We start from the raw sequence: 55,129 nt of genomic DNA on the forward strand, positions 1-55,129 counted from the left end.
GCTCGCGCAGACCGCTCAGGCGTGGCGGCTGGTGGGCCACCGCTCCCCGATGGTGGCGGTGTGCTCGCTGGAGAAGGACGAGGTCCTGGAGCGGCTCGGGGTGCGCACCACCACCAATGCGGTCCAGCTCGCCCTGTGGGCCGGGAGCGGGCCCGTCGTCGTGTTCGCCACATACGCCTCCCTTGCTGTCCCACTCCGCCGTGCGTAGCCGTCCTGGCTCCACTCCGTATCGGGTGGCCGCTTCATCGGCGGGAGGCGGTCTTTGGCCATCTGGGAAGCGGTCTCCGCCCGCTTTTGTTCCGCCCGGTCAGAGGCACTCGTGTGCACCCCTGCTTTTCTGACGAGCAGTGGGCAGTGCGTGGAGGGTTCTGCGGTCCGTATACGGGCCGTGGCAGAGGGGTCTCCGGGCTCGGGCCGCGGCCGGAGCGGCGTGGGTGCCCGGGCCGCACGGTCCGGGGCGCCTCGCCACGGCTACGCGGTGATGATCGCCGGGTCGCTGACGCCGGGCTGTCCGTTCTCGACGTGTCCCGCGAACCGGCGCAGGAAGGCCTTGTCGGTGTCGGCGGTGACGGTGAGGTCGTACCAGCGGCGGCTTCGGGTGAGGTCGACGGTCCGTCGCACGGTCTCGCCCGGGCGGACCGTGACGGGCGAGGGCCTGCCGCCGTAGCCGTCGGCGATCCGCAGCCGTGCCGTGCCGGTGTGGGTGTGGGTGAAGGTCAGTTCGATGTTGTCGCCCCGGTGGCGGGCGGTGACCTCGCAGCCGGCTGTGCTGTTCGACCCCTTGAAGACGCGCACGAAGCCGTTCGGGCCGTGCACGGTCAGGTCGTAGGAGCCCGCGGAGTATGCCGAGTTCCAGGTGTCCCGGAGCGTTCTGCCGGCCTCGGTGGTGTAGGTCCAGGGGCCGTCGGTGCGGTTGCCGGAGGTGACGTGGAAGGCGGCGCCGGCCTTCGGGCCGGAGGCGAAGGTGAGGGTGAGGGTGCCGGCGGCCGCCTCGACGGAGGCGTCGACGTGCGGGGCGTACGTCAGCGGCCGGGAGCGGCGCAGTCCGCGCTCCTGGCGGGGCATGCGGGGGTCGGCGGGCGGGGTGGGCCGGTAGTCGGGGTGGCGTTGACGGTCCTGCGGCTCGTAGGTGTCGGTGCCGGGCAGCGGGGCGGGGCGCGTGTCCTTGCGGGAGAAGTCGAACGCGGCTGTCAGGTCACCGCAGATCGCCCGGCGCCACGGCGAGATGTTCGTCTCGCGCACGCCGAAGCGGCGTTCCATGAACTGCAGGATCGAGGTGTGGTCGAGGGTCTCGGAGCAGACGTAGCCGCCCTTGCTCCAGGGTGAGACGACCAGCATCGGCACGCGCGGGCCCAGCCCGTAAGGACCGGCCGTCCTGCGGCCGTCGCCGGGGAAGAGGTCGGGGGTGACGTCGGCGGTGGACAGGCCGCGGGAGGTGTCCTTGGGCGGCAGCGGCGGCACGACGTGGTCGAAGAAGCCGTCGTTCTCGTCGTAGGTGATGAACAGGGCCGTCTTCGACCAGACGTCGGGGTGGGAGGTGAGGGCGTCCAGGACCTGGGCGATGTACCAGGCGCCGTAGTTGGAGGGCCAGTTGGAGTGCTCGGAGAAGGCTTCGGGGGCGGCGATCCAGGAGATCTGGGGCAGTTTTCCGGTTTTGACGTCGGCGCGCAGGTGGTCGAAGTAGCCGTCGCCGTTCTTGACGTCGGTGCCGGTGCGGGCCTTGTCGTACCAGGGGTCGCCGGGCTGGGCGTTGCGGTAGGTGTCGAAGTACAGCAGGGAGTTGTCGCCGTAGTTGCCGCGGTAGGCGTCCTGGATCCATCCCCAGGAGCCGGCTGCGTCGAGGCCGTCGCCGATGTCCTGGTAGATCTTCCAGGAGATGCCGGCCTGTTCCAGGCGCTCGGGGTAGGTGGTCCAGCCGTAGCCGAGTTCGGCGTTGTCCAGGACCGGGCCGCCGCCGGTGCCGTCGTTGCCCGTGCAGCCGGACCACATGTAGTAGCGGTTGGGGTCGGTGGAGCCGATGAACGAGCAGTGGTAGGCGTCGCAGACGGTGAAGGCGTCGGCGAGGGCGAAGTGGAAGGGGATGTCCTCGCGGGTCAGGTACGCCATGGTCGTGGTGCCCTTGGCGGGCACCCACCGGTCGTACCTGCCGCCGTTGTAGGCCTGCTGGCCGTCGGGCCAGGAGTGCGGCAGGCCCTCCAGGAACTGCATGCCGAGGTCGTCGGCGTCCGGGTGGAAGGGCAGCAGTTCCGTGCCGTCGTTCTCCTGGTGCCAGACCGGTTTGCCGTTGCCGAGGGTGACCGGGCGGGGGTCGCCGAAGCCGCGGACGCCTCTCAGGGTGCCGAAGTAGTGGTCGAAGGAGCGGTTCTCCTGCATGAGGACGACGATGTGCTCGACGTCCTCGATCGACCCGGTGCGGTGGTTGGCCGGCAGGGCGGCGGCGCGCTGGATGCTGGCGGACAGGGCGCTGAAGGCCGTGGTGGCGCCCGCGAGTTGGAGGAAACGGCGCCGGTTGGCTTCGGGCATGTGGGACGGACCTCTCGTCTCGAGGTGCGGGGCGGCCGGAGCGTGACGGAGTCTGCGCGGAAGGAGTGTTTCAGGGGCACCGAACGCCAGGGAAGGGGCGCATGACGGGGGTGTGAAAGTCGCCGGTACGCAGGATGCGGCAGCGCGCTCCCCGTGAGGGGCCGGGTCGTGACGGAGACGCGGACGGCGCATTCGTGCCGACCACCGCGGGCCGGTTGGCCGCCTCCGGCGTCGCGACACTGTTGGCAAAGACGCTGCGCGACGGGCAGATGAACGGCACCGCGGCCCGCTCGGGGTCCATCACGGCGCCCCGGCCGCGATCATCCCGCCGGGCCCGGGTCCTTGCCTGGCGGGATGAAGGCGTCGGCGCCATCGGCATCCTCAACATGCCCCTGGGCATCGACCGTGATGGCCGTCGCCCGCCCCTGCGACGTGATGAGCCAGGCCAGCACCTGTTCCGTCAGCGGCGTTCCCCCTGGACCCTCGTCCTTCCAGTGCACCTGCCACCCTCCACCAGGCACCGCGGCCACGACCTGGTCGGCTCGCTCCAGATGGGAGAAGTCCTCGTAGTCCGTCACCGGACGCAGTGCGCCGCGCTTGGGATCGACGACCAGAGCCGTCCCGGTCGCCTGGTCCCAGCCCTCTACACGCACCATGCGGCCGATTTCGGTGTCGGTGCCGCTGAAGATCGCGGTCCAGCCGGTCTGATTGAAGTAGCGAAGAGACACCGCCTGATCATCTCGAACAACGACACTCGCGCCTCACGGGTCCCCTTGCTCTGCACGTCATCCGTACGCGGCTCTGCACATAGGCGAGCACGCCGACACAGGTCGTCGCCGATCCCACCGGCAAGCTGCTGTGGATTGCGCCAGCTCTGCCCGGCCGCACCCACGACCTGACCGCGGCCCGCGCCCGTCGCATCATCCGGACCTGCGAACGCCAAGGCGTTCCGGTCCTCGCCGACCGCGCCTACATCGGCGCCGGCTCCTGAGTGACCACGCCGATCAGACGCCTCCCGTACCAAGACCTCAACCCCACCCAGCAAACGATCAACCACTGTCAGCCGCACGAACCCCGGTCGGACGAACCCCGGTCGGACGAAGCGTCGCGAGGCTGAAGTCCTGGCGGATCTTCCGCCGGGCCCGCTGCAGCCCCAACCGCAGGTCCGTCATCGCCGCCGCCGTCCTCACCCTGAAGAGGCAACGCTGAAAATGTCGCGAACGTCGATGGAAAGGTGGTCTTCCTCGACTTCCATTCGGGCAAAGGCCATTCCAGCGCACAGGAAGTACCGCGACTACTACGTGATGAGGACCAACTGACATGCTCGGCCCGGAAGAAGCCGAGCGCAGGGCTGCGGAGTTCCTCACGGAGAAAGCAGAGCATGGGGGCCGTCCTCCAACGTGAGGATCATTCCGAGTACTGCTTCACGGACAAGGGACCTGCTCTGAGTTCGAGCAAGCGGGTCACCCTGGTGAAGTAGCGCAATTGCCGTGCCTTCTGGTCTCAACGGCCGAGTGAGCACCGCTGCAGGACTACTGGAAAGGCACGGCAGTCCGCACGCGCGGAGTTCGGCCCGGGTGATCGCGACGCTGTCGCGTGCGGGCTTTGGCCGTCGATCAGCGGGGAAGTCTGGTCGGCCATGAGGCGCGCCCGGGGCGCGTGCCGCGCATCGTGCCTCATGGCAGCGCCTGGCGGCGTCGCGGCCGGAAGCCGCAAGGACGGCGTCCCGGCCAGCGGGGCGGCGTTTGGCCGGCGGGTGTCATCGATCGGAATTGTGGCTGCTGTGTCTTCCGACGTCAGAGCGGTGTCCTGGCGCATCGTGCCGGCCGTACGGCCGGCGCCCTGTGACCTGAAAGCCTTCCCGCCCGTTGAGTGAGAGCAATGCCAGTACCCCGTCTTGAGCGGAGTATGACCGGCTGCTCGCATCATGTGAACGGTGAGGCGGATGCGACGAAAGTACCGGGGCGGAGGTGGGCCTCTGATGGCTTGTGAACCCCGTTGTGACGGGGGAAACGGCACGTCTAGCTTGGTGCACTGCGCCGGCGTCGCCCTCGATGGTGTGGCGCGCCGGCTCAGGTATCAGGCGGGACAACCCGCGCTCATCGAGAGCACGTTCATCGACGAAGGGATATGACGATGGCTTACGAGCGTCCCACTCTCACCAAGGTCGGCGGCTTCCAGAAGGTCACGGGCCTGGCCGGGACGGGCAGCCCCGACCTGCTGGGCGGCCACAGCCTGCTCTGACCTTCTCCCGCCGACCCGCTGATTGGCATGTGCACGTAATTGGCTGGGTTGGTCGAGCGCGTGGGCGGCGCCGCCGGTGCCGCCCACCTGCCTGACCGCACACCGCCGACCGTCCCCGACCGGAAGGACCCGCCCATGGTGACCGGCCCGTCGTCCACCGCCCAGGCCTGCTGGTTCCTGGTCTTCCCGGACACCGATGCCGTCGCGTCCCTCGCCGCGCGGGCCCGGCCGTGCGCGACCCGGGAGATTGCGCATCCGTCGGGACGGCCCTGGCTGATCGGCCGCTGGCCCGACCACGCCCTGACGGCGGTGGCGTGCGGGCCCGCCCGGCTGGCCGTGCTCGGACAGCACGCGGTGACCGAGGAGGAAGCGGAACACGCGGCCTGCGCCGGATCGCTCGAGGCCGCCGACGCGTACGCGAGCAGATGGGCCGGCAGCCACCACCTGATCGCCAGTCTCGACGGCAGGACGCTGGTCCGCGGCACCGTCACCGGCATCCGCAGCGTCTTCGCCGCCCAGGTGCCCGGCACCCACGGCGCCCACCTCGTCTGTGACCGTGCCGACGTCCTGGCCGACATGGCGGGCGCGGACCTGGACGAGGCGCGCCTGGCCGTGCACCTGCTCAGTCCCGGAATCCTGCACCCGCTGACCACCCAGACGGTCTGGCGCGGCGTCGACGTCGTCCCCGGTGACCGGCGCGTCCTGCTCGACCGCGACGGCCGGCTCCGCACGAGCCGCTGCTGGAGCCCGCCCCCGGCCGAACTGCCGCTCGCCGAAGGCGCCCGGCTGCTCCGGGAGCGCCTCGCCGACGCGGTCGCCGCACGGATCACGGGCCGCGAACTCGTCAGCGCCGACCTGGGCGGCGTCGACTCCACCGCGGTGGTCGCCACCGCCGCCCGCACGGGCGCGAAGACCGTCGCCTACACCGCCGCCGTCCACGACGTCCTCGGCGACGACGTCGCCCATGCGCGCCGCACGGTGGAGGCGCTGGACGCGGTGGAACACCATGTGGTGCCCGCGACCGCCGTACCCCTGACCTTCGACCGCGTCGACACGCTCGACGACGACCTCGACACCCCGTCGCTGTACGCGGTCAACCGCCATCGGCGGATGTACATCATCGAGCGGGCCGCGGAGCGCGGCTCCCCTGTGCACCTGAGCGGAATGGGCGGCGACGAACTGTTCAGCGGTGCCTCGGCACACGTGCACGGACTGCTTGCGCGCCATCCCCGTACGGCCTGGCGGCTCGCCCGCGGCTTCACCTCCCGGCACCGCTGGTCCCGCCGCACAGCCATCGCCCAGCTCCTGGACCGCCGCCCGTACGGCTCCTGGCTGGCCCGGGCCGCGCACGACCTCACCCTCCCCCAACCCCCCATGTCGACCCCGCTGTTCACCTGGGGCACCCCGCCGCGACTGCCCCCGTGGGCCACCAGGCCCGCCGTCGAGGCCGTGCGCGCGCTCATCCAGATGCAGGCCAAGGACACCGAGCCGCTCGCCCCGGGCCACGGCGGACACCGGGAGCTGGCCACCCTGCGCACCCTGGCCCGCTTCGCCCGGCACGTCCAGCAGATGTCCGAGCCGCTCGGCGTGACCTTCGCCGCGCCCTACTACGACGACCTGCTCGTCGAAGCCGCCCTCGCCGTCCGCCCGCAGGAGCGGGTGACGCCATGGCGGTACAAGCCGCTGATCGAGGAGGCCATGCGGGGCGTCGTCCCCGACTCCGTCCGGCACCGGACCACCAAGGCGCACGCCGCCCTGGAGGAGGAGACCGGACTGCGCCGCCACCGCTTTGCCCTGCTCGCCCTCTGGGAGGACTCCCGCCTGCGCGAGCTGGGCCTCGTCGACGAGGCGGCCCTGCGCGACTGGTGCCTCCGGCCGCTCGCCGCCGACCTGGAGAGCGCGCTGCTGCACCCGACCGTCGGCTGCGAGGTGTGGCTGCGCGCACGCGAACGACGCCGCGGCCCGCTGCGGCCGGCGCACACCGACACAGGAGGTATCACAGCATGACGATGACCCTGCGCCCCGGAGTGGTGACGGCCGACACCGAGTACGGCATGGCGCTGCTCGACCAGAACAGCGGCGAGTACTTCACCCTCAACCCCACCGCCGCGCTCATCGTACGGACCCTGCTGGACGGCACGAGCAGGCAGCAGGCGGTGACGACGCTCACCGACCGGTACGACGTGCCCGCCGAGCAGGTCGAGGAGGACATCACCCGCATCCTCGAGGAGCTGCGCGCCGCAAGGCTCCTGGCCGCCTGACCCGGACCACCGCAGTCCTTCACCGCTCCAGGCCCCGCCCCGCACGTTCAGTCCCGTCCCGTCCCGTTCCGTCGCGTCCCGTCCCGTTCCGTCCTCGTCACGGAGGCATCGCCACAGTGTCCACCTCACAAGTCGTCCCCCACGACCCCCGGTCGGTGCCCCTCGGTCCGCGGCTGGTGACCCGGCTGGCCGTCGGCTGCGCCCACCTCCTCGCCCGGCAGCCCCCCGCCCGCATCCGCACGGTCCTGCTGCGGCTGCGCCCCAGAGCCCGGCCCGCGACCCTCGCCGAGGCCGCCCGGGCACGGGAGACCGTCCTCGCCGTCAGCCTGGCCGCCGGCGGCCAGCAGGGCTGCCTGCCACGTTCCCTGGCCACCGTACTGCTGTGCCGGCTGCACGGTCAGTGGCCGACCTGGTGTGTCGGCGTCCGCACCCAGCCGCCGTTCGCCGCGCACGCCTGGGTGGAGGCGGACGGCGTCCTGGTCGGCGAAGGCGCACCCGCCGACTACTTCCAGCGGTTCATCACGGTGGACTGAGCCACAGCGCGTCCGCATTGCCTGCGGTGATCCCCATGCGTCCCGTGATTTGGTACCGGCTCGCCGCTGACCACGCAGCACATCCTGCTCACCGTTGGTGCGGCGGGGGCGGGGCAGGACCGTGTCCTGCATGGTGAGGCGGAAGAGCCGCCGGCAGCAGCACAGAGCGGCCGCCAGGGCCGAGAAAGGCCGGGCAGGTACGGGCATCGCGTTCGTGACAAGGACGCAAGCACCGGTAGCCCCGGACAGACACGGCACGGTGCGGGGCCCGACGACCCAGCGGCGGCGGTCCAATCATTCGCCGCACTCGACGCCTTCACGTGCGAGCCGTACTCCGATGCGCCGGCCGTGTCACCGTGCACGCAGCTCCGGCGGTACCTCCCGTCGACACCGACGCCTACGTCGGCGGGCGTGCTGCTCCAGCGGGCGCGGCACAACGGACACAGCAGGCGGATGCCGTACCCGACGGATCCGCCGACCAGCTCGAGCAGCTGCGGGACGAGTTCCCGCAACCGGGACACGGCGAGGCAGGCGGCGAGGCAGGCGTGTGTCTCCCCGCGTTCGCAGATGACGAACCCGCCGGGCCCGCCCTCGACTTCGTTGGCGCCGGGTCAGCTCCTGATGAAGTCGAGGAGGTCTGCGTTGACGGTGCCGGCACTGACGGTACACACACCGTGCGACAGGCCCGGGCAGACCTTCACGTCCCCCTGCCCGGCCAACGTGAGCGCTGACCGGGCGAAGTTGGCGATCAGGACGCTTAGAGGTCGTCGGTGAAGTCCGTCTCCGCGAACGCTCTGATCCCCTCGTGATGCGCCGGCGCGCTGCCGGCCACCCCCTGGCACCACCCGTTCCGGATGACGCTCCGGGAGACGTCCGCGCACGGACGGTTGAACCGGAAGCGGTCGGTAGCCACGCGGCGGGACCGCTGCGAGGAGGACGGCCCCGGCAACCCGGCCGGCACCGCGCCCGGTGATGTACCGGGCGACCTCTCCACCACCCGCGCGACCACGCGACCACGGGACCACCGGGCCACTGTGGCGGCCTTTCGCCGCGTAATCGTCCATGTCGTGCCCGTGGCCGGCCTGGGCGCAGCGCCCGTCCCCCGCGGCGGTCGTGGGCGACGACGCGGTAGCCCCGCCGCACGAGGAACAGCAACTGGGCATCCCAGCCGTCCGAACTCAGCGGCCAGCCGTGGCGGAACATGACCGGCCGGCCCGAACCCCAGCCCTTGCAGAAGATCTCGACTCCCTCGCCCGGTGGTGACCAACGGCATGGTCCGCTCCTCGCAGTCCCGCCCGCCCGGGTAGCGGGCGGAATGCGATGTCTCCACGACAACGGCTCGGCCACCGGACCGACAGCCTCCGTCAACTGACCGGCATCCGGCCCACGGCTCACTTACGTCACTACCGGGGCTGGTGTCGAGACCCGACCGGCAGCTCTCACAGCCCCGGAGGGGATGGACGCGCTGGTTGCCGGTGGCTCTCGGCGCTCGTTCCCGAGGCGCGTTTCCAGGCGAACTCAGCCGTCCAGCCCAGCCTCCCGCTTACTGGCCCTAACAAAGCCTCTGGACGTGCCGGTGGGTGATCAGGCAGACGGCGAGTCCGAGGAAGGCCTCGTGGATGTCGTCGCGTCGTTCCCACCGGATGCGTAGGCGGCGGAAGCCATGCAGCCAGGAGATCGTCCGTTCGACGACCCAGCGGAAGGTGCCCAGACCGGTACCGTGCGGCTGGCCACGCTCGGCGATCACCGGGCGGATCCCGCGCTGCCGCAGAAGCCGGCGGTACTTGTCGTGGTCGTAGCCGCGGTCCGCGAAGAGCATGTCGGGCCGCCTGCGCGGCCGGCCCACGGCTCCCGCCACTGGCGGGATCTTGTCCAGCAGCGGCAGGAGTTGGGTGACGTCGTTGCGGTTTCCGCCGGTCAGCGACACCGCGAGCGGGATGCCCTGGCCGTCGGTGATGATGTGGTGCTTGCTGCCCGGCCGTGCGCGGTCGACCGGGCTGGGTCCGCTTTTGGGCCCCTGCGTGCGGCCCGGACGTGGGATGAGTCGATCACCGCCCGGGACCAGTCCAGCTGGTTCTTCGACCGCAGCTTGTTCAGCAGCAGCTGGTGCAGCTTCTCCCAGACTCCGGCCTCGTTCCAGGCCGCCAGACGCCGCCAGCACGTCATGCCCGAGCCGAAGCCGAGCTCCTGGGGCAGGTACTCCCACTGAATGCCGGTGTGGAGGACGAACAGGATCCCGCACAACGCTTGGCGGTCGGGCACCCGCGGCCGGCCTTCTACCTGCTTCGGCGGCGGCTCGGGCAGCAACGGCTCGATGAGCGACCACAGTTCGTCCGACACGATCCACGGCCGCGACTGACGCTTCCCCATGACCACATCAACGAACGATCAAGCAGACAGTCACATGATCAAACAGCTTTTGTTAGAGCCAGTTACGCCGCCGCAGCGGGCGCGCTCACGCACCGGCTCGGCCCAGTCGGCGCAGCGGATCACGATCAGCGGCAGCAGACCGGGGCAACGCGCCGACCGGCGCACCGCCGCCTCGCGGACCCGCCCGTCCCGGTGGCACAAGGCGAGCGCGAGCCGAGACTCACCCAGATGCGTCAACTCGGCCGGCAGCGGATCGGTGTGCTCCCACTCCGGCAGAAGCCGCGACCGGCACCAGGCCACCCCCCGCACTGCCGCATCCAGCACAAGCCAGTCACCGGCCTCGGCGCCACCCAACACCTCCCGCAACGGCGCACCTCCCGCCAGACGCACCGCTACCGCTGTCCCGCCCCTGAGGTCCTCACGCACCCCCGCCCCCCCGTTCACCCGGCCCTCCCGGGGATCGTAGGGCGCGGGGTCCACGCGGGTCGCGTGAAATACCGCTGATCCACCTGCCGTGGCACGCCCGGCCACCCCGGAAACCTGCCGCCCTTCCGCCCACCGGACCCCGGCGACCCCCTCACGGCGGCAAAACTCAGCAACACGGCAGGCGCAGCGACCGCTGCCCGTGGTCCGAGGCCCCGTTCAGGCCACGGTGCCTGTGGGGTGCATGACGAGGGTGTGGGCGGCTGCATTCCACTGCCAGATCTCGGTATCCGTCCATAGTGGCGGCAGGTCGCGGTGCTCCCGGCACGAGACAGTCACCGGTTCGTCAGTCCAGTCGCCGAAGGTACCGTCCGTACGGACCGGCACAGCCCAGTGCCGCACGGAGGAGGGCAGTTCGTCGTAGGCCTGCTGCGGCAGGTAGGCGACGACGCCTCCGCCGCCTTGGAGCATCTTGTCGCGGGCCACGACGACGCCCCAGGGCGGAAAGCCACGGTCGGCAATCAGGTGAGCTAGGTGGTCGGGTGGGCGTCCGGAAAGGCTGACCGAGGCTCGGTCAGCACCGAATGGGGGAAGGCCTGGATCCGCCGGGTACGGATCATCTGGTCCAACCGCTGGGCTGGGGTCATCTTCCGTATTCCGTTGGGCAGATGAGGGTTCATACGCAGTCCGGCGGGACGGCCAGTGAACTGTATGAGGGCGTCGCTTTGTGCGGGGACCGGTCGGCCCAGCCGTGCGGTAGCCGTGGGTGCCGACACTGTAAATGTCCTTTCCCTCGTGTCGTGTGGCGGTTCGTGACGCGGCGGAACAGCGCCTGACACCAGGCGTCACCGCGACTGCCCGTACCCGATCACCGGGTGCGGGCAATCACCGTTTCGGGCACCGGAGAAACAGGTGATGAGAGAGGTGCGCGTTTTGCGGAACCTTTGCCCGGGGGCGGGCGTTGGGCCAGTGAGCGCGCGGGAGCGGGTTCGAGATGACTTCCGACGATGACCGAGGTGACTCAATGGCAGTCTGGGACAAGCTCAAGGACCAGGCCAAGGCTCTCCAGCAGAATCAGGGCGGGCGTGGCGCCACCGGTGGGCAGAGCGGAGGGACGAGGTCCGGCGGTGGCAGCAAGGCCCAGCTGATCGGTGTGCTGAAGACGCAGCTCGGCTCGCTGAAGACCGAGTTGAAGAGTGGTGCCTACCGGGACGCGAGTATGGCGGTGTGCGCGCTGGTCGCGGCGGCCGACGGGCAGGTGGACCCGGCCGAGCGGCAGCAGGTCGAGTCGATGATCCTCAGCAACGACGTGCTCCAGAACTTCCCCCCGGAGCAGCTGCGGCAGCGTTTCAACAAGCATGTCGACCAGCTCACGATGAACTTCCAGCACGGCAAGGCCGAGGCCATGCAGGAGATCGCCAAGGCCGCCAAGAAGCCCGCCGAGGCCCGGGCCGTGATCCAGACCGGCATGGTCATCGCCGGTGCCGACGGCCACTTCACCCAGGCAGAGGCGACGGTCCTGCGCGAAGCCTGCGCGACGCTGGGGCTGTCCCCAGCCGAATTCCAGCTCTGAGTCCCGGCTCTGATACGACCCCTGCGTCCGCCCCGATCAGCGATCCGGCCAGAGCCTGTGTGAGGTCATGATCAATCTCTTGATCCCTTGCGGGGCAAGACTCGGCACGCCCCGTCCGGCGCCCTGGTCGGGGGTCGCACTCGGCGTGGTCGACCTCATGGTCGAGGCGAGCACGCGGGCTCAGCGGCGGCGGAGTTCCCCAGCCCAGTTCCGAAGCGGTCCTTCGAGGACCAGGTTGTCTCCGCGGGCCACGGTCTGAGCAGCTGGGCGCACACGGTCGCTTCGGCGGCGAGGCCGGCCGGACTGCCCAACACGGGGAAGGCGGCGCGGACGCGGGCGGCAGTGTCCGGCTGGAGCAGCGAGTAGGCGTAGAGAGTGGCGGCGTCGAACCCCTCCGGGGCCATGCCCCATCCTTCCCAGTCCAACAGGCACAGCGGTTCGGTGAGGTTCGCCCAGTGCACATCCGCATGGGCTGTCGTCCAGCAGGAGACGGCCGGTGCCGTCCGGTCACCCGGCAGCAGGCGATCGAGGCACTGCGCCAGCAGGTACCGGCGTGCGTCCACTGCCGGCCGGACACGGCTCTGGGCATCTCGGACTGCCCCTGCGGCCTCGTTCCGCGGCCGACCGCAACCGGATGTCCCAGGCGACGACGCTACAGAGGGCTGCGGCCAGCGATGGCCCCGCCAGGGTCGTCGAGCAAGGCGATGCGGGCGCTGATGCGCTTGCCGACCGGCTCCCGCTGGACCTCGAAGCCCTGAGAGACGGCCATCACGATCTCCAGCCCATGCTGCCCCACCCGTCCGGCGTCCGCGGCCCGGGCCACCGGCAGCACCGGATGGGAGTCCCACACCACAACCTCGACCATGTCGCCCACGATGCTCAGGTCCATCAGCACCGGGCCGGGCGCGTACTTGCGGGCGTTGGTGACCAGCTCGCTCACCACCAGCTGCGTCAGATCCAGCGCACGCTGCGAGACTGGCAAGCCCTGTTCGGTCTGAACCCGGGTGAGGAACTGCGTTGCCAGGTGACGGGCCTGGGCGATGACAGTGCCGTCACCGTCGCCGCCCGAGCCGAGCCGCACCTGCGCGAGCGCGCTGGTGAGCCGCGTGCGCACCTGGTCGGCGATGTCCCGGTGAACGAGAACGCGCGAGCCGGTGCAGCAGAACTGCCCGTTCATCAGCACCAGCGACCGCACCACGGTCGGGATCACCATGTCGAGCGTCGTTACGGCAGACCTGGGATCGCGCCCTGACGCCGCGCCAGACCAGTGCTCGGCGCCTCCGGGCCCCCAGTCGATCGCGTCATCTGAAGACCGGCAACCGCGACGAACTCAGGTTCGGGAGACGAACCGCCTGCCTACACGCATGATCGTGTCCCCTCTTCTCTGACGCGTCATCAAGACATGGACATAGCAGTCTGACCTGTTCGCACTCCCCCACGCACGAAGCCAGTCCTACTTGTCGTTGATCAGCAGCAGTGACTTGCCCACGGTGGTGCGTGCGGCCAGGGAGCGGTGGGCTTCGGCGGCCTGCTCCAGCGGGTAGGTGGCACCGATCACTGGGCGCAGGCTCCCTTGGGCGGCGCGTTCCAGCGCCGAACCCAGCAGTGCCCGGGCAGTCTTCTGATTTGGCGGGCCGTCCATGAGCGGCATGTGCAGCCGTATGCCCCGGTGTGCGGCCGACTCCCGGTCCGGGGCGGCGAAGCCGTCGGCGGTGCCATAGGTGACGAACCGTCCGCCGTCCGCAAGAGCATCCACGGTGGCCGTACCGAGCGCCCCGCCCGCGCCGTCGTAGACGAGTGCGGCACCGCCGCCGGTCGCCTCGCGCACCTGCTCAATCCAGTCCGCTCGCGTGTAGTCGACGACGGCCTCGGCACCCAGCTCGCGGGCCAGGCTCAGCTTGGCGTCGCTGGATGCGGCGGCCACCACCCGGGCTCCGGCGTCGACGGCCAGCTGCACCAGCAGTGCCCCCGCCCCACCGGCCGCCGCCGAGACCAGCACCCACTCGCCCCTCTGCGGCGCGCCCAGCCGGTGCAGGCTGAGCGCGGTCACGCCGTCGTGCACCAGTGCGGCCGCCGTCGCGGCGGCCAGCCCGTCGGGGATCGGCATAACCTCTTCCTCGCCTGCGACGATCTGTTCGGCATAACCGGTGCCGGTTCGTACGGCTACGCGCCGGCCGACCCATGCCGGGTCCACTCCCTCACCGACTGCCAGTACCTTGCCCGCTCCACCACCGCCCGGCACATACGGCAGCGTCCGGGGGAAGAAGTCCTGGCCCCAGCCACCGCGCAGCAGGGTGTCCAGGAAGATGACGTCGGCCGCGGCCATGCCGACGATGACCTGGCCGGGGCCGGGCACCGGGTTGGGCAGGTCCACCGGGGTCAGCACCTCTGGAGCGCCGAACGAGGCCACCTGGATCGCACGCATGAGCAACACCCTTCGCTGGAGACAGCATCCCGCTCAGCCTTCAACCTCAAGTCCGGTTGAGGTCAAGGTGCTCCTCTGAGAGTTGCCCATACGGCCCTCAGCGGGAGAAGCACGAGAAGCCCCCACCTCAAGCCCCCGAGTGCCGCCAAAACAAAGCGACATCCACGAAGCCAGTCAGCAAGCGCCTCCTACAGTCATCGACAAACGACTCCGGAAGATGTCCGCGTAGCCGGCTTGAGATCAGCACAGAGCGCGCTCACCATGCAGAACACCGCCATCTGGGGCTTTTGACGGGCTCGTTGATGGCACCCGAACCAGCCCGCACCGCCACTGCCAGGGGGCAGCCCTGAGTCCCGTCGTAGAGATCCCACCGGCCGTTGGTGAAGGTGGCCCCCTCACCGCCGGCGCCTGTGAATCGCAGCGGCTCCGGCTCACTCCGTCGGCAAGCACGGCCACGGTGTAGCCCTCGTGGTCGTACAGGTCATCTTCGCAAACTGATCGTGCAAGGCACTCACGAGGGCTTGGCGGCGGCTCCTGTGCCCGCGGAGAGCGCATCGGTCGGCAACCGGCCATGACGCCAGATCCGGCACGCCCGCCGCGCTGCTCGCGCAGCCTGAGAACACCATCACGTCGATCGCGAAGTTGCTCGAGATCTCCCGTACGACGCTGTACAAACGGTGCGCGGCGCGTTCGGCCACCTGTTCCGATCATGGAGGAGCGGGCCGGTGCGCTCCTGGGCCACCACAGCCATCCGCCGACCGCCCAACGGCGAACTGTCACCGACCGAACGGACGCTGAATCGGGCACTCGCCCAGGCCCGAGCTCCCGTCGAACGAGGCGTCGCCCGCCTGAAGTCCTGGCGGATCTTCCGCCGGAGCCGCTGCAGCCCGAACCGCATGACGGACATCGCCGCCGCGGTTCTCACCCTGGAGAGGCAACGCTGAATAGGCTCACTGGCTCCGACGGCAAGGAGCGTTCCTTCCGATGACCGCACAGCCCGCACGCCCTGAAGGCAGCGGTCCGGGGACCGCCTGGGTCATGGCTGTCTTGCCGTTCAAGCCTTCTCTCGTCAAGCGGTGTTCAGGGACGTGACTTCGATGCATGTCTCTCGGTCGACCGCGTGGGCCGCCGCGTCGGTGACGCGGACGGTGCTGACGGAGATCATCGAGGGTGCGCGGAGAGCGGCGGCGGAGGAGGCCCGGAAAAAAACTGATTGCCGGGGACCTCCTCTCGGCGATCGACCGGAACACCGAGCTCGAGGTGGGGCACCAGTGGTACGACCACAGCCCGACGTTCGAAGGCCTGACCGGTGTCCTGTACGACGCCGAGGGTGTCATCGTGCTTTCTTGTGGGCGAAGCAGGTCGCGCAAACCGAGTGCTGTGGCCGGCGCCCAGAGGTTCGAGGCGGGAGTCAGGAAGCTGCTGCGGAGCCAGGGGGTGACGGCCGTCCCGGCAATGGTCCGCGACCTGGACGGCATCGCGAGTGTGCTCCTGACGGACCTCGCCCGGAACGCGGCCAGCCGGCCCTCGGCGCCGATCTCAGGCAGCGAGCGCTCACCGAAGCGCGCGATGCGGCACCGGACACGTCAACCGGCTGAGCGGGTGCGCCGCAGCGGCGAAGTGCGGGCCGTACACGACCTCGACGAGCGTGAAGTGCAGGCCGGGTTGCTTCGGGCGACAACGTACGCCATGGGATCCGCCTACCGCGGTGGCCACGGCCACCGGCGGTGGCGCGGACGTTGCGCCGGGGTGACGCTCCGCAGTCCGGCGAGCAGTCGCCGCGATTCCTCCCGCGCGGCCCCGTGCACCTCAGGGGCCTCCTCGGCGAGCCGCTCGCGCAGGGAGAGCGCCTCTTGAGCCGCAGCGACGGCCTCGTCCGTACGGCCGAGAGCCAGGTACGCGCGGGCGAGCGCGTCGAGGCCGCGGGCCAGGTGGGGTGCCTGTACCGCGGCGTCTGTGCCGGTGGGCCGGCGCAGGGCGGCGACGGAGCGTTCCAGCGGGTCCAGCGCGTCGGCCGGACGGCCGGTCAGCACCCGGCAGAGGCCGAGGGTGTACAGGGATCTGGCCGCCGCGGCCGCGTGGGCCACCGGATCCTCGGTGGCCAGGCGCTGCCAGAGGGCGGCCGTCTCCTCGGCGGCGGCCAGCGCCTGCGGCCATCGGCGCAGCACCGTCAGGACCACGCAGAGGTTGTTGAGGCAGCGGGCCAGTTCGGCTTGGTGCGCCGCGGGGTTGGCCTGTGCCAGCCGGCGGAGCATCGCCACCGCTCGCATCGCGGGCTCCAGCCCGTCGGCCGGACTTCCGGCCCGTGCCCGGTTGATGCCCAGGTTGCCGAGCACGGTGGCGAGCGGGCGCTCGTGGACCGCAGGGCATTGCTCCCAGAGCCGGCTCCGGATGGCCACGGCCGCCTCGGTCTGCGCCAGGGCTTCCGCCGGGCGGCCGGTCTCCGCCAGCCACTGGCCCCGGTTGTCCAGTGCCTGGGCCAGCATCGGCTCGAACCCGGCCGGGTTGGCCTCGGCCAGCCGCCGCAGCACGGCGATCTCCCGCTCGTTCGTGGCCAGGGCCTCCTCCCACCTGCCGGCTTCCGCCAGGTCGACGCCGAGGCCGGACAGGGAGCCTGCGAGACCGCGTTCGTGCGCCGCGGGGTTGCCGCGGACCAGGCGGGATTGAATGTCGACCGCTTCGCCCGAGGCAGCCAGGGCCTCCGCCCGGCGGCCGAGCGCGGCAAGGTCGCGAGCGAGGTTGACGAGGATGTCGGCGAGATCGGGTTCGTGGATCTCGGGGTGAACGGCGGCGAGCCGGCGCCGGATGGCCAGGGACCGCGCCGTCGCCTCCAGGGCCTCGGTGCGGCGGCCCTCGTCGGCCAGCCACGTGCCGAGGTTGTGCAGAGCAGCCGCGAGGCGGTGGCCGTGCTCCTCCGGGTCCGCCTCGGCCACCGGACGCAGCAGTTCCACGGCCTCCGCCAGAGCTTGTCCGGCCTCGGCACGACGGCCGGTCTCGGCCAGCCAGAGGCCGAGGTTGCTGAGTGCTGCCGGCAGACCGGTGCTGTCGGCAGTGGCATCGGCCCAGCTCCGCAGCAGGGACACCGCGCGTTCGCTCGCCACGAGGGCCTCCGCGGTCCGTCCCGCGTGCCAGAGGTAGTTGCCGAGGCCGCTCAGGGCGTCCGCCAGGTTGGTCTCGAAGGCGGTCCGCACCGTGGCCACGGCCTCCTCCCAGTCCTCCACCGCCCGTTCCATCGCCGCGACGGCGAGGTCGTACTGACCGGCGTGCGAGTGACGAACAGCGGTCTCGGAGCGGATCAGCGCCCTGAGCACCGGCCGCTGTGACTCGTCTTCCCATGGCGTCTCGGCGATCAGCCGCTCGCCGAGACGGGCCGTCAGTGCGGCCATCCCCACGTCGAGGTCGACGTGGCGGTGCTGGGGGAAGTGCCCGGCGATGGCCTGGCCCACCGCGGTGTCCAGCCCGTCGACGCGGGCGAGACCGGCCAGTGCGGCGCTTCCGGCGTCGACCGCGAGCCGGGGATCCTCGCGCAGCAGCGGCTGCAGGTGTCCGGAGACGACGTGCGGCCACCGTTCGGCAGCGGCGGCCAGGAAAGTGACCGCCCGCGGGGTCCAGGCCGGGGCGGTGCCGTCGCCGTCACGGCCGAGGAGGGTGCGTACGGCATCCGACGCCCAGGGCGAGGACGGATGGTCGGCGCGATGCCCCGGGAGGGTGAGCGCGATGAAGTCCTCGGCGAGGCGGTCAGGGTACAACGGCTCCAGTACGGGCACGCCGGCCTCGGGACCTGCGCCCTGTGGGGCGGACGCGCCGGGAGCGCCGTCCGACGGGTAGCAGACGGCGTGGTCACCGCAGACTTGTCCGGCCGGTCCGATGCCGAGTGAAACGAGTACGGCGGTACCGGCGGAGCGGGGTAACGGGCCGGTGAGCGCCGCCGCGAAGACGGCCTGGCGCATCACCTCCGGCGCGGTCCGGAACGTGCGCTTCGACGGGTCCAGCTCATGGGTGCCGTCACCGAACAGCCGGGCCCAGTGGGCGTGCTCGCGGTCCAGCAGATACATCGTCAGGCCCGCCGCATCCCCCTCCGGCGGCGGGCGGCCCACGGCGTGGGCGTCGACGGCGACCAGCGCGGCCATGTGCAGCGTCAGCGTGAGGCCGAAGTCGGGGTGGTCCAGATGGCCGGGGACCGGGACGGCCACGGCGCGGTTGTCGAGCCCGTAGCGGGCTGCGAAGGCGCGGTGCGCCGCGTCGAACATCAGCCGACGGTCTCCACTCCCCTCGTCCGGCTCCAACGGCCGCAGATACTGGGTGGAGGTGCCCGCCTGCTGGTTGGTGAGGGAGGCCCGCAGAGCCGGCCACGCGTCCGCGGTACGGGCGAGCAGCAGCACCCTGGTCCGCACCCCGGACTGGTGCAGGACCGCGTTGCTCAGCAGCCAGGCCAGGTGGGTGGGAGGCCAGCGGTCGGCGTAGTCGACGATCAGGAGCATGCCGGCCGCCCCGTCCGCGCGGAAATCCTGGCTCCCGGGTGGCGGCAGCACACTGCCCGGGCCGTGGGTGGCCGTGATCACCTTCCAGCCGGCTTCGACGGCCTCGGCGGCGAAGCGGGATGCGAGCCGGGACTTGCCCTGCCCGCCCGGACCGTGCAGCCAGCGGGCCGCGAGCCGGGGGCCGTCACGGCACCAGCGGTGCAGATCGGCGAGTTCGTCCCGCCGGCCGGTGAACTCGACGACGGCGAAACGGGCGTTGAGCATCCGGCTCGGCAACTCACGGAGGAACTCCGGATCAGTGTCCGCGGGCGGACGCCACTCCTCCAGCACGTAGAGCGGCAGCCCGTCGCCGAAGACGTGGACGGAGGCGCCCACCACCCCGTACGCGAAGCCGCCGACAGCCGTGACGTTCTGCTGGACGGACGGTGGGACCGTGGGCCGCCCGGCCCCGGACCCGCACTCCTCACCCACGGTCCGCCTGCGCGGCTTCGCCGGCCGCCGGCGTGGCGGGACCCGCGTGGTAGTGGATGTCACCGCCCTGGACGCCGAACGCTGTGCCGTGGCCGTGGGCGGTGACCTGCTGCACCCAGCGGGACCCTCCCTGCGGCAGGGCCGGGCGTATCTCGTCCAGCAGCGCACGCAGTTCGTCTGCGGCGGCCGGGTTCTCACGAAGGAAGGCGGCCAGTCTGCGGTTCCAGACCGGCACGAGTTCCCGTCGCACTCCGGGACTGTCGGCCTCGCTCAGGACCAGCTCGGCGTCGGCGTCCAACTGGTGCTCGACGGTCGCCTGCCTGGGTGGCTCACCTCGTCCGAGGAGCCTGGCGGTCCCGGTCCGCGCCGCTTCCCAGGCATCGGTGGCCATTGCGGCCACCACGGTGGTGGCACCGGACAGAGCGAGGGCGGCAAGGGTCTGGTCGAGCACCGGATCTCCTCCATGTCGCAGGAACGGACGGCATCGGGCGGCCGGAGCGGGCACGTCGGGCCCCGGCGGCGCCTGCGGCCGGCCGGCACCGCCCCTCCCACTCCTACGCCTCCGTCAGTACAACGCCCGGTGGAGCGGAAAGGATCCCCCTGGCCGCGCCCGCTGCTGGTCATCCGCTGCACGAGCGGTCCCCGGTGGGCAGGGGGTGCCGACACGTCCCGTCACGCAGTCACACACCTGGCTCACGGCAGCGCCGGCCCCGCACGGTCCTGCGGTGCGCTGACAGGCAGGCCCACCGCACGCCACGCCTGGAAGCCACCGATCAGATCGGTCGCGCGGTGCAGCCCCAGTTGGTGCAGCGATGCGGCCGCCAGGCTCGAGGCATACCCCTCATTGCAGATCACCACGATCCGCTGATCGTGATCCGTGGCCTGCGGGACGCGGTGGGAACCCACTGGGTCCAGCCGCCACTCCAGCTCGTTGCGTTCGATCACGAGAGCCCCGGGGATCAGCCCGTCGCGCTCGCGCAGTTCGGCGTACCGGATGTCGACCAGCAGCGCCCCGTCGGCAGCCGCCGCGTACGCCTCCTGCGGGCCGACGCGGTCGAGCCCGGCGCGGACCCGCGCCAGGTGCTCGTCGATGGACAGGCTTCCGCTCACTGCCAGTCCTCCGGCCTCTCGATCTCCTCGAGCCTGAGCACCGAACCGGTCCGGCTGAAGCGGCGCATCAGCGGCAGCGGCGGGTAGTAGGCATGCACGGAGACGGCATGCTCGGTGCGTGACTCGTTCAGCACTTCGTGTACGTGGTGGTGGCCGAAGGCCCGGCTCGCGCCGCGTGGCAACGTGCGTCGGCGGTCGATGCCTCCGGCCAGCTCCAGGGATCTCCACCCCGCGGTGGGGAGGCGTACCGCGAGCGCGTTCTCAGTGAGTTCGCCCGTCGCCGTGGTGAAGGCGCCGATCGATTCAGCGTGGTCGTGCCAGCCGGTACCCGTGCCGGGCGGCCAGCCGATGAGCCATGCCTCGCTGCCACCCGGGCCCTCAAGGCGTACCCAGGTACGGCCTTCGGGGTCGAGTGGGAGCGCGGAGACGAGGTCGGCGTCCGCTGCGGTGCGGCGCACGAATTCGAGAAGCTGGGCAGGGGTGGGGCCCGGGGAGTCGGCGAACCTCTGTGTGGCAGAGGTGACTTGAACCGGAGCAGAAGTGATCGTCCTGAGGGACATGGGTACCGTCCTGGGTTCGCTGGGTGCGCGCGGGCATCACACAGAGCGCGGCGCAAGGAGGGAAGGCGATTTCAGCAGGACGGACGACACAGGCAGCCCGCGTAGCGAAGGAGGTCCATGTGGACCCTTCGCCACAGGTGCGGTGCAGTGTCGCTCATGCTCCATGAGTACAGCAGGCCGTGCGCCGGGGCAAGTGCCTCTCACAGTGTGGCGGCGGGCGGCCCAAACCGGTGCCGGGCCTCACCGGCGGTGTGCCAAGGCGAGGTCACCGACCGCATCGGATCCTGTCCGGGAGCTTCGCCAGCGGGACCTTGCTCCTCGGAGACGTCATCGCCCCCCCACACACTGGCTGGACCGTCTCCAGGGCCTGGCCGAGACCCCGCACGAGCACGGCCGGGTCACCAACGACGTCCGTGCCGTCGGGCCGATCACCGCTCCCGGCCCGCTTGCACATCGACCGGCCTGCCCGACCACGCCGACGTGCTGTGCACCAAGCGGCTGCGGTGCCCGAACGGGCTGCCGCGTAACCGGTCCCCCGGCTGAACTGTGAGGTGATGGAGCACTGCACCGTGCAGCACTTCGAGATACTCGGCGCACCGGACCATGCCATCGTGGCAGCCCTCAAGACCCCCGGCGGCGAATCCTTCCCCTTCGCCGTCTCACCGCGCCTCGCCGGCTTCAACCGTCTTGAGACATCCCGGACGGATGAACTGCACCCTTAGGGTCTGTCCGGCGGGTCACCGACGGAGCCGGAGCCGGATCGCCGCGGCGGTGACAGCGGAGCTGTATGCCTTGTCGCCGCTGACGTGGTCCGGCCGGGTCCCAGGTCGTCCGCCCAGCGGCCGGGAGACGCTGATCCGATCCAGGACCTGACTCATGTGCGGGGTGTCGCCCCCTTGAGCCCGGCGTGAGCAGCAGGGCCACGGCCGACGCCTCCACGTGCAGGGGAAAGCGCCCCTCGGGCGGCGACGGGAAGCCCATGCCGGCCCCCAGGGCTCCCGGCCGGCCGCGCGGGCGCGCCGAACGCCCGTGCGGCCGAACGGAGTTCAGACCGCGAACCGGTGCGTGCCGGAGCCGACGCGGAACACCTGGCAGTCGTCCTCATGGCGCAGTGGTGTTGCGCCTGTGTGCTGGACCCGGTCCGTGGCGGACGCCGGGATCCACACCTGTGCGGTGGTGTTCGCCGGCAGCGAGCATGTGAGTTCGAAGCGGCCGTGCCGGTGCCTCCACCGGGTGGAGATCGGTCCCCGTACGGAGGTGAGTGTCGCCCGTGCCTCGTTGATGCCGCCGCCGGGACGCGGGCGGACGACGACCTCGCGGTAGCCGGGCCGGCCCGGGGCGATGCCCGCGATGTGGGCGTACATCCACTCGCCCACCGAGCCGTAGGCGTAGTGGTTGAAGGAGTTCATGCCGGGGTCCTGGAAGGTGCCGTCGGGCCGCAGGGAGTCCCAGCGTTCCCACATCGTCGTCGCGCCGTGGTCGATCTGGTAGCCCCAGCTGGGGAAGGTGCGCTGGGTGAGCAGCCGGTAGGCGATGTCGGTGTGTCCGGTGTCGGTGAGCACGGGCAGCAGCCGGGGGGTGCCGAGGAAGCCGGTCGACAGGTGCCAGTCGCGGGCCTCGATGAGGGCCACGAGCCGGGCGACTGCCGCATCCTTGAGTTCGTCGGGTACGAGGCCCATGGACAGGGCGAGGACGTACGCGGTCTGCGTGTCGCCCTTCACCCGGCCCGCGGCGTCTATGTAGGCCCGCTGGAAGGCGTCCCGTATCCGCCCGTACAGGTTCTCGTGGGGTGCCGGGTCGCGGCCGAGTTCGTGTGCCATCCTCGCGGCGAGGTACGCGACGTGCGCGAAGTAGGCGGTGGCGATGACGTCCTTCGGGGTCTCGTCGTCGACGTTGAGCCAGTCGCCGAAGCCGTCCGCCGGCCGCAGCAGGCCGTCGCTGTGCTGCTCCAGGTAACCCAACCAGGCCACCACGGACGGCCACGCGTCCTTGAGGACCCGCAGGTCCCCGTACGCCTGGTAGAGGGCCCAGGGGACGGTCACGCCCGCGTCGCCCCAGCCCGCCGCCCCGTCACCGAGGTGTCCGACGTCGGGCGCCACGTGTGTGAAGGAGCCCTCAGGCGTCTGCGCGTCGCGCAGATCCGTCAGCCACTTCGTCAGGAAGCGCGCCGATTCCATGGTGTACGCGGCGGTGGGCGCGAAGACGTTGATGTCGCCGGTCCAGCCCAGGCGTTCGTCGCGGGCCGGGGTGTCGGTCGGGACGGAGAGGAAGTTCCCCCGCTGCCCCCAGGTGATGTTGCTGTGCAGCTGGTTCAGCATCGGCGAGTTTGTGGCGAAGGTGAGTGTGGCGGGTGCGTCGGTGTGCATCACGCGGCCGGTGACCGTCCGCGTATTGGGGGTGCCGGGGAAGCCGGTGACCTCGACGTAGCGGAAGCCGTGGAAGGTGAAGCGGGGCTCGTACGTCTCGGTGCCGCCGCCCTTGAGGATGTAGGTGTCGGTCGCTTTGGCGGTGCGGAGGTTCGCCGTGTAGAGCGTGCCGTCCGGGTTGAGGACCTCGGCGTGCCGCAGCCGCACCACGGTGCCTGCCGGGCCCTTCACCCGCAGCCGTACGGATCCGACCATGTTGCGGCCGAGGTCGAACACGAACACCCCGGGCTCAGGCTCGGTGACACTGGCCGGTGTCAGTTCCTGGGTGACCCGTACCGGGGGGTCGGCCTGGGCCACGATCTGCGGCGGGAGCGCCTCGTCCGCCTCACCGGCGCGCAGCCAGTCCCCGTCGTCGAATCCCGGTGAGGTCCAGCCGGGAGTCTCCTTGCGGGCGTCATATCTCTCGCCGTCCAGCAGGTCGGCCGTCACGACCGGGCCCGTCGAGGCGGACCAGCCGGTGTCCGAGGTGACGCGCTGTGTCGTGCCGTCGGCGTAGTCGACCTCCAGCTGCGCCAGCAGCGCCGGATGCCGGCCGTACGGGTGCGGGCCGAACATGCCGACGTTGCCGGCGTACCAGCCCGGCGCGAGATACACGCCCAGGGCGTTCCCGCCGGAACGCACCAACTGGGTGACGTCATGCGTCTGGTACTGCACCCGTGTGCGGTAGTCCGTCCACCCCGGTGCGAGGTGGTCACGGCCGACGCGGACACCGTTGAGATGCGCCTCGTACAGGCCGAGCGCGGTGACGTACAGCCGGGCCCGCCGTACCTTCTGGCGCCGCAGGGAGAACTCTCGGCGCAGCCGGGTCACGGCGTGCAAGGTGGGCGTGACCCTCCCCCACGGGCCCTCACCCCACGGCGCCGCCTGCCGCGCGGCCGCCCATCCGGTGTCGTCGAAACCGGCACCGCGCCAGTCCCCGTCGGGCTCCTGGTCGGTGACCTTCCAGGCGGCGTCCGTCACGATCCGCCGCTCGCCAAGGGCCGTCCGCACGACGAGGACGGCGAGCAGACCGGCGGGACCCTTGGTGGCGTTGACTGCCTCGACCGCGATCACGTTGCCCCCGGACACCACCTGGCCGAGGACGTCCACGACGGCGGGCCGCTGCCAGTCCTGGTTGTCCGTGGCCAGGTCAGTGCCGGCCACCTCGCGGCCGTTGACGGACACCGAGTAGGCGTTGTCCGCGGTGATGACGAGCGTGGCCGAGGTGATCTCCCCGGGCAGGTCCACGGTACGCCGGAACCAGCGGGTGGCGGCCGGAACACTGCTCGCCGGATCACCCTCCGGGAACCAGATCCAGTGACCGCCCTCGAGGGACGGCGCGTCGGTCAGTTCCGCGGGAGCGGAGATCCACCGCGCGGACCACTGCCCGGCGTCCATCAGGCCGGTCTCCCACCAGGCCGGCTCGCTCCACCCGGAGGCCCTGCCCTCGCCGTCCCAGACCCGCACGGTCCAGAAGTACCGTGTCCTCGGCCGCAGTTCAGGACCTGCGTAGGGGACGAGGTGCGACTCGTCGGAGGCCACGCGGCCGCTGTCCCAGACGTCGGGCTGCGCCAGCGCGGAGGCGGTGGTGGCCACCCGCAACTGGTAGGCGCTCTGCCGCAACCCCGGCTCGTCCGAGGCCATGGGCCAACTGAACCGCGGACGCGGCTCGTCCAGGCCCAGCGGATGCCGGGCGTACTCGACGGCGGGGGCGGTGATCTCGACGGGTGCGGACCGGCCGCCCGCCCGGGCAGTGGTGGGGGACACGGGAACGGCCTGGGCCGGCCCGGCTCCGGCGGCCGCGGCGGCAACCACGGCCGCCGTGCTCGCCAGGACATCTCTACGGCTGATCACTACGCCACCTCGCACGGGTAGGAATTGAATCGTTTCACATGGGGTGAGCGTGGCCACCGTAGAGGCGTGGACGCGAGGGGTCAATGCACAACGCTTGGCGGTCGGGCACCCGCGGCCGGCCTTCTACCTGCTTCGGCGGCGGCGGGCAGCGTCGGAATGGAAGGAGAGGAGTCAGTAAGCGCTTAGAGCCAGTAAGCGCTTGTGGTGGTGCGCGTGTTACGGGTGGTGACTTCTGCGTAGGGGACGGGAGACTCAGGAGGGCAGCCCACTCGACGCGCCGCCGTAGGGAAGAATTGAACGGTTTCAATCAGCGGTGGCCACGCGGCCGGAATACCGGTCCACCTGGTCAAGGGCAGTGAGTAGGCCGTCGGCCGCACCGCGGCTTGCTTAGGCGGTGCGGCTTGACGATCCTCGCGATGCCCCGGCGTTCCTATCACCCGGCAGCGACCCCGAACGCCGGCTTTCTGCCCCCGCTGAGTCAAAACACGACAGCTGCTACCGCCGGCCAGGGACGTTTCCGGCACCGGGCGTCTGGCCGGCGGAACGGGTTGCACGGCCGACGCGTCACCCTGACCCAGCGTCACGTCGGCGGATGTCGGCTCAGGAGGCGTCCACCAGGGTCCGGCCGTAGGTGACGACCGAAGTGGTGACGCCGTTCGCGTAGTTGGACTGCACGCGGGACCGTTCGGCCGCGTTGGGGACGGCGTTGGTGCAGGCGGTGCCGGCGCTGGAGCCGGACATCAGCTGCGAGCACGGGCCGGGCTTGGTGTCCGGCAGACCGAGGCTGTGACCGAGTTCGTGGGCGGCGATCCGGGTCTTGTTGTAGCCCTGGTTCACGGCCTGACTGCCGAGTTCGACGCGGACCTGGCGGCCGGGGCGGACGGGACCGAGCGTGGCCTGCGGCCAGCCCGTCGTCGCGACGATCACGATCTCCGCGGCGCCGCCGGGTGCCGCTTCCACCAGCCTCACATTGGTGACGTTGGCGTTCCACGAGGCGACCCCGGCCGCGATGGCGGCTTCCCAGCCCGCGGCGCGGCTGTCGTCGTAGCGGAGGGTCACCACCGCCGCCTGGGCGCTGGGGGGTTCGACGTAGGGGGCGGCGGACGCGGCACCCGCCGTCGCGAGGACGAGCGCCGTCGCGGACGTACCTGCCTTGATCCATGTGACGAGGGGCATTGCTGCTCCTGTTCCGTGGGGGGAGTCCGGCCCCGGCAGGACCGGGTTCGTGAAGGGAGCGGCTCAGTTGTCCGGTGGGGCCGGACACACCTCTGGCCGGCCTCCGGGACCATACGATGGTATGCCGGGACCGCTCGGACAGTCATGCACCTGTCATGTTGATTTTCCGTCATGTTCGGTGAGGGGGCGACGACTCGGGCCGGTCCCCTCTGGGGGGGCAGAACATCGCGCCCGCAGCCCGTGCTCGTCACGGCCCAGGGTGCGGTGCCGTGAGGTAGTGCTGCACGGTCGGTGCGAGCCAGGCTGTGATTTCTTCCGGGTGCAGGTGCACGGCGGGCGGGAAGCGCAGGACGTAGCGGGTGAGGGCCAGGCCGAGGAGTTGCGCGGACACCAGTGCGGCGCGCGCCGGCGCCTGTTCCGGGTCGGGGCACACCCGCCGGGCCAGGGGAAGCAGCTGGTCGCTGAAGATGCCCCGCATGCGCTCGGCGCCGGCGTCGTTGGTCGCGCCGACCCTCAGGAGTGCGGTGAGCACCTCGTTCCTCTCCCACTGGTCCAGGAAGTGCGTCACCAGTGTCCGGCCCTCCTCGCCGCGTGGCAGTGAGGCGGCATCCGGCAGCTTCAGGTCGATGGCGACGGCCGCCGCGAACAGGCCCTCCTTGTTGCCGTAGTAGCGCATGACCATGGAGGGGTCGATCTTCGCCTGGTGGGCGATGGCGCGGATGGTGGCGCGCTCGTAGCCGTCGGCGGCGAACCGCTCGCGGGCCGCCTCGAGGATGGCCCGGCGGGTGGCGTCGGAGCGGCGGGCGGGGGCGGGGGACGTGCTCTCGTTCATGCCAACGATCGTAGGCCAACGCGCATTGGCCAACAAGCATAGGCCAACAAGTGTTGACTCGGAGGCGGCACACGCCTACCGTTGCCAACATGCGTTGACCAACGAATGTTGGCCTACGCGTGTTGGCGATTGGGAGGTCACTGTGAACGGCACCAGCAGCACCGGCAAGGGCACCGGCCCCGCCCCGGGCGCCACGCACCCCGTGATCGTCGTCGGCGCCGGCCCCACCGGCCTCCTCCTGGCGGGCGACCTCGCCGAGGCCGGCGTCGCCGTCACCCTGCTGGAGAAGCGCCCCCGCCAGGTCAGCAACCTCTCCCGGGCGTTCGGAGTGCACGCCCGCACACTGGAGCAGCTCGACGCCCGCGGCCTCGCCGACGACCTGCTCGCCACCGGCAGCACCATCACCCGGCTGCGTCTCTTCCGCCGCCTCTCCCTCGATCTGAGCACCCTGCCCTCCCGCTTCCCCTTCCTGCTGATCACCCCCCAGTACGAGGTCGAACGTCTCCTGGAGCAGCGCGCCCGGCGGCTCGGCGTCCGGTTCCACCACGAGACCGAGCTTCTCGCGCTGCGCCAGGACGCCGACGGCGTCGACCTCGACGTCCGCACCCCGGACGGAACACCCGCCACCCACCGCGCCGCCTACGTCGTCGGCACCGACGGCCACCGCAGCGCCGTGCGCCAGGCCGTCGGGCAGCCCTTCCCCGGCGTCTCCGTCATCACCTCCCTCTTCCTCGCCGACGTCCGCCTCGCCGAGAAGCCCGGCAGCGTCCTCACCGTCGACGGCACGGGCGACGTGTTCGCGATGATCGCCTCGTTCGGCGACGGCTGGTACCGCGTCATGGGCTGGAACCGCCGCAACGAAGTCCCCGACGACCATCCCCTCGACCTCGGCGAGGTCAAGGACGTCACCCGCCGCGCCCTGGGCACCGACTACGGCATGCACGACGCCCGCTGGCTCTCCCGCTTCCACAGCGACGAACGCCAGGCGCCCCAGTACCGGGTCGGGCGGGTCTTCCTCGCCGGCGACGCCGCCCACATCCACTCCCCCGCAGGCGGCCAGGGCATGAACACCGGGCTGCAGGACGCCGCCAACCTCGGCTGGAAACTCGCCGCCGTCGTCAAGGGCCAGGCCCCCGACAGTCTTCTGGACACCTACCAGGCCGAACGCCACCCCGTCGGCAAGGCGGTCCTGCGCAGCAGCGGCGGCCTCGTCCGCCTCGCCCGCGCGCACAACCCCGCCCTGCGCGCCCTGCGCGCAACCGTCACCGCCCTGATCAACACCGCCGCCCCCGCCCGCACCAGAGCCCTCGCCCAGATCACCGGCATCGGCTACCGCTACCCCGCCCCACGCGGCGCCCACCCCCTCACCGGGACCCGCGTCCCGGACGTCGCCCTCGCCGGCGACCGCCGCCTGTACCAGGCCCTGCGCGGCGGACGCTTCGTCCTCATCACCCCGCCCGCCGTGCGGCTCCCCCACGACGCCGTCCCGGACGGCCGGCACGGCACACCGCCGGCCGTGGAACACTGGGCAGGCGACCGGCGGACCGCTGTGCTCGTCCGCCCCGACGGATACGTGGCCTGGGCAGCGGACGACGCCCGCACCGCGGACCTCGAAGCCGCCCTGGCCGCACGGTTCCCCACCGCCGGCTGACCGTCCCGGCCCTGCCCCCGGCCGACCGCCTCTTGGTCCAGGGTGCCGCGGCCCGCCGTCCCGTCCGCATTGCTCATACGCCGTTGCGCGGCATATGTTGGCGGGATGAGCGAGCGTCCGCTGCAGGAGCCGACCCTGTTGATCCTCACGGCACTGGCCGACCGGCCCCGGCACGGGTACGCCGTCACCCAGGAGGTCAAGGCGCTGTCCGAAGGGCGGGTCGTACTGCGGACCGGCACGCTCTACGGGGCCCTGGACCGTCTCCTCCAGGACGGGCTCATCGAGGTGCACCGGGAGGAAGTCGTCGACGGGCGGGCCCGGAAGGTGTACGCCCTCGCGCCGGCCGGGCGCGAGACGCTGTCGGCGGCGGCCGACCGGATGGCGGCGACCGCCCGCGAGGCCACCCGCCGGCTCGGGCTCACCGGCCGCCCCGCGACGCAGACGTGATCGGGCCGCTCCTGCGGCTGTATCCGCGGCGGTACCGCATCGAGGCCGGACAGGAGATCCTCGCCGTCCACCGTGAGTCGATGGCCGGCGCCCGCGCCGCGGACCGGCTCCGGGAGGCCGCCGACATCGCCGGCCATGCCCTGCGGATGCGGTTCGGGGTGACGTCCTCGAGCGCGGCCGGGCGGCTGCTGGCGCAGGCCGCCCCGCAGGTCGCCGGGGTCGCGGCGGCCTACTGCGGGCTGCACCTGAGCCGCTGGTACACCGCGGCGTCCCTGTCCCCCGCCTTCCCGCCCCTTGACGCCGACAGCTGGACCGTGCGGCTGTTCACGTCCGCGCTCGTGGCCGTCGGCGCCGTCACCGCGCTCACCAGCCGGTGGCGGGCCGGAGTGTGGGCGGCCGTCGTCGGGCTGGTGGCTTTCGCGGCCGCCACCGTCGTCAGCGGGCCCGCTTTCGGTGATCCCGTCGTCACGCCCCTCATGGCCCTGCTCGCCGCGCTGGCCCTGGCGGCCGCCCCGCCCGATCTGCCGCCGGGGAAGCGAGACCGTGCGACCGCCGGGGCGACGGCCGCCGCGGTGTGGGCGCCCGTCACCGCGCTGTACGCCGGTGTGCTGCCGGTGAGTACCGACTACGGGTTGTGGCCCCTGCTGGTGCTCGGGGCCTGTGGGATTGCGCGGGCCCTGCGGCGGCGGACTCTCGCCGTCGTCCGCGCGGCCGCGACGGTCGTGGCCTGTCCGTTGTTCCTCGCCTACGCCCACACCGTCGGGCCCTGAGGCGTTCGGCCGGCGCCGGGGGCATCCCCGCCGCCTGATAGTCAGTTGAGCGACATATACTCGTGGTCGTCCTGTCACCGTCCAGGACGCCCCGCTCGCGTGCCCGGTTCCGGGACGCGCCGACACCCAGGTGGCCCCCCGATGCCGTTCACGCTCTCCCACCCGGCCGCCGTACTGCCGTTGCTGCGCCCCCCGTTCTCGGCGGCCGCCCTGGTCTGCGGGACCATCGCACCGGACGTGCCGTACTTTCTCGGCGCGGCCGGCATCCCCGTGAGCGCACAGTCCTGGTACGAACCGTTCCTCAACGCCACCACGTCCCATCAGCTGTCCGGGGTCGCCGTACCGGCGGTCTTCGGGGCCGCGTTGATGGCTGCATACGCCGTGGTGCGGCGGCCGGTGGCCGCTCTCCTGCCGGCCGGGCCGTCTCCCGTCGGCCGGGACCGGCGCGGCCGTCCCCTGCGGCGGGCGGGATGGGTACTGCTGTCCCTCGCCATCGGCATCCTCACCCACCTGGTGTGGGACTCCTTCACGCACGCCGACGGGTATCTGGTGACGCACCTGGGTGTTCTGCGGTCCCACCTGGTCGGGGACCTCACCGTGGCCCGCGCCGTGCAGCATCTCAGTACGGCCCTGGGTCTTGTGGCCGTCGCCGTCTTCCTGTGGCGCAGGCTGCGCGGCGGCGCCCCGGCGGGGCGGGGCGGCGAGGAGGACTCCCTGTCCGGGGCCGCCCGGCGGGCCGTTGTCGGCGCCCTCGCCGTCGTGGCGGTGGCCGGCGCCGCCGCCAACACCGCGCCCCTGGCCGATTATCGGGGAGTCGGCGCGCGGGACGTCACCGAGGCGCTTTTGTCGGACTGGGTCACCGGCGGCGGCGCCGCTCTGGCCTGCGCCGTCCTGGCGTACGCCGGGGGATGGTGGGCGCACAGGGCGGTCCCGTCCGGGCGGGCGTGAAGCGCGCCGTGGCGTCCCGTTCCCCGGACGCTCTTCGCCGACCACCCCGCGTGAGCGAGCAGCAGCCCGCCTGACGCGGCCAGACGTGCGTGTCTCACGTCCGCGCGTAGGTGAGGCAGTCCACCTGCTCGCGCTCGTAGCCCACGGTGATGGCCGGGGCGTGGCACTCGAGCCCGCTGTTGTGGCGGCAGTCGGCCATCTTGCACGCTCCGACCCGGCCGGTGGTCGACGGCTCACCGCCCTCGATGTCGGCGCCCATGAACGTGTCGCAGACCGGACTGTCGAGGTCTCCCACGGTGATCGCCGCGGCGTGGCAGGTGTGGTCGTGGTTGTAGGCGCAGCCCTCGGCCGCGCATTCGCTGATGACGGGCAGTTGCATGACGGGGGTGGCTGCCATGGCGGATCGCCCTTCTCGTGAGCACGTGCGGAGCGTCCGGAGCTTTCGGCGCGACATCCGTCCGGGCCGGGCGCTCGCGGAACGCTGCTTTCCTGTCTTCCACTGTCCGCGACGGCAGGGGGCGGCGCACGTCCGCAGGCGGCACGGGACACGGGAATTCTGGGCTACCTGCCGTGCAGATGGGTGCTCAGGCGTGACAGCAGGGGCAGCGCCGCCTCGAGCGTCCTGCGTTCGTCGGAGCTGAGGACGTCGTTGATCGCGGCGCCGAGCCAGTCGGCACGCCGTCGGCGTTCCTCGGCCAGACGGTCATGTCCCGCCGGTGTGAGGTGGAGCAGGAGCTTGCGCCCGTCGCCGGGGTGCGCCTCGGCCCGCACGAGGTCCCGGGCCAGGAGGTCTTTGACCGTCTTGGCGGCCGACTGGTGGCTGACTCCCCGCTGTTGGGCGATCTCGGCGGTGGTCAGCGGGCCGCCGCGGTCCAGGTAGCCCAGGACCGCGGCCTCGCCGGGCGGCATCGTGTCGGCGGTGCGCACCGTGCGCACGAGCTCTCCGATGGTCAGGCGGAGTTCCTCGGCCAGTTGTCTGTCGTCCATGACCGCCACTCTACCCGCTTACATCAATCACGTTGTACAGTCTGGTTGTAGATATTGCGACGGCTCGGAAGGCCCCTCCCGTGAAGCTCACCAAGCACGCCCATGCCTGCGTCACGATCGAGAAGGGCGGCACCCGCCTGGTCATCGACCCCGGCACCTTCACCCCGGACGCGGCCGAAGCCGTCGCCCGGGCGCACGCCGTACTGATCACGCACGAACACTTCGACCACTTCGACGAACAGCTCGTCGCCGCCGCTCTGGAGGCCCGGCCCGGCCTGCTGGTCTACGGCACCGCCGTCGTGGCGGCAGCCCTCGGCAGCCACGACGGGCGCGTGCAGGCCGTCACCGCGGGCGACGCCTTCACCGTCGGGTCCGTCACCGTCGGCGTCCACGGTCACCGGCACGCGCTGATCCACCCCGACATCCCGTGCCCCGACAACGTCGGCTACCTCCTCGACGACGGTGCCGTCCACCATCCCGGCGACGCCTACTGCGTGCCCGACGCCCCCGTGCGCACCCTGCTGCTGCCGACCAGCGGCCCCTGGACGAAACTCGGTGAAGCCGCCGACTACGTCCGCGCCGTCAAGCCCGAGCGCGTCATCGAGATCCACGAACTCATGCTCAGCGACCTCGGGCGGCAGTCCACCGCGCGTCTGCTCGGCGAGGAGGGACTGACCGGCGTTCCGGTCGAGCGCCTCGGTCCCGGTGCCGGCGTTCAGCTGTGAGACCCCCCGGCGTCTTCCGTGAGGGTCCGGGTCTCCCCCGGCGCCACGGTCACCGTGCGCCCGGCCAGGACCACGCGGATCGGTGACTCCGCCGATTCGGGCACCTCGATCTCGATCTCCCCTTCGCGGCGGCGTATGCCGATGCCCCAGTGGCCCCGGTAGCGCAGGGAGAAGCTGTACTCCGACAGGGCGGGCAGCGGCACCGGGTCGAGGTGGAGGGCGTCCTCGCGGGTCTCCAGGCCGGTCAGCCCGCGTTGCACCAGGTCCAAGGTGCCGGCCATGGCGCCGAGGTGGATGCCTTCGCCGGTGGTACCGCCCTGGATGTCGGCGATGTCGGCCTCCAGGGCCTCACGGACGTAGCGCCACGCGTCGGCCCGCCGGGCGCGGGCGAGGACGAGGCCGTGGACGAGTCCGCTGAGCGTGGAGCCGTGGCTGGTGCGCCGCAGGTAGTGGTCGACGGTCCTGCGCCATGTCTCGTCGTCGACGTCGTAGCCGAGGCGGTCGAACAGGCCGCGCAGTTCCGTTGAGGAGAAGAGGTGGCCGAGCATCAGGACGTCGGCCTGCTTGGACGCCTGGTACCGGTTCACGGAGTCGCCCTCGGCCTCGAGGATGCGGTCGAGCCGCCGGATGCTGGGGTAGCGGGCGCGGTAGGCGTCCCAGTCCAGCTCGGCGAGGTCGCCGTACCCGTCGAACTGGCTGATGACGCCCTGGTGGAACGGGACCCGCAGCCGGCGGGAGACCTCCTCCCACTTCGGGAGTTCGCCGGCGTCCAGTCCGATGCGTTCGAAGAGTTCCTCGCGCCGCCACACCGGCACGCGCCGCACCAGGTCGAGGGCCCGGCTCAGCACCCAGGCGGCGGTGACGTTGGTGTACGCGTTGTCGTCCAGGCCCGGACGGTCGGCGTCCGGGTAGCGGTCGTGGTACTCGTCGGGGCCGACCACGCCGCGGATGCGGTATCGGCCGGTGCCGGGCTCGTACTCGGCGCCGTCCGCCCAGAAGCGGGCGATCTGCAGCAGCATCTCGGCGCCCCTGGTGTGCAGGTACTCGGTGTCGCCGGTGGCCTCGCAGTACTGCCACACGTTGTAGGCGATCGCCGAGCCCACATGGTGCTGGAGGTGGGAGTGGTCGGGCAGCCAGCGGCCGGAGCGCGGGTTGAGGTGCAGCTGCTGGGTCTCCTCACGGCCGTCGCTGCCGGACTGCCACGGGTACATGGCCCCGCTGCGGCCCGCCGCGCGGGCGGCCCGGCAGGCTCTCGGCAGGCGCCGGTGGCGGTAGTCGAGCAGGGCCCGCGAGACCTCCGGGAAGTGCAGGTTGAGGTACGGCAGGACGAACAGCTCGTCCCAGAACACGTGCCCCCGGTACGCCTCCCCGTGCAGGCCGCGGGCGGGCACGCCCACGTCCAGGTCGGCGGTGTTGGGGGACAGCGTCTGCAGCACGTGGAACAGGTGGAGGCGCAGGATGCGGCCCGCCTCGCCCGGCACCCGGATGTCCGCGCCGCGCCACAGGCGGGCCCACGCCGTGGTGTGCGAGGCGAGGAGCTCCGGGAAGGCGTCGGCCTCGGCCACCCGGTCGAGCGCCGCGCCGAGGGGGTCGGCGATCGCCCGGTCGCGGGAGGTGTGCAGGGCCACCGTCTTGTCGACGACGGCGGGCCGGCCCGGGCCGACGGGCACCACCAGCCGGTGCACGGCCTTGCGGTGGGAGGGACGGATCTCCGACGCCGTGGCGGGCTCGGAGGTGACCGTGCGGGCCGCCATGCCGATGCCGATGTCGGAGGCGCTGGTGCGGCAGCTCAGCCAGGCCGTGTCCGCCGCCGAGGCGCCGGTGCGCATCCGGACCAGGTGGTGCCGTGCCAGAGACCGGTAGCGGCGGACGTTGCTGTTGGTGACGTCGCCGTCGAGGGCGGACTCCACCTCGATCTCCCCGGACCAGCCTTCGGCGGTGACGACGGTCCGCAGCGCGGCGAGATGCGGGTCCACCATGTGCACCAGGCGGACCTGCTCCACCTCCAGCACGCCCGCTCCGTGGACCTGGTAGCGGAATGTGCGGGTGAGCACGGCCCGGCGCAGGTCCAGGGTGTGCCGGTGGTCGATCAACCGGCGGGTGTCCGGGGAGAACCAGGGGCCCGTCGCCCCGTCGGCGAAGCGCGGACGGAGACGCAGGGGCAGCCAGTCGGGCAGGTTCACCATGTCCTCGTTCACCACCTGGCGTCCCGCCACGGTGGACTCCAGGCGGTTGTAGACGCCGGCGGCGTACGTGCCCGGGTAGTGCAGGAGGCCCGCCCGGCTCTCGGGCACGGCGCCCCGGGTGGCGAAGCGGCCGTTGCCGAGGGTGCAGAGCGACTCCCGCAGCCGTTCCCCGCCCGGGACGTACCCCTCGTACTCCCAGGTCCATTCCGACATGCTGCCCTCTCTTCGGTTGTGCGGGGCGCGAGCCGGCACCGCCCGGTGTCAGCCCCGTTGCGGGACGACGGCCACGGGGCACGCGGCGTGGTGCAGCAGGACGTGGGCCACCCGGCCGAGCTGCAGCCCGATGTGGCCGTGCCGCCGCCTCGCCCCCACGACCAGCAGGTCGGCCTGGGAGGAGGCCTCCTGGAGCACCTGGTGGGCGGGCCCTTCGGCCGTCCGTCGGTTCACGTCGGTCCCGGGGTGCTCGCGGACCGCCTCGGACAGCACGTCGGTGAGCAGCGCGGAGGCGCGTTCCTCGCGTACGCCCGCGGCGTCGTCGACGATCAGCGGGTGGTCGACGGGCTCGTGGGCCGGACGGCGCCAGGCCCGGACGGCGTCCAGGGCGCAGCCGCGTGCCTCGGCCTCGCGGAAGGCGAAGCGTACGGCGGCCGAGCTCCGCGTGGGGTCGGCGACGCCCACGACGACACGGCCGTACCCTCCCTGCCGGTTCCGCGTCCCGCCGCGCACCACGATCACCGGGCAGACGGCCCGGGCGGCCACCGTGAGGCTCACCGAGCCGAGCAGCATCCCTGCGACCCCGCCGCGCCCGCGCGAGCCCGTGACCAGCGTGGAGGCATCGTGGGCCGCGTGCAGAAGCGCGGACACCGCGTCCTCGGACACGACGTCGCCCGACACCTCCAGGTCCCGGCGGCGCAGACGGGCGCGCTCGACGCCGGCCGCCACGATGTTGTCGGCCATGACCTCTTCGGCGGGGCGGCCGGTGGCGAAGGACGGCACGCGGGTCTCGTACCGCTCCCACAGCGACGCGTGGACGATCCGCAGGGGAAGCCCGAGACGGGCGGCCTCGTCCACGGCCCAGTCCACCGCCTCCAGGCTGGAGCCTGATCCGTCGACGCCCACGACCAGGGGGAGCCTCACGGTCACCACCGCCTTCCTGCACCGGTCCGGGACGGGCTCGTCACTTCGGAGGGGCGCATCCGGGACACCTCGCAACTCTCCCTCGCCGTGCGGCTCGCGCGGGCCGTGGAGGAGGTCGTGGACGCCGAGCCCCGCCTCATCGGTGTGTCCGCCGGTCGGCGGGAGTGATGCGCTTGCCGGTGAGGTGTGTGGGCCGGATCGACACCCATACGTCGCGGGTGCCGCCGGCCCACGTCTCGGTGTGGGCGCGCCGGGCGAGTTCCCGTACGGCGTCGGGTTCCGTGACGGTGCTCGCGGGGCCGACGGCGAGGACGCTCCAGCCCCGGCTCAGCGCCTCGTCGACGTGGTCGACCTCGAAGGCGACCTCGTTCCCGGCCGCTGCGGCGGGCACGGAGCCGGGCTTGGTCCGGAAGACGATCGCCTCGTCCACGACCTCGTAGTTGACCGGGACGACCGCGGGGCGTCCGCCGGGCGTCGTCACGGCGACGCGTCCCACGCCGTGTGTGGACAGCAACTGCCTGCACTCCTCGGGGCCGAGGTCGCGCAGCTGCGGGTGCGGCAGGGCGTGACCCTGGCCGGGCGGCCGGTCGGCGCCTGCCCCGCGGAGCGCCGAGGCGGTGGTGTCGAGGGCGCCGGCCAGGGCGAGGAGGGTCGCGGTGGTCGGGTCGGCCGGCTGTTCCTCGACGTACGCCAGGTACTGGGGCGAGATCCGGGCCCGGCGCGCCGTCTCCTCCCGGCTCAGCCCGCGCCGGCGGCGTTCGACGGCCACGCGCCGGCCGATGTCGCCGGGGTTGGGCGTGCCCGGAGCAGTGGCGGGTTGCTCCCCGGTGACCGGCGGGGAGGTGCCGTCGGCCGTCCCGGCCTCTTCGGATTCCAGGTGCTGGATGTGCGCGTCGGGGCCGGGGAACATGAGCGTCACGTTCTCCGTGTCCGACCAGCGCACGTCGTAGGGAGGTGTTCCGTCCTCGTGGTGCAGTCCGACGATCTCGCCGTCGCGCCTGACGACGCCGGTGGTCGAGCTTTCGACGACGAGCCGGTCGCCGAGGTGAGCATGCATGTCCGCTGCCCCTCTTCCCGGAGTGGTGCTGTCTCCAACGTGCCACGGGCGGCACACGGTCGCACGGCACGGCTTGCGTACGGCCGCCGGTGCGGGCGGGTGCGGACCGGGACGTGTGTCACGGCCGCGCCGACAGACCGGCGGCCGCGGGCCGTTCCTCCAGCCGGCGCCGGACGCGCGCCGTGAGGTCGCGCAGCGGCTCGGAGACCGACGCGCGCGGGGCGACGGGTTCCCGGATCCGGCGGGCCGACGGCGGCAGTGCGCCCAGGTCCGCGGTGAGCCTGTCCCGGCATGCGCCGAGCGTGGTGCGGGGGCGGGTGCGCCGCCCGTCCCGCATCACTGTCTCCAGCAGGGGTTCCGTGCCGTCGGGGGCCCGCTCGCCGGCCAGGGCGATCACGTCGGCGCATCCGGCGCCGCGGAACACCTGCTTGGGCGCGGGCGCCGTCACCTTCGCCGACGACAGTTTCATCACCGGCCGGCCGTCGTACTCCACCATCTTGTAGGCCGTGTCCAGGTACGGCGCGTCGGCCGACACGCCGACGCGGGTGCCGACGGCGTAGATGTCGATCGGGGCGCCGGAGCGGACCAGGTCCTCCACCGCGTACTCGTCCAGGCCGCCGCTCGCGGTGATCCGCACGCCGGGCAGGCCGGCGTCGTCGAGCAGGGCACGGGCGCGCCGCGCGAGGGCGCCGAGGTCGCCGCTGTCGAGCCGTACCGCGGAGCCGGCGTCGTGGACGGCGGGCCCGAGGTCCCGCAGGACGCGCGCCGCGGTGCGTACGCCTTCCTCGGTGTCGTAGGTGTCCACCAGGAAGGTCACCGGTCCGGGGTGGGCCCGTGCGAAGGCACGGAAGGCGTCCTCCTCGGTGGGGAACGCCTCGACGTAGGAGTGGGCCATGGTGCCGACGGCCGGGATGCCCAGGGCGGTGGCGGCGGCCACGTTGCTGGTGCCGGCGAAGCCGGCCATCGCGCCCGCGCGGACCGCCTGGAACCCGGCCTGCGGGCCGTGGGTGCGGCGCAGGGAGAAGTCCACCACCGGATGCCCGGCCGCCGCGAGGACGCACCGTACGGCCTTCGAGGCGAGGGTGGTCTGGTGGTTCAGCTGGTTGAGCACGTACGTCTCGACGAGCTGTGCCTCGGGGAGGGGCGCGGTCACCTCGAGCAGGGGCTCCCCGGCCAGGACGGTCCGGCCCTCGGGGACCGCCCGCACGTCGCCGGTGAACTCCAGACCCAGCAGGGGCCGCAGGTCGCGCGGCGGGCGGTGCAGCGCGGCGGCGAACGCCTCGACGTCGGTGGGGTCGACCAGAAGGCCGGAGAGGTGGTCCAGGGCCGATTCGAGTCCGGCCGCGACCAGGAAGCCGCGCCCGGCCGGCAGGTCGCGCGCGAAGAGGCTGAACGTCGCGGGTGCGGTCATGCCCTCCCGCAGGTAGGACATGGCCATCGTCACCTCGTACAGGTCGGTGGTCGTCGCGTCGGACATGTGCATCGCCTCTTCCGCCGTGTCCGGCCGTCCTCGTGTCACCGGGGGAACCGGCCGGCCCAGAGGGGCTCGACCTGCTCCCACTCGGCGTCCCACTGCGTGTACCTCCTGCGGTCCAGTGTGTGACGCACGCCCACCCGCGCCACGTACAGCGCGCTCGCCACGCCGACCGCCGCCGCGCCGCCCGCGAACCAGCCGGTGGTCACGGCCTGCTCCTTGGTCATCGGGGGTCCGGTGACGTCTCCGTCGCCCGTCACCCACACCCGTACCGTGGCGCCCTCCCGGGTGTCGGACTTCACCGGTGTGCTGCCCGTCCGCACCGTTCCGTCGTCGTCGGTCCAGCGGATGCTCGCCTGCTCCTTCGCCGTGGCGCCGATGTTCTCGGTGATCGACTCCACCGAGGCGTTCACCTGGTGCCGCTCGGCCAACTGGGTCTGAACGGTGTGCATCCCCGAGTGGTAGGCGGTCCGTCCCGCGCCCAGGGCGACGGCCGGAAGGCCCAGGGCGAGGACCAGCAGCAGGAAGCAGCCGAACCAGGACTCGAAGCGGTCCGACGGACGGCGCAGCGGGTTCGCCGTGCCGGGTGTGTGTTCCCGGTGCGGCGGCAGCGGTCCGGACGGGCGCGGATTGCGTGCGCTCATGACTCGCCCTCCAGCAGGTCGCCGGCGGCCCCCCTCGTCCTGCTTCCAGACTGGAGGAAGAGGGCGTGCCGGTCACAGGGCCGAAGGTCCCGGGGCGGGCTGCTCCGCCGTCCCCGCCCGGCGGAGACGGTGGGGCCGAGAGGCCCGTAGGCAGCGGTTCGGGATCGGGGTACTCGTCGGGCGGAGGGACGGTACGGGGGTCCGTGGCCTTCCCTCGGGTCCACGGCTCCGGGGTCAGCGTCCTTCAGCGTCCTTCCTTCCCACAGCCGAACGAGCCGGAGGGTACCGTCATGTGGTCGATCGTCACCGCGGGGTCGGGCCGCCCCCGCGCGGAGGTGTGCGAGACGCACACCGCGGTCCTGTTCTTCGCCGGTGACCGCGTCTACAAGGTGAAGAAGCCCGTCGATCTGGGTTTCCTGGACTACACGGCGGTGCAGGCCCGCCGGACGGCGTGCGAGCGCGAGGTGGAGCTCAACCGCCGCTTCTCCCCCGACGTCTACCTGGGGCTCGGCGAGCTGCGCGAGCCCGGCGCCGGGGATCCTGAGCCGCTCGTGGTGATGCGCCGGATGCCCGCGGACCGCCGTCTCTCCCGCCTGGTGCGGGAGGGGGCGGCCGTCGACGACGTCCTGCGGTCCGTCGCCCGGCAGCTCGCGGCCTGGCACGCCCGGGCGCCCAGGGGTCCGGAGGTGGACGAGCAGGGGACCCGGGACGCGCTGGCCGCGCGCTGGGAGGACAGTTTCCGGCAGGTGCGGGAGCTGGCCGGGGACGGCGGCCTGCCGGAGGAGGTGCCCGAGGTGGAGCGGCTGGTACGTCGCTATCTGGCGGGCCGTGGGCCTCTGTTCGACGCTCGGATCGAGCAGGGCCGGGTGGTCGACGGCCACGGCGATCTGCTCGCCGAGGACGTCTTCTGCCTCGACGACGGCCCGCGCCTCCTCGACTGCCTGGAGTTCGACGACCGCCTCCGCCATGTCGACGGCCTCGACGACGCCGCGTTCCTCGCCATGGACCTGGAGCAGCTCGGCGCCCCGGTGGCCGCGGCGTACTTCCTCGCGCGGTACGGCGAGTACTCCGGTGACCCCGCGCCGCCTTCCCTGTGGCACCACTACGTCGCCTACCGCGCGTTCGTCCGCGCCAAGGTCTCCCTCATCCAGGCACGCCAGGGCGGGCCGGGAGCGGAAGCGGCGTTCCGGCGGCTGGTCTCCACGACGCTGCGCCATCTGCGGACGGCGGCCGTGGGTCTGACGCTGGTCGGCGGGTTGCCGGGCAGCGGCAAGTCGACCCTGGCGGGGGCGCTGGCCGACCGGTCGGGTGTCACCCTGCTCAGCAGCGACAGGCTCCGCAAGGAGCTGGCGGGCATCCCGGCGGAGCGGTCCGCGGCGGCGGGGTACCGCGAGGGGATCTACACGCCGGAGTGGACGGCGAAGACGTACGCGGCGCTGCTCGACCGCGCGAGGACGCTGTTGTCCGCCGGGGAGTCCGTCGTCCTGGACGCCTCCTGGTCCGACGCGGCCCAACGGGACGCCGCCCGTCGCGTCGCCGAGCGGACGGACGCGGACCTGGTCGCCCTGCACTGCCATGTGCCGGGTGACGTGGCGGCGGCCCGGCTCGACGCGCGCACGTCGGGGCCCTCCGACGCCGACGCCTCCGTCGCCGCCGCGATGCGGGCCGCGGAGCCGCCGTGGCCGGAGGCCGTCCCGGTCGACACCGGCGGCTCGCTGGGCGCCGCGGTCGACGCGGCCCTGGCCGCCGTACGCCCGTGGGGCGCGGTGCAGGCGCCGGTGTTCCGGCGCCCCTACATGGAGCCCGACTGAGGGTGGCGCCCTGCCGTGCCCGATGCCGTCGACGTGTGAGGCCGCGGCCCGTGTCCCCGGTTGCCCGGGGGTCCGTACCGGGCGACGGTGGACAGAGGCGGCCGCGCCGTCAGGGAGTGGAAGACCATGCGAGCCCTCGTCTACCACGGTCCCGGAAGCATCTCCTGGGACACCGTCGCGGATCCCGTGATCGAGGATCCCGGTGACGCCGTCGTGCGCGTCGAGACCACGACGGTCTGCGGCACGGACCTGCACATCCTGCGCGGGGACCTGGCCGAGGTGGCGGGGGGCACGGTCCTCGGCCATGAGGCCGTCGGCGAGGTGGTCGCGACCGGCGACGGCGTCCGGCGGCTGCGTCCGGGCAACCGTGTGGTCGTCTCGTCCGTGTCCGCCTGCGGCCGCTGCCGGCCGTGCCGCGACCGTATGTTCGGGCAGTGCCGCGGGGGCGGCGGCTGGATCCTGGGCCATCTCGTTCACGGCACCCAGGCGGAGTACGTGCGGGTGCCGTTCGCCGATCACTCGACGCACCGCCTGTCCTTCTCCCCGTCGTCCGACGAGGCGGTCCTGCTCGCGGAGGTCCTTCCCACCGCCTACGAGGTGGGCGTGCGGAACGGCGAGGTGGGCCCCGGGGACACGGTGGTCGTGGTGGGCGCCGGGCCGGTCGGTCTCGCCACGGTGGCTGTCGCGCGGCTCTACTCGCCCCGCCGGGTCATCGCGGTTGATCTGTCCACCGCCCGGCTGAAGGCCGCGCTGCGCATGGGCGCCGACGCGGCCGAGGTGCCGGGGCGGATGATCGGCGAGCTGTACGACGGGCCGGGCGCCGACGTGGTGGTGGAGGCGTCGGGCGAGCCGGAGGGTTTTGTGCTGTGCACCCGCGCCGTCCGCACGGGCGGCCACATCGCCGTCATCGGTACGCCGGGCCGGTCCACCACGCTGCATCTGGAGTCGCTGTGGCGTAAGAACGTGACGATCAGCACCGGCCAGGTCGACACCTCGTCGACGCCCTGGCTGATGGAGCTGCTGAGGTTCGGACGCCTGCGGGTGTCCCCGCTGATCACCCATTCCCTGGGGCTCGAGCGGGCGGTGGAGGCCTACGAGGTGTTCTCGCACGGCACGGCGTCCGGCGCCCTCAAGGTCGCCCTGCATCACTGGCGCGACGACGGGGGTTCCGGCAGCGTGGAACAGCGGGGGTGACTCCGGCTGGGTGAGGTGATGGTCATGGCATCGTCCGAGGTACCGCGGATCGTCGTGGGCGTGGACGGCTCCTCGTCGTACGCCGCGCTGCGCTGGGCGGACCGGTACGCGCGGCTCGTCGGCGGTGCCGTCGAGGCCGTCAGTGTCTGGGACACGCCGTCCTCGCGAGGGTGGGGCGGACCGGCGATCGAGCCCCTGTTCGACGCGGAGCAGGCGCGGGACCGCTTCGCCCGGGAGCTGGACACGGTCTTCCCCGACGGTCTTCCGGCCGGGCTCACACAGCATCTGATCGAGGGCGATCCGTCCGACGTGCTGATCCGTGCCTCCGAGGGGGCCGAGGTGCTCGTCGTAGGCCGCCGCGGGCGCGGTGGTTTCGCCCGGGCGGTGCTGGGCTCGGTCAGCCAGCGGTGCGCCCAGCACGCGGCCTGCCCCGTGGTCGTGGTGCGCCGGGAGGACGATCCGACCCGCTGACCCCCTGGCCCGGCGGGGCCGCCCGTCCCCGGCCGTGCCCCGGTCGGCCCCTGCGTCCCCCGGCCGTTTCACCGATGCTGAGAGCTGGAGTACGACGACCGCGCACCACGTGATCGTCACCGGCTTCCGAAGGGACCGGTCACCATGAGCCCACACGTCACCTCCTCGGCCGTACCACCGCCCGGCCCTGCGGGTCCCCAGGGGTATCCGGCCCGGTTGACGGCCCGGCTCGACGCGCCGCTGTCGCGCTGGCTGTGGCTGGTCAAGTGGCTGCTCGCGCTCCCCCATCACGTCGTCCTGTTCTTCCTGTGGGCGGCGGTCGCGGGGGTGAGCGTGGTGGCGTTCTTCGCGATCCTGTTCACCGGCCGGTACCCGCGGCCGTTGTTCGACTTCACCTCCGGTGTGCTGCGCTGGAGCTGGCGTGTGGCGTACTACGCGTACGGCGCTCTGGGCACCGACCGCTATCCGCCGTTCACCCTCGCCGACGTCCCCGACTACCCGGCGCACTGGGACGTGACGTACCCGGAGCACCTGTCCCGCGGACTCGTCCTGGTGAAGTGGTGGCTGCTGGCCCTGCCGCACTACCTGATCCTAGGCTTCCTCGTCGGCGGCGCCCGTCTGGCCTGGTTCTCGGGCGGCCTCATCGGCCTGCTCACGCTGTTCGCGGGCGTCGCCCTGGCCTTCACCGGGCTCTATCCGCGCGGGCTGTACGACCTGCTGCTCGGCCTCAACCGCTGGGTGCTGCGGGTCGCCGCCTACGCGGTGCTGCTCACGGACGCGTATCCGCCGTTCCGGCTGGACCAGGGCGGGCGGGAGCCGGGGACGGCGGCGTGAGCCGCTCGCGAAGGCGCACGGGGTGTCACGTGGACTCACGAGAAGGAGCACCGACATGGTCCGTTACGTGTACGCGTTCGGCGAGGGCGGCCGGGACCAGGCCGACCTGCTGGGCGGCAAGGGAGCCAACCTGGCCGAGATGACCCGGCTGGGGCTGCCGGTGCCGCCCGGTTTCATCGTCACCACCGAGGCCTGCCGCGCGTTCCTGGCCACCGGCGGTGAACCGCCCGGCCTGTCGCGTGACGTCTCGGACCATCTGGCCACGCTGGAACGGGCCGCGGGGCGGCAACTGGGGCAGCGCGACGACCCGCTGCTGGTGTCGGTGCGCTCGGGTGCCCGCCATTCCATGCCCGGCATGATGGAGACGATCCTCGACGTCGGTCTCAACGACGACTCGGTGCTGGGCCTGGCGAAGTCCGCCGGTGACGAGCGGTTCGCCTGGGACTCCTACCGCCGCCTCGTCCAGATGTTCGGCTGCACGGTGATGGGCGTCGACGGCGCCCTGTTCGAGCAGGCGCTGGACGATCTGAAACGGAACGTGGGCGCGGCGGACGACCTGGGGCTGAACGCGGCCGACCTGGCCGGCCTGGTGGAGACGTACAAGGAGCTGATCCGCCGGGAGACCGGCGAGTCCTTCCCGCAGTCCCCTGCCGAGCAGCTGCAACGGGCGGTCCTGGCGGTGTTCCAGTCGTGGAACGGAGAACGCGCCCGCCTGTACCGCCGACGCGAGCACATCCCGGACGACCTCGGTACGGCCGTCACCGTGCAGACCATGGTCTTCGGGAACCTGGGCCCCGACTCCGGCAGCGGCGTCGCCTTCACCCGTGACCCGGCCACCGGCCGGTCCGGCGTGTACGGCGACTACCTCGCCAACGCGCAGGGCGAGGACGTCGTCTCGGGCATCCGCAACACGGTGCCGCTGGACGAGCTCGCCCGCATCGCCCCGGAGGCGTACGAGCAGCTGCGCCGGCACATGGCGACGCTGGAGGCGCACTACCGCGACCTGTGCGACATCGAGTTCACCGTCGAACGCGGCCGGCTGTGGATGCTGCAGACCCGCGTGGGCAAGCGCACCGCCGAGGCCGCCTTCACCATCGCCTCCGCCCTGACCGACGAGGGGCTCGTCACCGCGGGCGAGGCGCTGGACCGGGTCCACGGGGACCAGCTGGCGCGGCTGATGTTCCCCCGGTTCGACGCGTCCGCCGTCGGGGAGCCGCTCGCGCACGGTGTGCCCGCGTCCCCCGGGGCCGCTGTCGGGGCGGCGGTGTTCGACTCCGCGGAGGCGGTCCGGCGCGCCTCGGCCGGGGAGAAGGTCGTCCTGGTGCGGGAGGAGACCACCCCGGACGACCTGCCCGGCATGGTCGCGGCGCAGGCCATCCTCACCAGCCGCGGCGGCAAGACCAGCCACGCGGCCGTGGTCGCGCGCGGCATGGGCACGGTGTGCGTGTGCGGGGCCGAGGAGCTCACCGTGGACGTCCGCCGGCGGCGCTTCACCGTCGGCGGCACCACCGTGGAGGAGGGCACGGTCGTCTCCGTGGACGGCTCGGCGGGGGCCGTGTACCCGGGTGCGGTGCCGCTGGTCGACTCGGCCGTCGTGCGGTACTTCGAGACGGGGGAGCGCCCGGACGCGCTGGTCGACGCCGTGGCACGCGCCATGGAGCACGCCGACGGGGTGCGCCGGCTGGGCGTCCGGGCGAACGCCGACACCCCCGAGGACGCGGCCCGCGCGCGTCGCTTCGGGGCGGAGGGCATCGGTCTGTGCCGTACGGAGCACATGTTCCTCGGCGACCGGAGGCGACTGGTCGAGGCGATGATCCTGGCGGGCGGCGACGCGGAACGCGACCGGGCGCTTGAGGCGCTTCTACCGCTCCAGCGGCGGGACTTCGGCGGCATCCTGGAGGCGATGGACGGTCTGCCCGTCACCATCCGTCTGCTCGACCCGCCGCTGCACGAATTCCTGCCCGACCGCACGGAGCTGGCCGTGCGCGTCGCCAGGGCCGAGGCGCGGGGCGGTCCGCCCGACGAGCACGACGTGCGGCTGCTCGACGCCGTCAACCGGATGCACGAGGAGAACCCGATGCTGGGGCTGCGGGGCGTCCGCCTCGGGCTGGTGGCTCCCGGGCTGGTCGCCATGCAGGTACGGGCGATCGCCGAGGCGGTCGTGGAGCGCAGGCGGGCGGGCGGGGACCCGCGGGCGGAGATCATGGTGCCGCTCATCGACACCGTGGAGGAACTGCGTCTGGTGCGTGAGGAGGTCGACCGGGTACTGGCCGACGTCTCCGCGGAGTCCGGGATGCCGGTCGACTGCCCGGTCGGCACGATGATCGAGCTGCCGAGGGCGGCGCTCACCGCCGGACTCATCGCGGAGGAGGCCGAGTTCTTCTCCTTCGGCACCAACGACCTCACCCAGACCACATGGGGTTTCTCCCGCGACGACGTCGAGGCGGCGTTCTTCTCCGCCTACCTCGACAAGGGCGTCTTCACGGTGTCCCCCTTCGAGACGATCGACCGCAAGGGTGTGGGACGCCTGGTGGAGATCGCGGTCGCCGAGGGGCGCGCCGCACGGCCCGGTCTGCAGATGGGCGTGTGCGGCGAGCACGGCGGGGACCCGGAGTCGGTGCACTTCTTCCATGCCGTGGGCCTGGACTACGTGTCCTGCTCGCCCTACCGCGTACCGGTCGCGCGGCTGGAGGCGGGGCGGGCGGCGCTGGAGGGCGGGTGACGGGCGCCTTGGGGATTGCCCGCGGGGACGGCCGGTGGTGCCGGATGCCCTGGGGAGCGTGCCCCATCGGGCAGTTCACTCTGTCCTCGCGGCTGATGCCCCGTCGATCACGGAACGCGTAGCGTCCGGGGGAGCCGGCGTTTCTCGCCGTGATTGAGGACAGGGAAGGCACGGCGGACCGCTCACGGAGGGGACCGCCGGGATTGAGAGCATGCAGAACGTGCCCGAGGGGGGCGGCGCGGCACAGCCCGCATCGCGGACTTCCACCACTGCCACCGCCGCACCGCGCCGCCGTCGCGGCCCTGGCGCCTGCCTGCTGATCGTGCTGCCGGGCGTGGTGACGCTCGGCGCGGTCTTCGCGTTCGTCTCGTTGGTCGGCGGTGAGACGGCCGTGCCGCAGGATCGGACGCCGGGCCAGGCGGAGTCCGCCGTCAGCAACGTGGACGGTTCCTACGTTCCCTGGCTGCGCAAGGCGACCGCCGACTGCGCCGTGGGGGTCACCCCCGCGCTCCTCGCCGCTCACATCGACCAGCTGTCCGGGTGGCAGGGCGACAGCGCGAGCCTGTCCGAGCTGGGCATCGCTCGCTTCTCGCAGGGCGGTTGGAAGAAGTGGGGCCGGGACGACGACGGCAACGGCACGTCCTCGCCGCTCGACAAGGTGGACGCGATCATGGCGTTGGGGCGGCAGGACTGCTCCCTGTCGAAGCGGATGACCGCGCTGCGCACCAAGGGCACCGTGAACGGAGATCTCGCCGACCTCACGCTCGCCGCGTACGCGGTCGGGGCGGACGAGGTGACGAAGGCCGGCAAGGTCCCGTCCTCGGCGCGCCTGTTCGTGTCCGAGGTGAAGGAGCGGCTGCCGCAGTACAGCGCGTTGGTCCGGCGCAACCCTGAGCAGGGAGGCGGCGTTCAGACCGTCGGCGCGCGGCTGCAGCCGCCCGTCGTCACCCTCTCCGTCACGTCGCCGTTCGGCTCGCGCAGGCACCCGCTGACGGGAGTGACGAAGCTGCACACGGGCGTCGACTTCGACGCGCCGCAGGGGGCTCAGGTGTCGGCGGCCTGGGGCGGGGTGGTGGAGTTCGCGGGCATGACGCCGGCGTACGGATACCGGGTGGTGATCGACCACGGCGCGGTCGACGGGAAGCGGCTGCAGACCACCTACAGTCACCTGTCGGCGCTTCAGGTGAGCACCGGTCAGGGCTTGTCGAACGGCCAGGCGGTGGGGCTGGTCGGCTCGACGGGGCTGTCCACGGGGCCGCACCTCCACTTCGAAGTGCTCCTCGACGGGCAGTACACGGACCCGGTGGCCTGGCTCGCCGACGGCGGCTGAGGGCGAACGGTCAGACGCCCGGGTCGACTTCGGGGTGGGTGAACCGCACGGGCTTGTCCAGCGAGCGGGCGTAGGCGATTTCGGCGCGGGTGCTGTCCCCGATGTAGTCGCCGACCACGAGCACCTCGTCGGCGAGCCGGATCTTCGCCCGGTGCAGAGCGTCGAGTCGCGCCTTCAGCGCCTCGGCCTCGCCAGGACCGGCCCAGAGCGCGTGCGGCGTCTTCAGGTCGCATCCCGGCTTGACGACGATCTTCCCGTCCTTGGTCTCCCGTACATCGGCCTCGGCCATCTCGGTCATGAAGCGGGTGGAGCCGCAGATCGCGACGACGGGCGGGAGGCGCAGCCGGTCCTTGGCGGCGGCGAGGTGTTCCTCGGGGGTGAGCGGTTGCGACACGGCTTCTCCTGGTGGTGTGGTTCAGGGGGCCTTCAGCCGGCCCCTGAACATGATGCGCGTGCGGGGGGGAACCGTGCTGGGGGTGCGGACAGGTCGAAGGTGTCGCCGCGGCCGCCGGGCTGCGGTGTGCGGGCGCCGGGGTCGGCACTAGGGTGGGCCGCGACGCGATGGGGGGCATGATGGCCAAGGTCAGCATCAGTCTGGACGCCGAACTCGTGGTGGAGGTCATGGTCCTGGCGGGGATCGGCTCGCCGCAGGACGCGGTCGAGGCGATCGTGCGGGACTACGTCGCCCGCGGGCACCGTACGGAGGCGCGTACCGGGCTCAAGGAGCAGGGGTTGCGCGAGGTCGACGTCAAGCCGCGGGAGCCGGAGGGCTGAGTCGCGCCCCGCCGCGCGACGGCGGCCCGCCGTATCGCGCATCCCCGCCCCCGCAGCGGGCACCCGGGCCGGGAACTCACTGGTCAGGGGCTGGAAGGGGCGTACGCGATGGATGAGCAGGAGCGGGGCGCCGAGCTGCGTCGCGTTGCCCGCGAGCGTTTCGGGTGGAGCGATCTGGGCGCGGAGCAGGCCGAGGCGATGCAAGGGCTGCTGGACGGCCGTGACGTGCTGGTCGTGATGCCCACCGGCTCCGGCAAGTCGGCGATCTACCAGGTGCCGACCGTGCTGCTCGGCGGCCCCGCCGTCGTCGTGTCGCCGCTGATCGCCCTGCAGCGTGACCAGGTCACGGGGCTGCGGGACAGCGCGGCCCCGGACGCCGTGGCCGTGAACTCCGCGCAGTCGCAGTCGGTGACCGACGAGGGCTGGCAGGCTGTCGAGGACGGTGACGCCGAGTACCTGTTCCTCTCCCCCGAGCAGCTGGCCAGGAAGGATGTCCTGGAGCGGCTGCGTGACCTGCGGCCGTCGCTGTTCGTCGTCGACGAGGCCCACTGTGTGTCCGCCTGGGGACACGACTTCCGTCCGGACTACCTCACCCTCGGTGAGGCAGCCGAGCGGCTGGGCCGCCCGCCCGTTCTCGCGCTGACCGCGACCGCGGCGGCTCCCGTCCGGGAGGACATCGTCGAGCATCTGCACATGCGCGACCCTCGGCTCGTGACGACCGGCACGGACCGGCCCGCCATCCGGCTGACGGTGCACACGTACACCGACGATCCCTCCAAGCGCGAAGCCGTCTCCCGCTGGACGGCGGCGGCGCCCGCCCCGGGCATCCTGTACACCGCCACCCGCAAGGACGCCGAGGCGTATGCCGAGCGTCTGCGCCAGGACGGAGTCGACGCCGAGGCGTATCACGCGGGTCTGAAGGCCGCCGAGCGCCGGCGGATCCAGGACGGGTTCATGGACGGCGCTCCCGCCGTGGTCGTCGCCACCTCGGCGTTCGGGATGGGCATCGACAAGCCCGACGTACGATTCGTCGCCCACGCGTCCGTGCCCGAGTCGCTCGACTCCTACTACCAGGAGGTCGGGCGGGCCGGCCGGGACGGGGAGGCCGCCGACGCCGTGCTGTTCTACCGGCCCGAGGATCTGGGGCTGCAGAAGTTCCTCACGTCCAGGTCGCTGGACGCCGAGGCGCTGCGACGGATCATGAGCACTCTGCTCGAGCGGGACGCGCCGCAGAGCCGCAGTCGTACGGCAGAGCTGTGCGGGCTGTCGCGCCGGAAGGCCGGCGATCTGCTGAACCTGCTGGAAGAGGCCGGCGCCGTGGTCGTCGAGGGGAGGCGCCGTGCCGTTCGGGCCGTGTCCGGGCGGTCGGCGGAGGAAGCCGCGGAGACGGCGGGGGAGGTGTTCGAGCGGCGGCGCCGTATCGACCGCTCGCGCATCGAGATGATGCGCGGCTACGCGGAGACGCCGAGCTGTCGCCGTCAGTACCTGCTCGGCTACTTCGGTGAGCAGCTCGACGTTCCGTGCGGGCATTGTGACGTGTGCGAGCGACTGGACAACGAGCCCGGTGCGTCGGACGCCGGACGTCCGGACGCCGCTCCCCCGCCCGGGGACGCCGGGCCGTACGAGCCGAACGAGCGTGTGCGGCACGCCGATTGGGGTGTGGGCACCGTGATGCGCAGGGAGGAGGACCGGGTGGTCGTGCTGTTCGAGCAGGTCGGCTACAAGACGCTGTCGCTGTCGGCCGTCGAGGAGGGTGACCTGCTGACCGGCGCATAGGGGTGGGGCGCCGGCCCGACCTGTACATGGTCGGGTCGCGCTCGCTTCAGGGGCGCGGGCGGACGCGCACCCAGCGTGGGCGCGCGTCGCTGCCCCTGCGTCCGGCCACCGACGCGCAGCGTGGGCACACCCGCTGCACCTTGTCGGCCGCGCCGCCCGACTCGGGGAACGTGTCGGGCCAGCTGACGTGGGAGAAGCGCGCGAGGCGCGAACGGCTGAGGGACAAGCCGCAGACGGTCTCGTTGCGGCCCGGCTCCCAGGCGTGGACCTCCCCGGCGGGCAGCCTGCGGCGGCCGTCCTCCTCGTCGGTCCACTGCCCGGAGGCGGCGACGGCGTACCGCGCGCCGCGTTTCATGGCCTGCGTCCCGGCTCGGCGGAGCTGCTCCCGGTCACGTCGGCACCGTCCTTGCCCTCGGCGGCTCTTCCTGTGCGGGCGGCGCTGCCCCGTTGCGGCAGCGCCGCCCGCACCGGACGAGTGCCACAGGGGCCGCCGTCCATGCCCGGCGCCTACTCGCAGCCGGTGCCGTCGCCGTCGCGGTCCAGGTGGCTGCCGTAGCCGGGGTCGCCGACGTGTACGGGTGCCGCACCGGCGGCTCGGGCGGCAGAGCAGTTCTCGTAGTAGACGCTTCCTCCGCCTCCTCCGCCACCGCTGTAGTCCTCCTCGACGGGTTCCGCGGTCACGGTCCTGGTGACCTTCACCTTCACCTTGGCCGTCTCCGTTTCCGTCACCGTCACGGTCGGGGCGGGTTCCGGAGCGGCGGACGGTGTGGCGGTCACCGTCGCGGTGACGGTCGCCGCCGGCTGGGCCTTGGCCGCCAGAGGCTTCGCGTCGCCCTTCGCGCTGCTGTCCTCGCCGCTCGCTCCGATGCCGATGAAGAAGGCGAGACCGAGCGCCGGCAGCACGTACCGCTTGCGCGCCCACTTCGGCGCGGTGCGGCCTGCTGGTGTGTACGGATTGGTCATCACGCCCCCCGGGTGCCAGTTGAAGCACGAACTGTAGCGGTTGTGTGAAGAAAATATGAACTCTCTGGACGATGGCGCCCCGTCAGCAGTCCACGGAGGGAAGGCGGTCCAGGCCGGTCTCGCGCATGATGCGGTCGACGGTTTCGTGCAGTGCGCTGTCGGCGGTGATGACGGTTTCGATGCCGCCGGGCAGAAGGTCGCACGGGCGGTACCACTCACGCAGCCGGCTCTCCCCGACGGTGTCGGCGATCGGCTTGGTGGCGTGGCGGGCGAGCGTCTCGTCGAATGGAACGTCCAGGTAGTACGCGTGACTCCGGCCGCGATGGTCGGTGTGCAGCCGGGTCAGCATGGCGCCGTAGCGGTCGGCGCGGAGGATGCCTTCGACCACGACGTGGAAGCCGGCGTCCAGGGCGTGGCGCGCGGTGAGGTCGATCAGGCCGATGGTGGCCGCGCCGGGGCGGTCGTGCTCGCGCAGGACGACACGGCGGAGGTTGTCCTGGGCGACCAGGGCGAGTCCGCGGCCGAACCGTGCGCGCAGTCCCGCCGCGACGGACGACTTCCCCGAGGCGCTGTTGCCGCGCAGGACGACCAGCCTGGTGTGCTCCGTACCCGCCCTCACGGCCTTCACGGTACGGGTGGACGGCGGGGTTCCGCGGGGGATCAGCGCGGTACGTCGTAGGAGATGTGGGTCGCCGTCGACGTGCGGGTCACGCTTCGCTGCGTGAGGGTACGGGCCACCCCGCCGGTGAAGAGGGGTGTGCCCCCGCCCAGCACGACGGGGGCGAGGTGCAGGGTCAGTACGTCGATCAGCCCGGCGTCGAGGGCCGAGCTGATCGTGATGCCGCCGCCCATGACGTACACGTCGAGGTCCTTGCCGCTGCGCGCGGACGCCGCCCGCGCACGTTCGCGCGCGGTGGCGACGGCGTCGCGCACACCGGTGGTGACGAACGTCCAGTCGAGGTCGGACGTGCGTACGGACGCGGGCGGTTGGCTCGTCAGGACGACGAACGCCGGCTTGCCGACCTCACCGGCGCCGTAGCCGGACTCGTCGTTCCAGCCCTTCGGGCCGTCGACGATGTCGAAGAGGTGGCGGCCCAGGACGACGGCACCGGAGCGTTCGGTCGTCTCGCGTACGATCCGGCGGTCCTCCGGGTCGCCGGAGAACGCCCAGGTGTGCAGGCCCTCGCCGCCGGTGCCGAGGCCGTTGAGCAGACCGGGGTCGGGGCCGGTCACATAGCCGTCGAGGGAGATCGAGATGTCAGCGATGATGCGGGTCATGCAAGTGCAGACCCGGTTCGCCGCTCGAAGTCATCGGCGGCCGACCGACCGTCCGGGAGCGGGGGCCTTCTCCTTGTAGAGGGCGACCGCGCCTCCCCAGAGGGCGCCCGGGTTCAGCCGGTCGGGGAAGCGTTCCAGCATGGCGTGGAAGAAGCCGAGCGGGTCGTCGTGCCGGGCGAGGAGTTCGTCGGCGGCGTCGAGGTAGGCGCGGGTCTCGGCGATCGCGCGGGCGGCGTCGTCGTCCAGCTCCTTGTTCTTGTGACCGGTGACGATGTGGCGTGGACGGAGGTCCTCCACGACGGTGACGGCCTTCCGCCAGGCGTCGCGGCCGCCGTCGGCGGATTCGGCGAGGTACTGGTGGACGCCGTTGTAGATCACGTCACCGGCCACGACGAGGCCGAGGTCCGGCACGTGCAGGACGCTCGTCCCGTCCGTGTCGCTGTGGCCGACCTCCACGATGTGCAGCTCGTGGCCCTCGAGGGTGAGGCGGTCGCCGGGCACGGTGACGGCGGTGACGGGGGCGTCCGGGATCTGTCCCGGGAAGAGTTTGTCCCAGAACTGCGGGCGGATGGCCGCGTTGCGGTGCATCTCCTTGATCGTGCCCTCGGAGGCGACGACGGTCGCGCCGAAACGTTCCGCCATGAGGCCGGCGGTGAACCAGTGATCACCGTGGCCATGGGTCGCGAAGATGTGGGTCAGATTCTTGCCGGAGGCCGCCACCCAGTCCCCCACCGCCTCCGCCTGGGCGGTGGTCAGCGGCGGATCGACCAGGACGGCGTCCCGCTCTCCGTGGACGAGGGTGACGGACAGGGGTGAGAACATCCGGCGGTCGCCGTTGGGGACGGGTTCCGTGACGTTCTGCGGGATGGGGTCGGCTACGAAGACGTCGTAGGCGAGGGTGCCGCTGGTGGGCATGATGAGTTCCTCACTGACTGGGTTCGCGCCGCCGGTCACCGTCGGGCGACCGGTGGGCAGCGGCGAGGGCGGCGTGGTACGCCGGGCCCCGGATGATCGTGACGGCGTCCTGATCGACCGGCTCGCCGTCCGGGCCACGGAATTCGAGCCGCACGGGGCGCTCCCCGTCGGCCGTGCAGACCACGCCCTGCCCCGTCTCCTGCGGGCGGTGCCGGTCCCCCCACGCGCTGAGCGCGGCGAGGATCGGCAGGACGTCGCGGCCGACGTCCGTGAGGACGTACTCCTCACGGCTGCGTTCGCCCTCCTCCTGATAGGTCACGCGCTCCAGGAGGCCGGCGCACACGAGGTCGTTCAGGCGCTGGCCCAGGGTCGCGTTGGGGATGCCGATGCGCTGGAACTCCGCGAAACGGGTGCGTCCGAGGAAGGCCTCGCGCAGCAGCAGCAGGTTCCACTTCTGGCCCAGTACCGCGAGGGTCCGGGCTATCGGGCAGTGGCGGTTGGCCGGCAGCGACATGGCGTCCATGAGTTCCATGTAAGCAGACTTCGGAAACTGAAGCCAGGGGGTTGGCTTCAAAATGTGAAGTCAGAGTTGTGACGTCCGGCACCGATCAGAGGCGCACACCCGACGTCACTGGCACCGCGGCGACCACATAGCCTCTGCCCGTGACCCCCAGTCGTAGCCGGAGCGGGCAGTCCTGCCCCGCCCCGCTCCCTCCCTGTCGCACGCTGCTGGACAGCACGGACTGGCCCGCGCTCGCCACCGCCTGCGGCACGGGTGAGTCCCTGCCGGCGGCGCTTGCGCTCCTGACAAGCTCCGACCCGCTCGTCAGGCAGTCCGCCGTCGAGGACGCGCTGCGACCAGTGACGCACCAGAACAGCGTTTACGAGGCCACAGTGCCGGTGGCGCTCTACATCGCGGCGGTCCTCGGCCACCCGGCCGTCACAGCAGGCGACGTGGGTCCCGACTCCGGTGAGCGCCCAACGCACCCCACTCTCGTGCGGCTGCTGAAGTGGCTCGGCGACACCGCCTACGACGCCGACGACGGGTGCGTCGCCACTGAGGAACCCCTTCACGGTGCCGGGAACCTCGAGGAGCACACGGCGACGCGTGCGTTCCGGGACGCGCGCCCGGCGATCTTCTCCGCCGTTCGGGCCTTCCTCGACCATGACGACGCCGGTGTGCGCCACACCGCCCTTGTCGCTGCCATCCCGCTCGTAGGACACCCCGCCCTGGTCCGACACCAGGCCGCTCTGGCCCGACATGCCCGGTCCCTGCTGGCGACCAGCACCGACCGGCATCACCGAGACCGCGTGCTTGACGCGCTGAAGGGCTGGGGACACGACGTCAGCGGACTGGAGAACACCTCCGACGTTGCCGCCCGCGAGCGCTACGCGCGCCTCGCGGCCGCTCGCGCTTCCCGGCAAGGCGGTTACAGCGAGGACCCGCCTTTCTGACACCTCCAGGCGACGGTCGTCTTCTTGCGAGGGCCGGCTGCGGCTCGTCCAAGCGGGACCCCGCACGCAAGAGCGGCAACCAGCCAACGGTCGGTGTGAGGCCGAGGGCAGTGGCCGGAACCGCCGCATGCGCATCCGTGCGAGGCTGCGCGGCAGCCGGACGGACGCGCCCTCGATCACTCTTGCTCCACGCAGGGGCGACCGTGTCGGCGCCGCATTGACTCGACCGCGGCGTGACACGAACTGCGGCCTCGGCGCGCCGAGTTGTGGGGGCCGTCGGCGACGGACCCGACCGGCCGCGGTGGCCGGAGTGAGCACCGCGGGTCCGCTCTCCGCGCC

Annotated in this window: 49 protein-coding genes and 7 pseudogenes; 25 read left to right on the top strand and 31 right to left on the bottom strand. The window is 72.1% G+C overall.

The annotated features are described in order from the left end of the window. Positions 1 to 184: pseudogene (locus tag ACP7TJ_RS00005) on the top strand (hypothetical protein); the annotation flags it as partial. A 287-nt stretch (positions 185 to 471) separates the two neighbouring features. On the opposite strand, the gene ACP7TJ_RS00010 reads toward ACP7TJ_RS00005, so the two are convergent. Then, entirely contained in the window at positions 472 to 2,523 is a 2,052-nt protein-coding gene (locus ACP7TJ_RS00010; RefSeq protein ID WP_427761555.1) for a phosphocholine-specific phospholipase C, read from the bottom strand. Between the two features lie 320 nt (positions 2,524 to 2,843). Next, positions 2,844 to 3,251, bottom strand: coding sequence for a hypothetical protein (locus ACP7TJ_RS00015; protein WP_427761557.1), 408 nt, complete (start codon positions 3,249 to 3,251; stop codon positions 2,844 to 2,846). A 98-nt stretch (positions 3,252 to 3,349) separates the two neighbouring features. Between ACP7TJ_RS00015 and ACP7TJ_RS00020 the strand changes: the two are divergent. The 5 genes and pseudogenes from ACP7TJ_RS00020 to ACP7TJ_RS00040 form a co-directional block, all read left to right on the top strand. Beyond that, a pseudogene (locus ACP7TJ_RS00020) lies at positions 3,350 to 3,732 on the top strand (transposase family protein); the annotation flags it as partial. 927 nt (positions 3,733 to 4,659) lie between these two features. Next, the gene (locus ACP7TJ_RS00025; protein ID WP_167745171.1) at positions 4,660 to 4,767 is read left to right on the top strand and encodes a keywimysin-related RiPP; all 108 of its coding nucleotides are present in this window, start codon (positions 4,660 to 4,662) and stop codon (positions 4,765 to 4,767) included. Positions 4,768 to 4,902: 135 nt separating this feature from the next. Then, on the top strand, positions 4,903 to 6,774 hold the full coding sequence (locus ACP7TJ_RS00030) for an asparagine synthase-related protein (RefSeq protein WP_427761559.1): 1,872 nt from the start codon (positions 4,903 to 4,905) through the stop codon (positions 6,772 to 6,774). Continuing rightward, positions 6,771 to 7,028 (top strand): lasso peptide biosynthesis PqqD family chaperone, encoded by a 258-nt coding sequence (locus tag ACP7TJ_RS00035; RefSeq protein WP_246532203.1) that lies wholly within the window; start codon positions 6,771 to 6,773, stop codon positions 7,026 to 7,028. The genes ACP7TJ_RS00030 and ACP7TJ_RS00035 overlap by 4 nt, the downstream gene beginning before the upstream one ends. A 116-nt stretch (positions 7,029 to 7,144) precedes the next feature. Continuing rightward, positions 7,145 to 7,561: a lasso peptide biosynthesis B2 protein gene (locus tag ACP7TJ_RS00040; protein WP_427761561.1), complete on the top strand. Its 417-nt coding sequence runs from the start codon at positions 7,145 to 7,147 to the stop codon at positions 7,559 to 7,561. A 611-nt stretch (positions 7,562 to 8,172) separates the two neighbouring features. Here ACP7TJ_RS00040 and ACP7TJ_RS00045 read toward each other — a convergent pair. From ACP7TJ_RS00045 to ACP7TJ_RS00060, 4 genes and pseudogenes are all read right to left on the bottom strand, one after another. Continuing rightward, a pseudogene (locus ACP7TJ_RS00045) lies at positions 8,173 to 8,834 on the bottom strand (alpha/beta fold hydrolase). A gap of 279 nt (positions 8,835 to 9,113) precedes the next feature. Beyond that, a pseudogene (locus tag ACP7TJ_RS00050) lies at positions 9,114 to 9,931 on the bottom strand (IS5 family transposase). A 30-nt stretch (positions 9,932 to 9,961) separates the two neighbouring features. Then, positions 9,962 to 10,297 (bottom strand): hypothetical protein, encoded by a 336-nt coding sequence (locus ACP7TJ_RS00055; protein WP_427761563.1) that lies wholly within the window; start codon positions 10,295 to 10,297, stop codon positions 9,962 to 9,964. Between the two features lie 276 nt (positions 10,298 to 10,573). Continuing rightward, positions 10,574 to 10,840, bottom strand: coding sequence for a hypothetical protein (locus tag ACP7TJ_RS00060; RefSeq protein ID WP_367544257.1), 267 nt, complete (start codon positions 10,838 to 10,840; stop codon positions 10,574 to 10,576). 538 nt (positions 10,841 to 11,378) lie between these two features. On the opposite strand from ACP7TJ_RS00060, the gene ACP7TJ_RS00065 reads away from it, so the two are divergent. Further along, positions 11,379 to 11,927: a tellurite resistance TerB family protein gene (locus ACP7TJ_RS00065; RefSeq protein WP_427761566.1), complete on the top strand. Its 549-nt coding sequence runs from the start codon at positions 11,379 to 11,381 to the stop codon at positions 11,925 to 11,927. A 467-nt stretch (positions 11,928 to 12,394) separates the two neighbouring features. Then, positions 12,395 to 12,685 carry a DUF6233 domain-containing protein gene (locus ACP7TJ_RS00070; protein WP_380884749.1) on the top strand — a complete coding sequence of 97 codons (291 nt, stop codon included), beginning with the start codon at positions 12,395 to 12,397 and terminating at the stop codon, positions 12,683 to 12,685. Here the strand turns inward: ACP7TJ_RS00070 and ACP7TJ_RS00075 are convergent. Beyond that, the gene (locus tag ACP7TJ_RS00075; RefSeq protein WP_427767233.1) at positions 12,580 to 13,104 is read right to left on the bottom strand and encodes an aldehyde dehydrogenase family protein; all 525 of its coding nucleotides are present in this window, start codon (positions 13,102 to 13,104) and stop codon (positions 12,580 to 12,582) included. The genes ACP7TJ_RS00070 and ACP7TJ_RS00075 overlap by 106 nt on opposite strands. Before the next feature lie 276 nt (positions 13,105 to 13,380). Continuing rightward, positions 13,381 to 14,352, bottom strand: coding sequence for a zinc-binding dehydrogenase (locus ACP7TJ_RS00080; protein ID WP_403162602.1), 972 nt, complete (start codon positions 14,350 to 14,352; stop codon positions 13,381 to 13,383). Positions 14,353 to 15,086: 734 nt separating this feature from the next. Between ACP7TJ_RS00080 and ACP7TJ_RS00085 the strand changes: the two are divergent. Further along, positions 15,087 to 15,296: pseudogene (locus tag ACP7TJ_RS00085) on the top strand (transposase family protein); the annotation flags it as partial. A 40-nt stretch (positions 15,297 to 15,336) separates the two neighbouring features. Beyond that, positions 15,337 to 15,870, top strand: a pseudogene (locus ACP7TJ_RS00090) (hypothetical protein); the annotation flags it as partial. 182 nt (positions 15,871 to 16,052) lie between these two features. Here ACP7TJ_RS00090 and ACP7TJ_RS00095 read toward each other — a convergent pair. From ACP7TJ_RS00095 to ACP7TJ_RS00115, 5 genes are all read right to left on the bottom strand, one after another. Beyond that, complete coding sequence (locus ACP7TJ_RS00095) at positions 16,053 to 19,304, bottom strand: tetratricopeptide repeat protein (RefSeq protein WP_427761568.1); 3,252 nt, start codon at positions 19,302 to 19,304, stop codon at positions 16,053 to 16,055. Next, positions 19,297 to 19,755: a hypothetical protein gene (locus ACP7TJ_RS00100; protein WP_387791630.1), complete on the bottom strand. Its 459-nt coding sequence runs from the start codon at positions 19,753 to 19,755 to the stop codon at positions 19,297 to 19,299. The genes ACP7TJ_RS00095 and ACP7TJ_RS00100 overlap by 8 nt, the downstream gene beginning before the upstream one ends. Before the next feature lie 242 nt (positions 19,756 to 19,997). Further along, positions 19,998 to 20,420: a rhodanese-like domain-containing protein gene (locus ACP7TJ_RS00105; protein ID WP_208841075.1), complete on the bottom strand. Its 423-nt coding sequence runs from the start codon at positions 20,418 to 20,420 to the stop codon at positions 19,998 to 20,000. Continuing rightward, positions 20,411 to 20,974 (bottom strand): cysteine dioxygenase, encoded by a 564-nt coding sequence (locus ACP7TJ_RS00110; protein WP_427761570.1) that lies wholly within the window; start codon positions 20,972 to 20,974, stop codon positions 20,411 to 20,413. The genes ACP7TJ_RS00105 and ACP7TJ_RS00110 overlap by 10 nt, the downstream gene beginning before the upstream one ends. Before the next feature lie 71 nt (positions 20,975 to 21,045). Next, the gene (locus tag ACP7TJ_RS00115; protein WP_313896904.1) at positions 21,046 to 21,132 is read right to left on the bottom strand and encodes a putative leader peptide; all 87 of its coding nucleotides are present in this window, start codon (positions 21,130 to 21,132) and stop codon (positions 21,046 to 21,048) included. Between the two features lie 396 nt (positions 21,133 to 21,528). Here ACP7TJ_RS00115 and ACP7TJ_RS00120 point away from each other — a divergent pair, with 396 nt between their 5' ends. Further along, positions 21,529 to 21,696, top strand: a complete 168-nt coding sequence (locus ACP7TJ_RS00120; RefSeq protein ID WP_266543646.1) for a hypothetical protein — start codon at positions 21,529 to 21,531, stop codon at positions 21,694 to 21,696. A gap of 27 nt (positions 21,697 to 21,723) precedes the next feature. On the opposite strand, the pseudogene ACP7TJ_RS00125 reads toward ACP7TJ_RS00120, so the two are convergent. The 4 genes and pseudogenes from ACP7TJ_RS00125 to ACP7TJ_RS00140 all read right to left on the bottom strand — a co-directional run. Then, a pseudogene (locus tag ACP7TJ_RS00125) lies at positions 21,724 to 21,898 on the bottom strand (IS5/IS1182 family transposase); the annotation flags it as partial. Between the two features lie 122 nt (positions 21,899 to 22,020). Next, the gene (locus tag ACP7TJ_RS00130; protein ID WP_427761572.1) at positions 22,021 to 25,233 is read right to left on the bottom strand and encodes an alpha-L-rhamnosidase; all 3,213 of its coding nucleotides are present in this window, start codon (positions 25,231 to 25,233) and stop codon (positions 22,021 to 22,023) included. 600 nt (positions 25,234 to 25,833) lie between these two features. Then, a complete protein-coding gene (locus ACP7TJ_RS00135; RefSeq protein WP_427761574.1) occupies positions 25,834 to 26,409 on the bottom strand; it encodes a snapalysin family zinc-dependent metalloprotease in 576 nt (191 codons plus the stop codon). 247 nt (positions 26,410 to 26,656) lie between these two features. Continuing rightward, positions 26,657 to 27,241, bottom strand: coding sequence for a TetR/AcrR family transcriptional regulator (locus ACP7TJ_RS00140; RefSeq protein WP_167744819.1), 585 nt, complete (start codon positions 27,239 to 27,241; stop codon positions 26,657 to 26,659). Positions 27,242 to 27,383: 142 nt separating this feature from the next. On the opposite strand from ACP7TJ_RS00140, the gene ACP7TJ_RS00145 reads away from it, so the two are divergent. From ACP7TJ_RS00145 to ACP7TJ_RS00160, 4 genes are all read left to right on the top strand, one after another. Then, positions 27,384 to 28,892: an FAD-dependent monooxygenase gene (locus tag ACP7TJ_RS00145; protein ID WP_427761576.1), complete on the top strand. Its 1,509-nt coding sequence runs from the start codon at positions 27,384 to 27,386 to the stop codon at positions 28,890 to 28,892. Between the two features lie 105 nt (positions 28,893 to 28,997). Further along, positions 28,998 to 29,339 carry a PadR family transcriptional regulator gene (locus tag ACP7TJ_RS00150; RefSeq protein WP_228919051.1) on the top strand — a complete coding sequence of 114 codons (342 nt, stop codon included), beginning with the start codon at positions 28,998 to 29,000 and terminating at the stop codon, positions 29,337 to 29,339. Further along, entirely contained in the window at positions 29,336 to 30,109 is a 774-nt protein-coding gene (locus ACP7TJ_RS00155) for a hypothetical protein (protein ID WP_427761578.1), read from the top strand. Before ACP7TJ_RS00150 ends, ACP7TJ_RS00155 begins: the two co-directional genes overlap by 4 nt. Before the next feature lie 141 nt (positions 30,110 to 30,250). Continuing rightward, a complete protein-coding gene (locus tag ACP7TJ_RS00160; RefSeq protein ID WP_427761580.1) occupies positions 30,251 to 31,057 on the top strand; it encodes a DUF4184 family protein in 807 nt (268 codons plus the stop codon). 94 nt (positions 31,058 to 31,151) lie between these two features. Here ACP7TJ_RS00160 and ACP7TJ_RS00165 read toward each other — a convergent pair whose 3' ends face one another. Both ACP7TJ_RS00165 and ACP7TJ_RS00170 read right to left on the bottom strand, forming a co-directional pair. Further along, positions 31,152 to 31,454 carry a DUF1540 domain-containing protein gene (locus tag ACP7TJ_RS00165; RefSeq protein WP_208841048.1) on the bottom strand — a complete coding sequence of 101 codons (303 nt, stop codon included), beginning with the start codon at positions 31,452 to 31,454 and terminating at the stop codon, positions 31,152 to 31,154. Positions 31,455 to 31,618: 164 nt separating this feature from the next. After that, positions 31,619 to 32,044 (bottom strand): MarR family winged helix-turn-helix transcriptional regulator, encoded by a 426-nt coding sequence (locus tag ACP7TJ_RS00170; RefSeq protein ID WP_189909342.1) that lies wholly within the window; start codon positions 32,042 to 32,044, stop codon positions 31,619 to 31,621. An 80-nt stretch (positions 32,045 to 32,124) separates the two neighbouring features. On the opposite strand from ACP7TJ_RS00170, the gene ACP7TJ_RS00175 reads away from it, so the two are divergent. Then, positions 32,125 to 32,769, top strand: a complete 645-nt coding sequence (locus tag ACP7TJ_RS00175) for an MBL fold metallo-hydrolase (protein ID WP_427761583.1) — start codon at positions 32,125 to 32,127, stop codon at positions 32,767 to 32,769. On the opposite strand, the gene ACP7TJ_RS00180 is transcribed toward ACP7TJ_RS00175, so the two are convergent. From ACP7TJ_RS00180 to ACP7TJ_RS00200, 5 genes are all read right to left on the bottom strand, one after another. After that, complete coding sequence (locus ACP7TJ_RS00180) at positions 32,760 to 35,168, bottom strand: glycoside hydrolase family 65 protein (RefSeq protein WP_427761585.1); 2,409 nt, start codon at positions 35,166 to 35,168, stop codon at positions 32,760 to 32,762. The genes ACP7TJ_RS00175 and ACP7TJ_RS00180 overlap by 10 nt on opposite strands. 48 nt (positions 35,169 to 35,216) lie before the next feature. Further along, positions 35,217 to 36,092: a universal stress protein gene (locus ACP7TJ_RS00185; protein WP_367462575.1), complete on the bottom strand. Its 876-nt coding sequence runs from the start codon at positions 36,090 to 36,092 to the stop codon at positions 35,217 to 35,219. A 136-nt stretch (positions 36,093 to 36,228) separates the two neighbouring features. Beyond that, on the bottom strand, positions 36,229 to 37,149 hold the full coding sequence (locus ACP7TJ_RS00190; RefSeq protein ID WP_427761587.1) for a pyridoxamine 5'-phosphate oxidase family protein: 921 nt from the start codon (positions 37,147 to 37,149) through the stop codon (positions 36,229 to 36,231). 118 nt (positions 37,150 to 37,267) lie between these two features. After that, positions 37,268 to 38,626, bottom strand: coding sequence for a nicotinate phosphoribosyltransferase (locus ACP7TJ_RS00195; RefSeq protein WP_427761588.1), 1,359 nt, complete (start codon positions 38,624 to 38,626; stop codon positions 37,268 to 37,270). Between the two features lie 38 nt (positions 38,627 to 38,664). Further along, positions 38,665 to 39,267 carry an Rv1733c family protein gene (locus ACP7TJ_RS00200; RefSeq protein ID WP_167744810.1) on the bottom strand — a complete coding sequence of 201 codons (603 nt, stop codon included), beginning with the start codon at positions 39,265 to 39,267 and terminating at the stop codon, positions 38,665 to 38,667. A gap of 290 nt (positions 39,268 to 39,557) precedes the next feature. On the opposite strand from ACP7TJ_RS00200, the gene ACP7TJ_RS00205 reads away from it, so the two are divergent. The 6 genes from ACP7TJ_RS00205 to ACP7TJ_RS00230 all read left to right on the top strand — a co-directional run bounded on the left by ACP7TJ_RS00205 (position 39,558) and on the right by ACP7TJ_RS00230 (position 47,629). Continuing rightward, the gene (locus ACP7TJ_RS00205; RefSeq protein ID WP_427761590.1) at positions 39,558 to 41,078 is read left to right on the top strand and encodes an AAA family ATPase; all 1,521 of its coding nucleotides are present in this window, start codon (positions 39,558 to 39,560) and stop codon (positions 41,076 to 41,078) included. 126 nt (positions 41,079 to 41,204) lie between these two features. After that, the gene (locus tag ACP7TJ_RS00210; RefSeq protein ID WP_093769579.1) at positions 41,205 to 42,272 is read left to right on the top strand and encodes an alcohol dehydrogenase catalytic domain-containing protein; all 1,068 of its coding nucleotides are present in this window, start codon (positions 41,205 to 41,207) and stop codon (positions 42,270 to 42,272) included. A 24-nt stretch (positions 42,273 to 42,296) separates the two neighbouring features. Then, positions 42,297 to 42,743, top strand: a complete 447-nt coding sequence (locus ACP7TJ_RS00215; protein ID WP_093769907.1) for a universal stress protein — start codon at positions 42,297 to 42,299, stop codon at positions 42,741 to 42,743. 144 nt (positions 42,744 to 42,887) lie between these two features. Next, positions 42,888 to 43,577 (top strand): DUF4389 domain-containing protein, encoded by a 690-nt coding sequence (locus ACP7TJ_RS00220; RefSeq protein WP_093769580.1) that lies wholly within the window; start codon positions 42,888 to 42,890, stop codon positions 43,575 to 43,577. Between the two features lie 55 nt (positions 43,578 to 43,632). Continuing rightward, complete coding sequence (ppdK, locus tag ACP7TJ_RS00225) at positions 43,633 to 46,299, top strand: pyruvate, phosphate dikinase (protein WP_427761594.1); 2,667 nt, start codon at positions 43,633 to 43,635, stop codon at positions 46,297 to 46,299. Positions 46,300 to 46,510: 211 nt separating this feature from the next. Beyond that, positions 46,511 to 47,629 (top strand): M23 family metallopeptidase, encoded by a 1,119-nt coding sequence (locus ACP7TJ_RS00230; RefSeq protein ID WP_367448134.1) that lies wholly within the window; start codon positions 46,511 to 46,513, stop codon positions 47,627 to 47,629. A gap of 10 nt (positions 47,630 to 47,639) precedes the next feature. On the opposite strand, the gene ACP7TJ_RS00235 is transcribed toward ACP7TJ_RS00230, so the two are convergent. Then, positions 47,640 to 48,023 carry a hypothetical protein gene (locus tag ACP7TJ_RS00235; protein WP_367548439.1) on the bottom strand — a complete coding sequence of 128 codons (384 nt, stop codon included), beginning with the start codon at positions 48,021 to 48,023 and terminating at the stop codon, positions 47,640 to 47,642. Positions 48,024 to 48,202: 179 nt separating this feature from the next. On the opposite strand from ACP7TJ_RS00235, the gene ACP7TJ_RS00240 reads away from it, so the two are divergent. Both ACP7TJ_RS00240 and ACP7TJ_RS00245 read left to right on the top strand, forming a co-directional pair. Next, complete coding sequence (locus ACP7TJ_RS00240) at positions 48,203 to 48,403, top strand: DUF2191 domain-containing protein (RefSeq protein ID WP_093769908.1); 201 nt, start codon at positions 48,203 to 48,205, stop codon at positions 48,401 to 48,403. A 108-nt stretch (positions 48,404 to 48,511) separates the two neighbouring features. Further along, positions 48,512 to 50,179: a RecQ family ATP-dependent DNA helicase gene (locus tag ACP7TJ_RS00245; protein ID WP_427761596.1), complete on the top strand. Its 1,668-nt coding sequence runs from the start codon at positions 48,512 to 48,514 to the stop codon at positions 50,177 to 50,179. A gap of 46 nt (positions 50,180 to 50,225) precedes the next feature. On the opposite strand, the gene ACP7TJ_RS00250 is transcribed toward ACP7TJ_RS00245, so the two are convergent. The 6 genes from ACP7TJ_RS00250 to ACP7TJ_RS00275 all read right to left on the bottom strand — a co-directional run bounded on the left by ACP7TJ_RS00250 (position 50,226) and on the right by ACP7TJ_RS00275 (position 53,867). Continuing rightward, positions 50,226 to 50,534 (bottom strand): hypothetical protein, encoded by a 309-nt coding sequence (locus ACP7TJ_RS00250; RefSeq protein WP_093769584.1) that lies wholly within the window; start codon positions 50,532 to 50,534, stop codon positions 50,226 to 50,228. Between the two features lie 152 nt (positions 50,535 to 50,686). Next, positions 50,687 to 51,142 carry an excalibur calcium-binding domain-containing protein gene (locus ACP7TJ_RS00255; RefSeq protein WP_228919067.1) on the bottom strand — a complete coding sequence of 152 codons (456 nt, stop codon included), beginning with the start codon at positions 51,140 to 51,142 and terminating at the stop codon, positions 50,687 to 50,689. A gap of 82 nt (positions 51,143 to 51,224) precedes the next feature. Continuing rightward, a complete protein-coding gene (locus tag ACP7TJ_RS00260) occupies positions 51,225 to 51,761 on the bottom strand; it encodes a kinase (RefSeq protein WP_427761599.1) in 537 nt (178 codons plus the stop codon). A gap of 41 nt (positions 51,762 to 51,802) precedes the next feature. Beyond that, entirely contained in the window at positions 51,803 to 52,420 is a 618-nt protein-coding gene (locus ACP7TJ_RS00265; RefSeq protein WP_189909329.1) for a dihydrofolate reductase family protein, read from the bottom strand. Between the two features lie 30 nt (positions 52,421 to 52,450). After that, a complete protein-coding gene (locus ACP7TJ_RS00270) occupies positions 52,451 to 53,335 on the bottom strand; it encodes an MBL fold metallo-hydrolase (RefSeq protein WP_403451302.1) in 885 nt (294 codons plus the stop codon). Positions 53,336 to 53,345: 10 nt separating this feature from the next. Next, positions 53,346 to 53,867, bottom strand: a complete 522-nt coding sequence (locus tag ACP7TJ_RS00275) for a winged helix-turn-helix transcriptional regulator (protein ID WP_404715514.1) — start codon at positions 53,865 to 53,867, stop codon at positions 53,346 to 53,348. Between the two features lie 131 nt (positions 53,868 to 53,998). Between ACP7TJ_RS00275 and ACP7TJ_RS00280 the strand changes: the two genes are divergently transcribed. After that, positions 53,999 to 54,790, top strand: a complete 792-nt coding sequence (locus ACP7TJ_RS00280; RefSeq protein WP_427761601.1) for a hypothetical protein — start codon at positions 53,999 to 54,001, stop codon at positions 54,788 to 54,790. Positions 54,791 to 55,129 lie beyond the last annotated feature (339 nt).

Origin of the sequence: Streptomyces sp. DSM 41931 (assembly GCF_050271085.1) — a bacterium.
GTDB classification, from domain to species: domain Bacteria; phylum Actinomycetota; class Actinomycetes; order Streptomycetales; family Streptomycetaceae; genus Streptomyces; species Streptomyces albogriseolus.

What these genes read in the sequence shown, in the direction of transcription:
- ACP7TJ_RS00270 (WP_403451302.1), bottom strand. Translation starts at nt 53,335, where the DNA reads ATGCCCACCAGCGGCACCCTCGCCTACGACGTCTTCGTAGCCGACCCC.
- ACP7TJ_RS00070 (WP_380884749.1), top strand. Translation starts at nt 12,395, where the DNA reads ATGGGCTGTCGTCCAGCAGGAGACGGCCGGTGCCGTCCGGTCACCCGG.
- ACP7TJ_RS00255 (WP_228919067.1), bottom strand. Translation starts at nt 51,142, where the DNA reads ATGACCAATCCGTACACACCAGCAGGCCGCACCGCGCCGAAGTGGGCG.
- ACP7TJ_RS00030 (WP_427761559.1), top strand. Translation starts at nt 4,903, where the DNA reads ATGGTGACCGGCCCGTCGTCCACCGCCCAGGCCTGCTGGTTCCTGGTC.
- ACP7TJ_RS00035 (WP_246532203.1), top strand. Translation starts at nt 6,771, where the DNA reads ATGACGATGACCCTGCGCCCCGGAGTGGTGACGGCCGACACCGAGTAC.
- ACP7TJ_RS00240 (WP_093769908.1), top strand. Translation starts at nt 48,203, where the DNA reads ATGGCCAAGGTCAGCATCAGTCTGGACGCCGAACTCGTGGTGGAGGTC.
- ACP7TJ_RS00010 (WP_427761555.1), bottom strand. Translation starts at nt 2,523, where the DNA reads ATGCCCGAAGCCAACCGGCGCCGTTTCCTCCAACTCGCGGGCGCCACC.
- ACP7TJ_RS00210 (WP_093769579.1), top strand. Translation starts at nt 41,205, where the DNA reads ATGCGAGCCCTCGTCTACCACGGTCCCGGAAGCATCTCCTGGGACACC.
- ACP7TJ_RS00120 (WP_266543646.1), top strand. Translation starts at nt 21,529, where the DNA reads ATGGAGCACTGCACCGTGCAGCACTTCGAGATACTCGGCGCACCGGAC.
- ACP7TJ_RS00190 (WP_427761587.1), bottom strand. Translation starts at nt 37,149, where the DNA reads ATGCATGCTCACCTCGGCGACCGGCTCGTCGTCGAAAGCTCGACCACC.
- ACP7TJ_RS00075 (WP_427767233.1), bottom strand. Translation starts at nt 13,104, where the DNA reads ATGAACGGGCAGTTCTGCTGCACCGGCTCGCGCGTTCTCGTTCACCGG.
- ACP7TJ_RS00080 (WP_403162602.1), bottom strand. Translation starts at nt 14,352, where the DNA reads ATGCGTGCGATCCAGGTGGCCTCGTTCGGCGCTCCAGAGGTGCTGACC.
- ACP7TJ_RS00115 (WP_313896904.1), bottom strand. Translation starts at nt 21,132, where the DNA reads ATGAGCGACACTGCACCGCACCTGTGGCGAAGGGTCCACATGGACCTC.
- ACP7TJ_RS00215 (WP_093769907.1), top strand. Translation starts at nt 42,297, where the DNA reads ATGGCATCGTCCGAGGTACCGCGGATCGTCGTGGGCGTGGACGGCTCC.
- ACP7TJ_RS00220 (WP_093769580.1), top strand. Translation starts at nt 42,888, where the DNA reads ATGAGCCCACACGTCACCTCCTCGGCCGTACCACCGCCCGGCCCTGCG.
- ppdK (WP_427761594.1), top strand. Translation starts at nt 43,633, where the DNA reads ATGGTCCGTTACGTGTACGCGTTCGGCGAGGGCGGCCGGGACCAGGCC.
- ACP7TJ_RS00025 (WP_167745171.1), top strand. Translation starts at nt 4,660, where the DNA reads ATGGCTTACGAGCGTCCCACTCTCACCAAGGTCGGCGGCTTCCAGAAG.
- ACP7TJ_RS00110 (WP_427761570.1), bottom strand. Translation starts at nt 20,974, where the DNA reads ATGTCCCTCAGGACGATCACTTCTGCTCCGGTTCAAGTCACCTCTGCC.
- ACP7TJ_RS00180 (WP_427761585.1), bottom strand. Translation starts at nt 35,168, where the DNA reads ATGTCGGAATGGACCTGGGAGTACGAGGGGTACGTCCCGGGCGGGGAA.
- ACP7TJ_RS00160 (WP_427761580.1), top strand. Translation starts at nt 30,251, where the DNA reads ATGCCGTTCACGCTCTCCCACCCGGCCGCCGTACTGCCGTTGCTGCGC.
- ACP7TJ_RS00195 (WP_427761588.1), bottom strand. Translation starts at nt 38,626, where the DNA reads ATGTCCGACGCGACGACCACCGACCTGTACGAGGTGACGATGGCCATG.
- ACP7TJ_RS00230 (WP_367448134.1), top strand. Translation starts at nt 46,511, where the DNA reads ATGCAGAACGTGCCCGAGGGGGGCGGCGCGGCACAGCCCGCATCGCGG.
- ACP7TJ_RS00250 (WP_093769584.1), bottom strand. Translation starts at nt 50,534, where the DNA reads ATGAAACGCGGCGCGCGGTACGCCGTCGCCGCCTCCGGGCAGTGGACC.
- ACP7TJ_RS00205 (WP_427761590.1), top strand. Translation starts at nt 39,558, where the DNA reads ATGTGGTCGATCGTCACCGCGGGGTCGGGCCGCCCCCGCGCGGAGGTG.
- ACP7TJ_RS00200 (WP_167744810.1), bottom strand. Translation starts at nt 39,267, where the DNA reads ATGAGCGCACGCAATCCGCGCCCGTCCGGACCGCTGCCGCCGCACCGG.
- ACP7TJ_RS00065 (WP_427761566.1), top strand. Translation starts at nt 11,379, where the DNA reads ATGGCAGTCTGGGACAAGCTCAAGGACCAGGCCAAGGCTCTCCAGCAG.
- ACP7TJ_RS00140 (WP_167744819.1), bottom strand. Translation starts at nt 27,241, where the DNA reads ATGAACGAGAGCACGTCCCCCGCCCCCGCCCGCCGCTCCGACGCCACC.
- ACP7TJ_RS00135 (WP_427761574.1), bottom strand. Translation starts at nt 26,409, where the DNA reads ATGCCCCTCGTCACATGGATCAAGGCAGGTACGTCCGCGACGGCGCTC.
- ACP7TJ_RS00165 (WP_208841048.1), bottom strand. Translation starts at nt 31,454, where the DNA reads ATGGCAGCCACCCCCGTCATGCAACTGCCCGTCATCAGCGAATGCGCG.
- ACP7TJ_RS00265 (WP_189909329.1), bottom strand. Translation starts at nt 52,420, where the DNA reads ATGACCCGCATCATCGCTGACATCTCGATCTCCCTCGACGGCTATGTG.
- ACP7TJ_RS00170 (WP_189909342.1), bottom strand. Translation starts at nt 32,044, where the DNA reads ATGGACGACAGACAACTGGCCGAGGAACTCCGCCTGACCATCGGAGAG.
- ACP7TJ_RS00245 (WP_427761596.1), top strand. Translation starts at nt 48,512, where the DNA reads ATGGATGAGCAGGAGCGGGGCGCCGAGCTGCGTCGCGTTGCCCGCGAG.
- ACP7TJ_RS00150 (WP_228919051.1), top strand. Translation starts at nt 28,998, where the DNA reads ATGAGCGAGCGTCCGCTGCAGGAGCCGACCCTGTTGATCCTCACGGCA.
- ACP7TJ_RS00275 (WP_404715514.1), bottom strand. Translation starts at nt 53,867, where the DNA reads ATGGAACTCATGGACGCCATGTCGCTGCCGGCCAACCGCCACTGCCCG.